This is a genomic window from Streptomyces sp. NPDC001941, assembly GCF_040296945.1.
Lineage (GTDB): Bacteria > Actinomycetota > Actinomycetes > Streptomycetales > Streptomycetaceae > Streptomyces.
The window spans coordinates 57,672-106,463 of sequence record NZ_JBEOYE010000024.1; the positions used below are offsets into that span (position 1 = coordinate 57,672).

Below are 48,792 nucleotides of genomic sequence, written 5' to 3' on the forward strand. Positions count from 1 at the left end.
AAGTCGCCCTACCTGGGCCTGCTGATCCCCGGCGCGATCGGCTTCGCGCTGGCCGCGGGCACCGGGAACGGCGCCCGGATGCTGAACATCGCGGTCTTCGGCGCCACCATCTCGTATGCGCTGATGGCGCTCTCCCACATCGTGCTGCGCCGCCGCGAGCCCGGACTGCCGCGCCCGTACCGCACCCCGGGCGGCATCGTGACCTCCTCGGTCGCCTTCGTCCTCGCCCTCTCGGCGCTGGTCGCGACCTTCCTGGTGGACAAGGACGCGGCGTTCATCGCGCTCGGGGTGTACGTGGTCGCGCTCGCCTACTTCGCCTTCTACAGCCGCCACCACCTGGTGGCCGGCGCCCCGGAGGAGGAGTTCGCGGCGCTGGCCGCGGCCGAGGCGGAGCTGGAGCGGTGAGCTGAGCGCACTACGCTCGGCGCCGTTGCCGCACGCACAAGTGTCCTGCCCGTCGCACCAGCCGACCGGGCCCGCCCGCAGAGGGAGTTGAAGGTGACCAAGCCGCTGATCGGCGTGTCGACGTACCTGGAGGCATCGGCCCGCTGGGGGCTGTGGGACCTGCCCGCCGCGCTGCTGCCCGAGGGCTACCACCGCCTGGTGCAGGAGGCGGGCGGCCTCGCCGCGCTGCTGCCGCCGGACGACCCGGCCGAGGCGGCGCGGGTGGTGGCGCGGCTCGACGCGGTCGTCATCGCCGGGGGCCCGGACGTGGAGCCGGTGCGGTACGGGGCCGAGCCCGACCCCCGCACCGGCCCGCCCGCCCGGGGCCGGGACGCCTGGGAACTGGCCCTGACCGAGGCCGCGCTGGCGGCGGGCAAGCCGCTGCTCGGCATCTGCCGGGGGATGCAGGTCCTCAACGTGGCCCTGGGCGGGACGCTGGTGCAGCACCTGGACGGACACCGGGGCGAGCCGGGGGCGTTCGGCGAGCACCTGGTCAAGCCGGTGCCGGGCACGCTGTACGGGGGACTGGTCCCGGAGGCGACCGGGGTGCCCACCTTCCACCACCAGGCGGTGGACCGGCTGGGCCGCGACCTGCTGCCCTCGGCCCACGCCGAGGACGGCACCGTGGAGGCGGTCGAGCTGCCCGAGGGCTGGGTGCTGGGCGTCCAGTGGCACCCGGAGATGGGCACCGACCCGCGGGTCATGCGGGGTCTGGTGGAGGCGGCCCGCTAGGCACGGACCCGTGCGCCCCGGACCGGGGCGCACGGGCGGGGCTCACAGGAACGTACGGCCCTCGCCCCGGTAGGTGGGCGCCACCCCCGTCACCCGGTCGCCCTCCACCAGGTGCAGCTCGTCGAACCGCTCGCACAGCTCCCCGGCCTTGGCGTGCCGGAACCACACCTTGTCGCCGATCAGCAGGTCGTCGGCCGGAGCCCCGATCAGCGGCGTCTGCACCTCGCCCGGACCCTCCTGCGGGTCGTAGCGCAGGCCCTCGGGCAGGTACGGGACCGGGAGCCGGTCCACGCCGGGCGCGCCGGACGCCGGGTAGCCGCCGCCGAGCACGGTGACCACGCCCACCCCGGGGCGCCGCACCACCGGCTGGGCGAACAGTGCGGCCGGACGGCCCCTGAACGAGGTGTAGTTGTCGAACAGGCGCGGCACGTACAGCCCGGAACCCGCGGCGATCTCCGTGACCGCCGCCTCCGCCGCCGTGTGCTGCACGCTGCCGGTGCCGCCGCCGTTGACGAACTCCAGGTCCGGCGCGACCGCGCGCACGGCGCGCACCACGGCGGCCCGCCGCACGGCGAGCTCCTTGCGCGCGGCGGACTGCATCAGCCGGATGGCCCGGGACCGCAGCGGACTGCCCGCCACGTCGTCGCCGACCCCGGCGACGTGCCCCTCGTACGCCATCAGGCCGACCAGCCGGAAGCCGGGGCGCCGGGCCACCGAGCGGGCCAGTTCGGCCAGTTGGGCCGGTTCGCGCAGCGGAGAGCGCAGCGCGCCGATCCGCACCCGGCCGCCGAGCAGGCGCAGCGAGGTGTCCAGCTCCAGGCAGACCCGGACCTCCTCGGTGCCGCCCGCGCGGGCCGCGTCGATCAGGTCCAGCTGGGAGGTGTCGTCGACCATCACGGTCACCGCGGCGGCCAGCTTCGGATCGGCGGCCAGCTCGGCGAACGCGGTGCGGTCGGCCGACGGGTAGGCGAGCAGCACGTCCTCGAACCCGGCGCGCGCCAGCCACAGCGACTCGGCGAGCGTGAAGGACATGATCCCGGCGAACCCCGGGCGGGCCAGCACCCGTTCGAGCAGGGCGCGGCAGCGCACCGACTTGCTGGCCACCCGGACCGGTTTGCCGCCCGCCCGGCGCACCAGGTCGTCGGCGTTGGCGTCGAACGCCTCCAGGTCGACGATCGCGACGGGCGCGTCGAGATGGGCGGTGGCCCGGTCGTACCGGGCACGGTCAGCGGCACGGGGAGTCATGCGCCGAGCTTGCCAGACCCGATTACCGCACGGTAGGGGGACGTTCCGGGCAGATCCGTCCCGAGGCCCCGCCGCGTTGCCGGTGCGGGTGCCCCAACCCTTAGAGTGACGACGAGGCGGTGACGACACGACAGGGGGGCCGATGAGCACCGAAGCTGTCCCGCCGCAGCGCACGTCCCGCATCACCGACGCCCTCCTCCCGGACGCCCCGGCACCGGCCCGCCCGGCCGACCCTCCCGTACGCGCGGACGCGTCCGGCCGCACGGCCCCGCCGCCCGCCCGTCCCCAGCTCCCCGGTGCCCCGGCGCGCCCCGCCCTGCCCCCGGGGCCGCCCGCGCGGCCGTCCCGGATCGAGGCGCTCGCCGGTACGGACGACCCGACCGCGCGCCTGCGGATCACCCCGGACGCGCCCGAGGACCCCACGGCCCGGCTCCGGCTCGCCCCGCCCGGCCGCGTCCCGCTGCCGCCCGAGGTCCCCGCCGCCCCGCCCCGGCCCGCCGCGCCCCCGCCCACCGTCCCCGCGGGCGGCGCGCCGCCCGCGGCACCCCCGTACGCCCCCGCCTTCGGCAGCCCCGCGGGAACCACCCCCCGGGCGCGGCCCGTCCCGGTGCGCCACCCCGTGCGCGCCGCCGCCGCGCTCGCCTGCGTCGTCCTCGGCCTCGGGCTCATCGGCGGCGCCGCGACCGGCAGTTGGCTCACCGGCGACTCCTCCGCCCACGTCCCCGGGCGCGACGCCTACACCGCCACCCGGACCCTCTGGCACAGCGCCCCCGTGGACTCGCTCTTCCCGCGCACCCTCCAGGGCAAGGGCGCCGGCCCCGGCGGTGCCGACCGGGTCTGGACCCGGGTCGCCGCCGCCCCCGACGGCCCCTGCTCCGGTGCCCTCGACCCGCTCCTGGCCACCGTCCTCAAGCCGGTCGGCTGCACCCGCGTGGTGCGGGCCACCTACGCCGACGCCACCTCCAGCAGCGTCACCACCGTCGGCCTGGTCTTCACCCAGGGCGACGCGGCCGCCATGACCGCGCTGCGCGACCGCTTCGCGCACGAGTCCCTCGACGAGCGCACCGACCTGATGCCCCGCGCCTTCGCCGTCCCCGGCACCGTCGCCGAGACCTTCGGCGACGCCCAGCGCGCCAGCTGGCGGATCTCGGTCCTCACCGACGTGCCCGTCGTCGTCTACGCCGTCTCCGGCTTCGCCGACGGCCGCCCGGTCGACGACCCCCAGCCCGCCGCCCGGGCGACGGCCGCCGGCGCCACCTCCGCCCCCGCCCAGGCCGGCCTCGGGCACGAGGCCGAGGGCCTGGCCGAACACGTCGAGAAGGCCCTGCGCGCCACCCTCGAACACGCCACGGAGCAGCCGAAGTGAGAGCCGCCCGCGCCCGCCGCCCGGCCGCCGCCCTCGCGGTCGCCGCCCTCACCCTGCTGCCGACCGCGGCCCCCGCCCACGCGGACGTCATCCGCGGCCGCCAGGCCTGGGCCCTGCAGGCCATGCACACCACCGAGGCCTGGCGCACCACCAAGGGCGGCGGGATCACCGTCGCCGTCCTCGACACCGGCGTCGACAGCAGCCACCCCGACCTCCAGGGCAACGTCGTCGAGGGCCGCGACCTGATCGGCTTCGGCGCCGGGCGCGGCAGCCGCGCCTGGGCCCGGCACGGCACCGCCATGGCCGGGATCATCGCCGGGCACGGCCACGGCGCGGGCCGCGAGGACGGCGTCCTCGGCATCGCGCCCGAGGCCAGGATCCTGCCGGTGCGGGTGATCCTGGAGGGCACCGACCCGGCCCGCTCCAAGGCCCGCGAGTCCAAGGGCGGCGCGCTCGCCGACGGCATCCGCTGGGCCGCCGACCAGGGCGCCGACGTCATCAACCTCTCCCTGGGCGACGACAGCGAGTCCGCGCACCCCGAGCCCGGCGAGGACGCCGCCGTGCGGTACGCCCTCGCCAAGGGCTCCGTCGTCGTCGCCTCCGCGGGCAACGGCGGCGGCAAGGGCGACCACATCTCCTACCCGGCCGCCTACCCCGGGGTGATCGCGGTCGCCGCCGTCGACCAGTTCGGCACCCACGCCTCCTTCTCCACCCGCCGCTGGTACGCCACCGTCAGCGCGCCCGGTGTCGACGTCGTCATCGCCGACCCCGACCGCAAGTACTACGAGGGCTGGGGCACCAGCGCCGCCGCCGCCTTCGTCTCCGGCGCCGTCGCCCTGGTCCGCGCCGCCCATCCCGGCCTGACTCCGGCGCAGGTCAAGAAGCTGCTCGTCGACACCGCGCGGGACCGCCCCGAGGGCGGCCGCGACGACGCAGAGGGGTACGGATTCGTGGACCCGGCCGCCGCGATCCGCGCCGCGGGCTCCCTCGACACCGCCGGGACGCGCACCGCCAAGGCCGGGTACGGCAAGAAGTACTTCGGCCCGGGGCCGGTGAAGACGGCCGGGCCCGCCGAGCCCGCGGGCTGGCTGGCCCCCGCGGTCGGCGCGGCCGGGGCCCTGCTGCTGGTCGCCGCGGTGGCCCTGTGGCGCGGCGGCCGGCGCGCCTGATCCGGACGAGGGGCCCTACGGACCCGCCTCCCGCACCACGTCCCGTACCGCCGCCTCCACCGCGGCGATGCCGCTGTCCCGGTCCGGGTGCCCGTCCGAGAGCACCGCGATCAGCGCGCCCCCGGCCCGCCCGACCGAGTGCACCACCCAGCGGTCGTCCTCGGCCTTCATCGGCATCCAGCCGTTCTTCAGCGCCCAGTCGCAGCCCGCGACCGACACCCCCCAGCTCTGGCCGTCCACCACGCGCCCCATGAGCAGCGCCGCGTACGGGAAGTCCCGGAACACCGCGTCCAGCAGCACCAGCTGGTCCGCCACCGTGGTCCGGGTCAGCCCCCACGCCCGGTGCGCCCGGGTCGCGGTCAGGCCCAGGCGCGCGTGCGCCGCGTCCAGGCCGGCGGGGCCGCCCACCGCCGCGTACAGCTCGGAGGCGGTGTCGTTGTCGCTGCGCTCGATCATGGCCCGGGCGCAGGACCGCTCGCGCTCGCCCAGCGCCCGCCCCTCGTCACGGGCCCGCAGCAGCAGCGCCACCAGGATGGAGACCTTCACCACGGACGCGCACGGGTAGCCGCGGTCCTCCCCGCGTAACAGCCGCAGGCCGCTGCGGGGGTCCAGCAGTCCGACCGATACAGAAGCAGTCATGGCAAGGAGGTTAGGCTCGTGGCGTGGCGCTCAAGAACATCCCGGACCCAGGCTTCTCCGACGACGACGGCACCGCCGACCCGGCCCTCAGCGCGGCGCTCGCCGCCTGGGCCGAGGACCGCGCGGCCGAACCCCGGGTCCTGGAGGCCCTCACCTCCGCCCGGCTGCTCGTGCCGGTGGTCGCCGTGCTCGGCGAGGTGGAGGTCGACGAGAACGGCCTCAAGCGCGAGAAGACCAGCGACATGGCCGTGCCCACGCTGACCGCGGGCGACCGCCGCGCGCTGCCCGCCTTCACCTCGATCGCCTCGCTCGCCGCCTGGGATCCCGCGGCCCGGCCGGTCGCCGTCCCGCTGTCGCAGGCGCTGCGGGCCGCCGCGCACGAGAAGGCCGACACGGTCGTCCTCGACCTGGCCGGCCCGGTGCCCTACCAGCTGTCCGGCCGCGCCCTGCTGGCCCTGGCCGAGGGGCGCACCAGCACCGACCCGCTGGCCGACCCCGCGGTCGCCGACGCGGTACGGGGCGTGGTGGCCGCCGAGCCCGCCGTGCTCCGGGCCCACCTCGGGCCGGGCAGCGCGGACGGCACGCTGGCGCTGGTGCTCGCGGCCGACGCGGTCCCGGCGGAGGCGGCCCGGCGGGTGGCCGAGGCGCTCGCGGCGGACGAGACGCTCAGGGCCCGCCTGGTGCGCGGCCTGGACCTGGCGGTGCTCCCGGAGCACGCGACGCCCCCGGGTGACGCGCTGTACGCGCGCGGATAGCGCGCCGGAACGGCCGCAGGGCCCCTTCCCGTCCGGGAAGGGGCCCTGCGCGTCGTCGCGGGTGGCGCGGCTCAGCCGAAGACCGGGCCCGTGTACTTCTCGCCGGGGCCCTGGCCCGGCTCGTCCGGCACCAGGGACGCCTCGCGGAAGGCCAGCTGCAGGGACTTCAGGCCGTCGCGCAGCGGCGCCGCGTGGAACGAGCTGATCTCGGTCGCCCCGGCGTCGAGCAGGCCGGCCAGCGCGTGCACCAGCTTCCTGGCCTCGTCCAGGTCCTTGTGGACGTCGCCCTCCTCGGTGAGCCCGAGCTTCACCGCGGCGGCGCTCATCAGGTTGACGGCGACGGTCACGATGACCTCGACCGCCGGGACCTCCGCGATGTCGCGGGCCATGGCGTCGAAGTCGGGGGCGTCGGGGTTCTCGGTGGTGGGCGTCTCGCTCATGGCCCCCACGATAAGGGCCCGTGCCACCCGTTTGGGCCCCGCCCCCGGTAGCTGCTAACCTTGTGTAACGACCGGCCGGACACCCTTGTGTGTACGGCCCGCAAGTGGAGGCTCCGATCTCCCACCTTGCCGCCCCCCGAGGGCGGCGGGTCACCGGTCAGGCGGTCCCCATCGTTCCGTACGGACGATGGAACCGCCCCATGCGCCCCGCGGGTATCTCGTGGCGGTGCTCCGGTATCACGTGGAGCCCTGCCTGTGTCCCGTCCGGGGCATTTTTCATGCTCCGGCGCGGTTGGTCTACACGTAACAGACGTGAACGTGTCCGTCACCCAGACGGTCGCGTGGTGCTAACCGAGGAGGATCCATCAGCACCGAGCCCCGCATCAACGACCGGATTCGCGTTCCCGAGGTGCGACTCGTCGGTCCCAGCGGCGAGCAGGTCGGGATTGTTCCGCTTGCCAAGGCCCTGGAGCTTGCCCAGGAGTACGACCTCGACCTGGTCGAGGTCGCGGCGTCCGCGAGGCCGCCCGTCTGCAAGCTCATGGACTACGGCAAGTTCAAGTACGAGTCGGCCATGAAGGCCCGTGAGGCGCGCAAGAACCAGGCGCACACGGTCATCAAGGAAATGAAGCTCCGGCCGAAGATCGACCCGCACGACTATGACACCAAGAAGGGTCATGTCGTCCGGTTCCTCAAGCAGGGCGACAAGGTCAAGATCACGATCATGTTCCGTGGTCGCGAGCAGTCCCGGCCGGAGCTCGGCTACCGACTGCTGCAGCGCCTCGCGGAGGACGTCCAGGACCTCGGTTTCGTGGAGTCGAACCCGAAGCAGGACGGCCGAAACATGATCATGGTCCTCGGTCCGCACAAGAAGAAGACCGAGGCCATGGCCGAGGCCCGCGAGGCGCAGGCCGCCCGCAAGGCGGAGCGCCAGGGCCACGCCGTCCAGGCTGACGCCCCCGACGGGGTCGACGCTCCCGCCGAGGTCGAGGTTCCCGCCGAGGAGCCCGCCGAGGCCTGATTCCGGGGCGTTGTCCCGGACATCAACCCGATACATCTGACGCTCCCGGACACCGGTCCGCACGGACCGGCCGGGGGCGCCACTGACGAGGAGAGAACGGCGCCATGCCGAAGAACAAGACGCACTCCGGTGCCAAGAAGCGCTTCAAGGTCACCGGCTCCGGCAAGATCCTGCGCGAGCGCGCCGGCAAGCGCCACCTGCTGGAGCACAAGTCGTCCAAGCTGACGCGTCGCCTCACCGGCAACGCCGAGATGGCCCCGGGTGACGCTGCCAAGATCAAGAAGATGCTGGGCATCTGAGCTTGATCCACCCGCCCTCGGCGACGAGGGCAACCGGGCACCCCCGGACCCATATCGTTTCCGGGTCGTGTGAGTCCAACCACGGCCCCGCTACAAGGAGTTAACAAGTGGCACGCGTCAAGCGGGCAGTCAACGCCCACAAGAAGCGCCGGGCGATCCTCGAGCAGGCCTCGGGCTACCGCGGTCAGCGTTCGCGCCTGTACCGCAAGGCCAAGGAGCAGGTCACCCACTCGCTGGTCTACAACTACAACGACCGCAAGAAGCGCAAGGGCGACTTCCGTCAGCTGTGGATCCAGCGCATCAACGCCGCTGCCCGCCTGAACGGCATGACGTACAACCGCCTCATCCAGGGTCTGAAGGCCGCCAACATCGAGGTGGACCGCAAGATCCTGGCCGAGCTCGCGGTCAACGACGCCAACGCGTTCGCCGCGCTCGTCGAGGTGGCCCAGAAGGCTCTCCCGAGCGACGTCAACGCCCCGAAGGCCGCCTGATCCAGGCCCTTCGCCCAGGCTTGACCTCGGCTTGATCCGGACCCGCAGGCCCCGCGGCCTGCGGGTCCGGCTCGTTCCGCCCCCCTGAGCACCCCCTCAGCACCCCGTTCCACCCCCGTACGAGACACGGAGCGCCGCCGCCCATGGGCACCCCCGAGCTGATCTCCCCGCGTTCGCCGCGCGTCGTCGCCGCCCGGCGGCTGGCCAAGCGGAACTTCCGCTCCAAGGAACGCCTGTTCATCGCCGAGGGGCCGCAGGCCGTCCGCGAGGCCGTCGACCACCGCACCGGCGGGCGCACCACCCTGGTCGAGCTGTTCACCACCGTCGAGGCGGCCGAGCGCTACCCCGACATCGTCGACGCCGCCCGGGCCGCCGGGGCCCGCGTCCACTACGCCGCCGACACCGTCCTCGCCGAGGTCTCGCAGACCGTCACGCCGCAGGGCCTGGTCGGCGTCTGCCACTTCCTGGACTCGCCCTTCGAGGAGATCCTCGCCGCGAAGCCCCGCCTGGTCGCCGTGCTGGCCCACGTGCGCGACCCCGGGAACGCCGGCACCGTACTGCGCTGCGCGGACGCCGCGGGCGCCGACGCCGTGGTCCTCACGGATGCCTCGGTGGACCTCTACAACCCCAAGTCCGTACGGGCGTCGGTCGGTTCGCACTTCCACCTGCCCGTCGCGGTCGGGGTCCCGGTGGCGGAGGCCGTCGCCGGACTGAAGGCCGCCGGGGTCCGGATCCTCGCCGCCGACGGCGCGGGCACCGACGACCTCGACGCCGAGCTCGACGCGGGCACCATGGGCGGCCCCACCGCCTGGATCTTCGGCAACGAGGCCTGGGGGCTCCCGGAGGAGACCCGCGCGCTGGCGGACGCCGTCGTGCGCGTGCCCATCCACGGCAAGGCCGAGAGCCTCAACCTGGCCACCGCCGCCGCCGTGTGCCTCTACGCGTCCGCCCGGGCACAGCGCGCGGCCGGAGGGTGCCGCTCCGTCACCCAGAACTAGTAGGGTGACGGGCTCGGGGGCCCACTGCGTGACTCGGAGGGGCGGGGTAGGGGGATGACGGTCGGGACCAGCAGGCCGGCACGGACACCGGGCGCCCCCGCGCGCCCCGCCGAACCGCCGCCCGCCTTCGGCGTCGACCCCGACGAGCTGCCCGACGGCCTGGTCGTCGCCGACGAGACCGGCCGGGTCGTGTGCTTCAACGCCGCGGCCGTCCGCATCACCGCCGTACCCGGCGAGCGGGCCCTGGGCCGCCCGCTGGAGCAGGCGCTGCCCCTGGAGGACCTCAAGGGCCGCCGCTGGTGGCCGCTGACCGACCCCTACGGCGGCCTCGCCACCCGGCGCGGCCAGCCCGAGCGCAACCTGCTGCTGCCCGGCGGCCGCGAGGTCCTGGTCTCCGCCCGCTACGTGCGCGACGAGCCCACCGGGCCGGTGCGCCGGGTCGTCGTCAGCCTGCGCTCCACCGAGGCCCGCCGCCGCACCGAGCGCTCGCACGCCGAGCTCATCGCCACCGTCGCCCACGAGCTGCGCTCGCCGCTCACCTCGGTGAAGGGCTTCACCGCCACCCTGCTGGCCAAGTGGGAGCGCTTCACCGACGACCAGAAGCGGCTGATGCTGGAGACCGTCGACGCCGACGCCAACCGGGTCACCCGGCTGATCGCCGAGCTCCTCGACATCTCCCGCATCGACTCAGGCCGCCTGGAGGTGCGCCGTCAGCCCGTCGACATCGCCGCCGCCGTCGGCCGCCACGTCCAGGCCCACACCGCGGGCGGACAGGACCCCGGCCGCTTCTTCGTCAGCGTCCAGCGCGCGCTGCCCGATCTGTGGGCGGACCCGGACAAGATCGACCAGATCCTGGGGAACCTCCTGGAAAACGCCGTGCGCCACGGCGAGGGAACCGTCACCATCGAGGTGGCACCCGCCGGCACCACGGACGGCGGCCACGACGAGCAAGGGACGGCAGTCACCGTGAGCGACGAGGGCCCCGGCATCCCCGAGGAGTCGATGGGGCGCGTCTTCACCCGCTTCTGGCGGGGCAGCAAGCGCGGCGGCACCGGCCTGGGCCTGTACATCGTCAAGGGCATCGTCGAGGCCCACGGCGGCACCATCACCGTCGGACGAGGCCCCGGAGGCGGGGCCGAATTCCGATTTATCCTGCCCGTCGGCGCCCCGGCCTACCTCCAGTAGGGACCGTCCGGGCAGCCCACGGGCTCATTCGCGTCCTCGCACCCCGTTAGACTCGACCTTTGGCACGTTTGCGGACCGGTCGTCGAGCGGGGCCGCGCCCAGCAAGCCAAACGGAAGCACGGGAAGAGATGTCGGCACCCAACAAGTCGTACGACCCGGTCGAGGTCGAGGCACTGAAACCGGAAGAGATCGAGCGCATGCGGGACGAGGCGCTCGCCGCCTTCGCCGCCGCGGGCGACCTCGACGCGCTGGCCCAGGCGAAGACCGCGCACACCGGCGGCACCTCGCCGCTCGCGCTCGCCAACCGGGAGATCGGCGCCCTGCCCCCGCAGGCCAAGGCCCAGGCGGGCAAGCTCGTGGGCCAGGCCCGCGGCGCCGTCTCCAAGGCACTGGCCGGCCGCCAGGCCGAGCTGGAGGAGGAGCGCGACGCGCGCGTCCTGGTCGAGGAGGCCGTGGACGTCACGCTGCCCTACGACCGGGTACCGGCCGGCGCCCGCCACCCGCTGACCACCATCATGGAGCGCGTCGCGGACGTCTTCGTCTCCATGGGGTACGAGATCGCGGAGGGCCCCGAGGTCGAGGCGGAGTGGTTCAACTTCGACGCCCTGAACTTCGTGCCCGACCACCCGGCCCGCCAGATGCAGGACACCTTCTTCGTCCAGGGCCCCGAGGGCACCTCGGGCGACGAGTCCGGCGTCGTGCTGCGCACCCACACCTCCCCGGTGCAGGCCCGCACGCTGATCGACCGGGAGCCCCCGGTCTACGTCGTGTGCCCCGGCCGGGTGTTCCGCACCGACGAGCTGGACGCCACGCACACCCCGGTGTTCCACCAGATCGAGCTCCTCGCCATCGACGAGGGCCTGACCATGGCGGACCTCAAGGGCACCCTGGACCACATGGTCCAGGCGCTGTTCGGCCCGGACATGAAGACCCGGCTGCGGCCGAACTTCTTCCCGTTCACCGAGCCGTCCGCCGAGATGGACATGGTGTGCTACGTCTGCCGCGGCGAGTCCGTCGGCAACCCGGACCGCCCCTGCCGCACCTGCGGCAGCGAGGGCTGGATCGAGCTGGGCGGCTGCGGCATGGTCAACCCGAAGGTGCTCGTCGCCTGCGGTGTGGACCCCCGGAAGTACAGCGGATTCGCCTTCGGGTTCGGCATCGAGCGGATGCTGATGTTCCGCCACAACGTCGAAGACATGCGAGACATGGTCGAGGGTGACGTCCGGTTCACCCGGCCCTTCGGGATGGAGATCTGATGCGGGTCCCGCTTTCCTGGCTGCGGGAGTACGTCGACCTGCCGGCGAACCAGACCGGCCGGGACGTACAGGAGAAGCTCGTGGCCGTCGGCCTCGAGGTCGAGACCGTCGAGCAGCTCGGCGCCGGCCTCAAGGGCCCCCTGGTCGTCGGCAAGGTCCTCACGATCGAGGAGCTGACCGACTTCAAGAAGCCGATCCGCTTCTGCACGGTCGACGTCGGCGCGGCCAACGGCACCGGCGAGCCGCAGGAGATCATCTGCGGCGCGCGCAACTTCGCCGAGGGCGACAAGGTCGTCGTGGCGCTGCCCGGCGCCGTGCTGCCCGGTGACTTCCAGATCGCCGAGCGCAAGACGTACGGCCGGATGTCCCGCGGCATGATCTGCTCCACGGACGAGCTCGGCATGGGCGAGGACTCCTCGCACGGCATCATCGTGCTCCCGCCGGAGCACGAGGTCGGCATCGACGCCGCCGAGCTGCTCGAGCTGTTCGACGAGGTCCTGGACATCGCCGTCACGCCCGACCGCGGCTACTGCCTCTCGATGCGCGGCGTCGCCCGCGAGGCCGCCACCGCCTACGGCCTGCCGCTGCGCGACCCTGCGCTCCTGGACGTGCCCGCGCCCAACTCGTACGGCTACCCGGTGCGCGTCGGCGACCCGCTCGGCTGCGACCGCTTCACCGCGCGCACCGTCGTCGGCCTCGACCCCGAGGCGCGCTCCCCGATCTGGCTCCAGCGCCGGCTGCAGAAGGCGGGCATGCGCCCGATCTCGCTCGCCGTCGACGTCACCAACTACGTGATGCTCGAACTCGGCCAGCCGCTGCACGCCTACGACCGCTCGCGTGTCGACGGACCCATCGGGGTCCGCCGCGCCGAGCAGGGCGAGAAGCTCACCACGCTGGACGGCACCCAGCGCGTCCTGGACGCCGCCGACCTGGTCATCACCGACAACCGCGGCGTCATCGGCCTCGCGGGCGTCATGGGCGGCGCCAACACCGAGATCGCCGACGCCGAGACGGACGCGGCGACCGGCGAGGTCCGCGGCACCACCGAGGTCGTGGTCGAGGCCGCGCACTTCGACGCGATCTCCATCGCCCGCACCGCCCGCCGCCACAAGCTCTCCTCCGAGGCGTCCCGGCGCTTCGAGCGGGGCGTGGACCCGCAGGCCGCCGCCGCTGCCGCGCAGCGCACCGTCGACCTGCTCGTCCTGCTCGCGGGCGGCACGGCCGAGGCCGGCGTCACCGAGGTCATCGCCCCGTTCGCGCCGCGCACGGTCACGATGCCCGCCGACCACCCGGACCGCGTCGCGGGCGTGGAGTACGGCCGCGAGACGGTCGTGCGGCGCCTGCAGCAGATCGGCTGCGACGTCTACGGCCAGGACGAGCTGGTCGTCACCGTCCCGTCCTGGCGCCCCGACCTGGCCGAGCCGAACGACCTGGCCGAAGAGGTCATCCGGCTGGAGGGGTACGAGAACCTGCCCTCCACGCTGCCCAAGCCCCCCGCGGGCCGCGGCCTGACCGAGCGCCAGCGGGTGCACCGCCGGGTCGGCCGGGCGCTGGCCGGTGCCGGGTACGTCGAGGCGCTGAACTACCCGTTCATCGGCGAGCAGGTCTTCGACCAGCTCGGCCTCGCGGCCGACGACGAGCTGCGCAAGGTCGTCAAGCTGGTCAACCCGATCTCCGACGAGGAGCCGGCGCTGCGCACCACGCTGCTGCCGGGCCTGCTCACCGCGCTGCGCCGCAACGACGGCCGCGGCAGCCACGACCTGGCGCTCTTCGAGACCGGCCTGGTCTTCCGGGCCGGCGACCGGCCGGGCCGCGCCGTGCGGCTGCCCGTCGACCGCCGTCCCACGGACGAGGAGATCGCCGGCCTCAACGCCGCGCTGCCGCGCCAGCCGCGCCACGTGGCCGTGGTCCTGGCCGGTGCCCGCGAGCAGGCCGGCTGGTGGGGCAAGGGCCGCCCGGCCGACTGGGCCGACGCGATCGAGGCGGCCCGCGCCGTCGCCCGCGAGGCCGGTGCCGAACTGCTGCCCGAGCAGGGCCAGTACGGCCCCTGGCACCCGGGCCGGTGCGCCGAGCTCAACGTGTTCGTCGGGGACGAGAAGGTCACCGCCGGGTACGCGGGCGAGCTGCACCCGCGCGTGGTCAAGGCCCTGGGCCTGCCCGCCCGCACCTGTGCGATGGAGCTGGACCTCGACGTCCTGGAGCGGTCCGTCGAGGGCGTGCTCCAGGCGCCGCGGATCTCCACCTTCCCGGTGGCGACCCAGGACGTCGCGCTCGTCGTGGACCAGGACGTGCCGTCCGCGGCCGTGGAGTACTTCCTGGCCGGCGGCGCGGGTGAACTCCTGGAGTCCATCCGGCTGTTCGACGTCTACACCGGCGACCAGGTCGGCGCGGGCAAGAAGTCGCTGGCGTACGCGCTGCGGTTCCGCGCCCCGGACCGCACGCTGACCGTCGAGGAGGCCACGGCCGCGCGTGACGCGGCGGTCGCCCTGGCGGCCGAGCGCGTCGGCGCGGTGCTGCGCGGCGCCTGAGGCGTCGGGCGGCCCTGAGGGCCACCGAGGAGCGGGTCCGGGACACCGGGCCCGCTCCTCACTCGTTCGGGTGAGAGGTCTGGCGGTCGTTCCCCTCCGCCGTGGACGATCGACGCAAGTCGTCCGGGCCGCAGGGTCCGGACCGCGCCCTGCGAAGGGCTTCGGAGGGGGCCGACGGCATGTTCCGCACGAGGTCTCGGGGGCCGTCCCCGCAGGCGGTCCCCGAGCCGGAAGCGCTGCCGGGGCGGTTCGCGCCGCTGGTCCTGCCGGCCCTCTGGGGCGCCCTGGCGCTGTGCTGGAAGCTGGTCTGCCCGCTGGCCCAGCAGGACGGCCTGGGCGTCAGGGCCGCCACCGGCGCGGTGTTCTTCACCGTGGGCACCGGGCTCTTCCTCGGCCTGCGGCGCTCCCTGGTACGGCAGTTGAGACAGGCGCGGCAGATCGCCGACGCCGCCCAGCGGGTGCTGCTGCCCCCGCCGCCCGCGCGCCTGGACGGCCTGGCGATCGCGGCGGGCCAGCTCTCCGCGGCGCGCGGCGCGGTGGTGGGCGGTGACCTGTACGAGGCGGTGGCCACGCCCCACGGGGTGCGGATCGTCGTCGGTGACGTGCGCGGACACGGCCTCGCCGCGCTCGGGACGGTCGCCGCGGTGCTGGGCGGCTTCCGCGAGGCCGCCCACGACGAGCGTGAACTGGCGGGCGTGCTGCGGCGGTTGGAGCGGACGCTGGCCCGCCACGCGCGCGGGCGGGCCCGCCAGGAGCACCCGGCCGCGGGGCGCGGCGAGCCGGAGAACCCGTCGTCCGAGGAGTTCGTCACCGTACTGCTCCTCCAGGTCGCCGTGGACGGGGACCTGACCGCGCTCAACTGCGGGCACCCGTGGCCGTACCGGCTGCGCCGGCGCCCGGTGCCGCTCTGCGCCGCGGACCCGCTGCCGCCGCTCGGGGCGTTCCCGCTGCCCGACCGGCTGCCCGTGTACCGGTGCGGTCCGCTGGCGGCGGGGGAGGCGCTGCTGTGCCACACCGACGGGGCGGCGGACGCGCGGGACGCGGCGGGGCGCTTCTTCGACCTGGAGGCGGCCCTGGCCGAGGCGGCGGCGCGCACCCCGGTGGTGCCGGCGGCCGTGGTCCGGCGGCTGCACGGCGCGCTGCTGCGGCACACCGGCGGCCGGCTCGCGGACGACGTGGCGCTGCTGGTGCTGCGCAACGACCGCTCGCGGGTGCCGGCGCAGTCCGCGGAGCCGGAACCGCGCCGCACCCGTACCGCGCCCTCCCGTCGCTAGACGATGTGGCGCCGCACCCGTACCGCGCCCTCCCGTCGCTAGACGATGTGCACGTGCGGCTTGCGCCACCCGCCCTGCCGCGGAGTGTCGGGCAGACCAGCAGGGCGGGCGGCACCGAGCGGGCCACCGCACTGTTCGAGGGGGAGCCGGCGGCCCGGCCGCCTCTGAGAGAGGCAGTTCAGTCAACCGGCGCCCGGGGGTACGGCGGCAGAGCGCGCGGAGCCCGTTCGCGGGCATTCCGTTCACACCCCGTGCGAATGCGGCTGCACTACGCTGTCGGCACCGAGCCACCGGAGGCGACCGGAAGGGCACACCATGCAGCCCAACACCCTGCTCGACGCCCTGTTGGACGAGGCGGGCATCTCCCACGCGGGCCTCGCCGCCCACGTGAACCAGGCCGGGCGCGCCAGGGGCCTGGCACTGAGGTACGAACACACCGCGATCGCCCGCTGGCTGAAGGGCCAGCGCCCGCGCGGCCAGGTGCCGGACCTGATCTGCGAGGTGCTGGCGGGACGGCTGCACCGGGCGGTCACGCTCGACGACATCGGGCTCGGGCTGCCGGGCGACGCCGCGCTGCCGCACGGCTCGCCGCTGTCCGGCTTCGTCGAGCGGGCCACCGCGCTGTGGCGCTCCGACGAGCAGCAGCGGCCGCACATCCTGGGGGCGCCCGCCGTGACGGGGACGCCCGCGGTGATGCCGGTGTGGGAGTGGGAGAACCCGCCGGAGGACTCGGACGTGTCCCGCACCGGGCAGACCCGGGTGGGCATGTCGGACGTCAAGATGCTGCGGGCGGCCCGGGCGCACTACGAGCTGATGTACCGCAAGGCGGGCGGGGTGGCGACCCGGGCCCGGATCGTCGGCTTTCTCAACGCGGAGACCGCGCCGCTGCTGCGGGGCAGCTACAGCGACCAGTTGGGCCGTCACCTCCACCGGGCCACCGGCGGTTTGGTGGCGGTGGCGGGAATCTGCGCGTACGACTCCGACGCGCACGGTCTGGCCCAGCGCTATTTCCACCAAGCCTTGCGCCTGGCAAAGGCCAGTGGCGATCGGGGACTCGGTGCCTATGTGATCGCGCTGCTGGTGAATCAGTCGCTATTCCTGGGGGAGTTCCGGCAATCCGTGGCGTTCGCGGAAGCGGCGCTGCGCGCGGCCGGACACCAGATCACCCCGGCCCTCGCGGCCGATCTGTACGCGATGCAGGCGAAGGCCTACGCCCATCTCGGCGACGGGGCGAGCGCGCTGGCGTGCATCCGGCGGGCGGAGTCGGAGGCCGAGCGGATCAGGCCGAGCACGGAGCCGGACGAGACCGGTTACGTACAGCCGGGCCTGGTCAACGTCCAGGTCGCGGAGGCGCTGATGAGCCTCGGTGACCTGCCGGCCGCGCGGGAGCACGCGGCGGCCGCCGTGGGGACGCCGGCCCACGACCGCGGGAGAGTCCACCGACTCGCCATGCTCAGCCAGGTCGAGCTGCGGCAGGGCGAGGCCGACCGGGCCGCTCAGACGGCGGCCGAAATGGCCGAGCGGGCAAGGGGCATGGAGTCGCAGCGTCTGCGGGACCGGCTCCGCGCGGTACGGGAGCATCTCGTGGCGAGCGGCAGCACGAATGCCGAGCGGGCGGCCGAACTCATCGACGGCGCATTGCGCGTTCCCCTGTGAGCGGATCCGCCTGAGTGCTCGCGCGGGCGTTCTCCGACGGCGCCCGGTCGGCGGGCGTTCCCCTGTGCGTGAGTCCCTGCTGCGATATTGCCATCTCCTTGTCGGAAGGTGGCAGAAAAGTGCAGTGGACGAAACTGAACGAACAAACCGTGTATGAAAACCGCTGGTTCAAGGTGAATCTCGCGGACGTCGCACTCCCCGACGGCCGGCACCTCGACCACTTCCTGATCCGCCTGCGTCCGGTCGCCGTGGCGACCGCGGTCAACGAGGCCAACGAGGTCCTGATGCTCTGGCGGCACCGCTTCATCACCGACAGCTGGGGCTGGGAACTCGCCGCCGGGGTCGTCGAGGACGGCGAGGACGTCGCCACGGCGGCCGCACGAGAGATGGAGGAGGAGACCGGGTGGCGACCCGGGCCGCTCCAGCACCTGCTCACCGTCGAGCCGTCCAACGGGCTGACCGATGCCCGGCACCACCTGTACTGGGCGGAGGACGCCACGTACATCGGTTATCCCGAGGACGACTTCGAGTCGTCGCGGCGCGAGTGGATACCGCTGAAACTCGTGCCCGACATGATCGCGCGCGGTGAGATCCCGGCCGCCAACATGGCGGCCGGGCTGCTGTTGCTGCACCACCTGCGGCTGGGCTGACCCGCCCCCGAGCGGGCCCGGACCCCGCCCGCGTCGCCGTCAGGGACACGACCTAGCGGCCCAGCGCCTGCCACACCGCGATGGTGAGGGCTCCCAGAGCCGTCAGTGCCGCGAGGGAGGGCAGGGGCCACTTGGTGTGCTCCAGGCCGGAGACCCGCGCGGCCAGATCGGTGAGGTCGCGGTCGATCTGGTCGTTGCGGTGGTTCAGCAGGGCGAGCTGTCCGTCGATGCGGGCGAGCCCCACGTCGAGGCTGCGCCGCAGTTCGGCGAACTCCTCGACGGCCGATAACTGGGCGGGGTCGGTGGTCACGGTGTCGCTCCTGTTCGGGGAAGGGTGTGCGATGCGCTCTTGACTGAGCGTCACCGAGTCAACTCCCCGTGACGGAGCGGGGGGAGCGTGTGCGCAGGGCATATGCGAACACGCTCCGCACACCCCGTGCGAATCGCCCCCGGAGTCCTCGCGCGAATCAGGAATACGGGTAGAAACCGGAGCCCGTCTTGCGGCCGAGGCGCCCCGCGTCCACCATCCGCTGCAGCAGCGGGGGAGCGGCGTACAGCGGCTCCTTGAACTCCGCGTACATCGAGTCCGCGACCGAGGCCACCGTGTCCAGGCCGATCAGGTCGGCGAGCTTCAGCGGGCCCATCGGGTGGGCGCAGCCCAGCTCCATGCCGTTGTCGATGTCCTCGCGCGAGGCGATGCCCGACTCGAACATCCGGATCGCCGACAGCAGGTACGGGATGAGCAGCGCGTTCACCACGAAGCCCGAGCGGTCCTGGGCCCGGATCGCGTGCTTGCCCAGCACCTTCTCCACCAGCGCCTGGGCGCGGCTGATGGTGCCCTCGGAGGTCGTCAGCGCCGGGATCAGCTCGACCAGGTTCTGCACCGGGGCCGGGTTGAAGAAGTGGATGCCGATGACCTGGTCCGGGCGGGAGGTGGCGACGGCCAGCCGCACCAGCGGGATCGAGGAGGTGTTGGAGGCCAGGATGGCGTCCGGGCGGGTCACCACCTGGTCGAGCACCTGGAAGATCTCGGTCTTGACCTGCTCGTTCTCCACGACGGCCTCGATGACCAGGTCGCGGTCGGCGAACTCCCCCAGATCGGTGGTGTAGGTGAGCCGGGCCAGCGTGGCGTCCCGCTCCTCCTCGGTGATCTTGCCGCGCTCGGCGGCCTTGGAGAGCGAGTTGTAGAGCCGGGTACGGCCGATCTCCAGGGCCTCGCCCGTGGTCTCGGCGACCTTGACCTCCAGACCGCTGCGGGCGCACACCTCCGCGATGCCCGCGCCCATCTGGCCACAGCCCACCACGCCGACGCGTGCGATGTCATAGAGGTCCGTCACTTCGTGCCTTTCGCTACAACGACTCTTCGGGACCCCACGACGTTACTCCGCGTCGCGGGTGCGCGGGCCCCCGGGGCGGGCAGGATGGGACGCAGGTGACCAGCGAGGGGTGAGGCATGCGCCACATTGACAGCCACCTGGACCGTCGGCTCTTCGTGACGGGCGCCGCCGCGGCGCTGTCCGGGCTGGCCCTGTCCGGGGACGCCGCCGCCGGGACGCGGCACGGCGGGCGCCGCGCCCCGGCGGGCGAGTTCCGCGGCACGTGGCTGGCGACCGTGGCCAACCGGGACTGGCCCTCCCGGCCCGGGCTGTCCGCCGCCGGGCAGCGCGCCGAGCTGCTCGCCCACCTGGACACCGCGGTGGCGCGGCGGCTGAACGCGGTGATCCTCCAGGTCCGGCCGGCCGCCGACGCGCTCTGGCCCTCCCCGTACGAGCCGTGGTCGGCCTGTCTGACCGGCACCCAGGGCCGGGACCCGGGCTGGGACCCGCTGGGCACGGCGGTGGCCGAGGCCCACCGGCGCGGCCTGGAGCTGCACGCCTGGTTCAACCCCTACCGGGTGGCCAACCACACCGACCCGGCCCGGCTCGCCCCGGGGCACCCGGCGCGGGTCCACCCGGACTGGGTGCTCCCGTACGGCGGGAAGCTGTACTACGACCCGGGCCTGCCCGAGGTCCGGCGGTTCGTGCAGGACGCGATGCTCGACGCGGTGCGGCGCTACGCCGTGGACGCGGTGCACTGGGACGACTACTTCTACCCCTACCCGGTGGCCGGGCAGTCCTTCGGCGACGACGCCTCGTACGCGCGCCACGGCGCGGGCTTCCCCGACCGCGACGCCTGGCGGCGCGACAACACCGACCGGCTGGTGCGCGAGACGGCGGACCGGATCAAGCGGCTCAAGCCGCACGTCGCGTTCGGCATCAGCCCCTTCGGGGTGTGGCGCAACGCGGACACCGACCCGCTGGGCTCGGACACCCGGGCGGGCGTCCAGACGTACGACGACCTGCACGCCGACACCCGCACCTGGGTCCGCGAGGGCTGGATCGACTACCTGGTGCCCCAGCTGTACTGGAACACCGGCTTCCCGGCCGCCGACTACGCCACGTTGCTGCCCTGGTGGGACGCGGTCGCCGAGGGCACCGGGGTGGACCTGTACATCGGCGAGGCGCTGTACAAGGCGGGCGACCCGGCCCAGCCGGCCGCCTGGCAGGACCCGGCCGAGCTGTCCCGCCACCTGGCGCTGGCCCGCCGGTACGGGTCGGTGCGCGGGCACGCGTTCTTCTCCGCCAAGGAGGTGGCCGCCGACCGGATCGGGGCGATGGCCCGGGTGGTCGCGGACCACTACCAGCGGCCGGCGCGCCCGCCGCGCGGCTGACTCAGGAGTCCTCGCGGGGCCGGACCACGGTGTCGGGGCCGGGCGACATCAGCGCCTCGCGCCCGTCCTCGAAGCGGACGCGGTACGGGGGCGAGCCGTCGGGCCCCAGTACCTCCACGACCTCGGCCGTGCGGTCCTGCCGGCCGACGATCCTGCCGTGCACCAGCAATGTGTCGCCCACACTCGCTCGCATCGTCAGTGGCCTCCTGCCGCTGTCGCCCGCGCCGGGTAACGGGAGTGTACGGCCGGACCCTCGCCGTACGTCACCCTCATGACCGGCCGTCGTCCCCGCGCCCCTCAGCGCCGCGCCGCGGCCCGCTGGGTGAGCGCGATGCACACCAGCACCCCGCCCGCGGCCAGCGGCGCGGCCGGTGACAGCTCCTCGCCGAGCAGCAGCACCGCCCACACCAGGGTCAGCAGCGGCTGGGCCAGCTGGAGCTGGCTGGCCCGGGCGATGCCGATGGCGGCCATGCCCCGGTACCAGACGTACAGCCCCAGGAAGGTGGAGCCGGCGGCCACCCACACCAGGCCCAGCACCCCGTGCGCGCCCAGCCGCACCGGCTCGTGGGCCAGCGCCACCACGCCGCCCACGGCCATCAGCGGCAGGCACAGCACCAGCGCCCAGCCGACCACCTGCCAGCCCGGCATCACTGCCGCCAGGCGTCCGCCCTCGGTGTAGCCCGCGGCGCACACGAGCAGCGCCCCGAAGAGGTAGAGGTCCCCGGTGGACAGGGCGCCGCCGCTCTCGGTCACCGTGAAGGCGACGACCACCGCCGCCCCGGCCAGCGCGGCGGCCCAGAACAGCCGCGGGGGCCGGTGGCCGGTGCGCAGCGCGCCGAGGGCGGCCGTCGTCAGCGGCAGCAGTCCGACCACCACGGCCGCGTGCGAGGTGGTCGACGAGCGCAGGGCCAGGGTGGTCAGGATCGGGAAGCCGACCACCACGCCGCCCGCCACCACGGCGAGCGGGCCCCAGTGGCGGCGCTCGGGCGGCGGGACCCGGCGGGCCAGCAGGAAGACGCCCGCGATCAGCGCGGCGAGCGTGCTGCGCAGGGCCACCAGGGACCAGGGGCCGAAGCTCTCCAGGCCCCACGCGGTGGACGGGAAGGTCAGCGAGAAGGCGACGACCCCGGCCGCGGCGAGCAGGGTCCCGCCGCGCGTGCCGGTGGCGGGAGCGGTGCCGGGGGCCGTGGCGGGAGCAGGGGCGGTGACGGGGCGCGTGGTCGTACGGGGGCCGGTCGAGGAGGTCCGCGGGCCGGTCACCGCTATCGCGGTCGGGTGAGTAGCGCTATCGTGTGTCCTCATGCAAGAGCGTAGCAGTGTGGCCGAGTTGGCGGATTCCCTGCGCCGGGAACTCGACCGCTACTCACCCGGAGGAAAGCTGCCGTCCAGTCGCGCCCTGGTCGAGCGCTACCGCGTCTCGCCGGTCACCGTCTCCCGCGCCCTGGCCCGGCTCGCCGCCGAGGGCCTGGTCGTCACCCGGCCCGGCGCCGGGGCCTACCGCGCCGAGCCGCAGGCCAGGACCGTCCCCGCCGGCGACACCTCCTGGCAGGAGGTCAGCCTGAGCGCCGACGGGGCCGCCGAGGTGGTGCCCCGCTCCGTCGACGCCTCCGGGGTCCTCGCCACCCTGTCCGCGCCGCCGCCCGGCGTCGTCGAGTTCAACGGCGGCTACCTGCACCCCTCCCTCCAGCCCGAGCGGGCCCTGGCCGCCGCCCTCGCCCGGGCCGGCCGGCGCCCGGGGGCCTGGGGGCGGCCGCCCACCGACGGACTGCCCGAACTGCGCGAGTGGTTCGCCCGGGAGATCGGCGGCACCGTCACGGCCGCCGACGTCCTGGTCACCTCCGGCGGCCAGTCCGCCCTCGCCGCCGCCCTGCGCGCGCTCGCCCCGCCCGGCGCCCCCGTGCTCGTCGAGTCACCGACCTACCCGGGGATGCTGGCCGTGGCCCGCGCCGCCGGACAGCGGCCCGTGCCGGTCCCGGCCGACGCCGACGGGGTCCGCCCCGACCTGCTCCGGGACGCCTTCCGGGCCAGCGGGGCGCGGCTGCTGGTGTGCCAGCCGCTCTTCCAGAACCCGACCGGGGCGGTCCTGCGCGGGGAGCGGCGCGCCGAGGTGGTCCGGATCGCCCGGGCCGCCGGGGCGTTCGTCGTCGAGGACGACTTCGCGCGCGACCTGGGCCACGAGGACGCGGGCCCGCTGCCCGCGCCGCTGGTCGCCGACGACCCGGACGGGGTGGTGGTGCACGTCCGGTCGCTCACCAAGAGCGCCTCGCCCAGCCTGCGGGTCGGCGCGCTGGCCGCCCGTGGCCCGGTCCTGCAGCGGCTGCGCGCCGTCCAGGTCGTCGACAACTTCTTCGTACCGCGCCCCCTCCAGGAGACCGCCCTCGAACTGGTCGGCTCGCCCGCCTGGAACCGTCACCTGCGTTCCCTGGCCGGGGAGTTGAGGGCGCGGCGCGACACCATGACCACCGCGCTGCGCCAGTGCCTGCCCGAACTGGCCCTGCCCCACGTGCCGTCCGGCGGCTTCCAGCTCTGGGCGCGGCTGCCCGAGGGCGCCCCGGAACCGGCGATGGTCGCCGCCGGGCTGCGGGCGGGCGTCGCCGTGGCCCCCGGCCGCGCCTACTTCAGCGCCGAACCCCCGGCCGGGCACCTGCGGCTGAGCTTCGCGGGGGTGGCCGGCCCCGCGGAGATCACCGAGGGGGTGCGGAGGCTGCGCACGGCGTACGAGGAGGCGCGCGGCTGAGCGAGCCGCCCCGCACGCCACGCCTGGGCCCACCCGCGCCACACCGGACCCCCTGCGCGCCACGCCCGGCCCCCGCAGCCCCACGCGTTGCTCCTGCCACGGCCCCGCGCCGTGGCGCCCGCCACTGACAACGGCCGCCGCTCCTGCGAACCTTCCGCCATGAGCAGCGCGACGAACGCCACCGCCCCCTTCGAGACCGCCTTCGGCGGCTTCGACATCTCCACCGACCCGGCCAGGCTGGACGCCGCCCGCGTCCACGCCTGGCTCTCCACCGACGCCTACTGGGCGCTCGGGCGCAGCCGCGAGACCCAGGACCGGGCGATCGCGGGCTCCGTCAACTACGGCGCGTACGAACGGAGTTCGGGCGAGCTCAGGGCGTACGCCCGGGTCGTCACCGACCTCACCACCTTCGCCTGGCTCTGCGACGTCTACGTGGACCGCCCGGCCCGCGGCCACGGCCTGGGCACCGCCCTCGTCGAGGCGGTCCGCGACCACCTCACCCCGCTCGGGCTCCGCCGCGTCCTGCTCGCCACCAACGACGCCCAGGCGGTGTACGCGAAGGTCGGTTTCGAGCCGCTGGAGTTCCCCGAGCGGTGGATGGCCCTCGGCTTGCGGTGACCCGCTCCGGCCGCGCTCCCGCACGGCTCGTGCGTCCCTGCGGCCCCACCTCTTGACCGGCGTCCGTCCCGGCCGCACCATCCGGCCATGGGTCTCGTGGTCACGCTCGTCGCCGCCGCGCGCAGCGCCCCCCTGCTGGGCGAGCGCTTCGGCGAGGACCGGCCGCTCGACCGGACCGGCTGGGACGAGGTGCGGCTCGCCGCGCCCGCGCTGATCCCGCTGGGCGCGGCCGAGTTGCGCTACTGCTCGCCGACGCCCCGCAGCCGGGCCACCGGCCAGGCGCTCGGCTTCGCCCCGCTCGCCCAGCCCGCCCTGCGCGACTGCGACATGGGCCGCTGGCACGGGCTCACCCTCGCCGAGGTGGCGGCCGGCGACCCGGCGGCCGTCGACGCCTGGCTGGCCGACCCGCGGGCCGCCCCGCACGGCGGCGAGTCGCTGCTCGCCTTCATCGGCAGGGTCGGCGGCTGGCTCGACACCCGGCCCGCGCGGGACGGCGAGATCGTGGCGGTCGCCGAACCGGCCGTGGTGCGCGCCGCCCTGGTGTACGCGCTCCAGGCACCGCCGCCCACCTACTGGAGCGTGGAGGTGCGCCCGCTGTCCACGCTCACCCTCACCGGTGGCCCCGGCCAGTGGCACCTGCGGCTGCGCTGACCGGGGCCACCGGTCGCCGGGCGCCGGGCCGCCCGGCGACCGGCTAGCCTGGGGGCACGATGAACCGTCTGACCACGCCATGGGGCGAGTGCGAGCTCACCCGCTTCCCCGAGGACCCGCGCGACCAGCTCCGGGCGTGGGACGCCGCCGACGAGTACCTGCTGAACCACCTGGCCGGGCTCGACCCGTCCGGGACCGTCGCCGTGGTCGGCGACCGCTGGGGCGCCCTGGTCACCTCGCTGGCCGCGCTCGCCCCCGTCCAGATCTCCGACTCGTACCTGGGCCAGCGGGCCACCCGGGCCAACCTGGCGCGGGCCGGGGCCACCGGCGTGACCCTGCTGACCACCCGGGACACCCCGCCGGAGCGCGTCGACGTGCTGCTCGTACGGGTGCCCAAGAGCCTGGCGCTCCTGGAGGACCAGCTGCACCGGCTCGCCCCCGCGCTGCACGCGGACACGCTGGTGATCGGCACCGGCATGGTCAAGGAGGTGCACACCTCCACCCTGCGGCTCTTCGAGCGGATCGTGGGTCCCACCCGCACCTCGCTCGCGGTGAAGAAGGCACGGCTGATCTTCGCCACGCCGGACCCGGCGCTCACCCCGGGCCCGAGCCCCTGGCCGTACGCCTACGACCTCCCCGCCGACGCCCCCGCGCCGGTCGCCGGGCTCACCGTCACCAACCACGCGGGCGTCTTCTGCGCCGACCGGCTCGACATCGGCACCCGCTTCCTCCTGGGCCACCTGCCGGGCCCCGGCGCCCCGGGCCGCCGGATCGCGGACCTCGGCTGCGGCAACGGCGTGGTCGGCCTGGCCGCCGCGCTCACCGACCCGGGCGCGGAGCTGCTGTTCGTGGACGAGTCCCACCAGGCGGTGGCCTCCGCCGAGGCGACCTTCCTGGCGAACGCGCCGCGGGGCGCGAAGGCGGAGTTCCGCATCGGCGACGGGCTCGCCGACGAGCCGCCCGGCTCGCTGGACGTGGTGCTCAACAACCCGCCGTTCCACAGCCACCAGGCGACCACGGACGCGACCGCCCGCCGGATGTTCACCGACGCCCGCCGCGCGCTGCGCCCGGGCGGGGAGCTGTGGGTGGTGGGCAACCGGCACCTGGGCCACCACGGCACCCTGCGCCGGCTGTTCGGCAACTGCCGCCTGGTCGCGAGCGACCCGAAGTTCGTGGTCCTGAAGGCCGTCAAGCGCTAGGGCTCTTCGTCCCGGTCATGCCGTCGGCACCGGGAAGTCCACCCCGAAGTGCTTGAGCTTCTCGTCCTCCCGCTCCAGCGCCATCCCGGCCGCGCCCATCACCCGGTGCGAGGCCACGTTCTCCTGGTCGGCGTCGCCGATCACCCGCCGCACCCCGCTCGCCCGGGCGAAGTCCAGCAGGGCGCGCAGCGCCTCGGAGGCGTACCCCCGGCCGCGGGCGGAGGGGACCAGGCCGTAGCCGATGGTGACCTGCCCGTCCGCGTCGGCCGGGCCGTGGAAGCCGACGCCGCCCAGCACGGTGCCGCCCTCGCGCAGCCGGATCACATAAGGACCGTACGGCTGGGTCTCGCCGAGCTCGGCGCGCCTGCCCAGGTAGTGCCGGGCGGCCACCAGGTCGCCGGGCTCGGGGTAGTCGGGGGCCCAGTCGTCCCCCCGGCACTCCCCGGCCAGCAGGAGCTCGGCCTCCTCGGCGGAGAGCGGGTGGAGTACGAGACGTGCGGTCACGAGATCGTTCATGCTGTTGGGGTACCACGCGCCGGCCGCCCGGGTCAGCTCCTTTTCCGCCGGTGAGCGACCCCCACCCCTTTGCATAAAAGTGCAGCGCTGCGTATAGTCATGCCATCAAAGAGGAGGCTTCGATGGTGGTACGCGCAGCGGTGGCGGGGGCGAGCGGATACGCGGGCGGGGAACTGCTGCGGCTGCTCCTGGCGCACCCCGGGGTCGAGATCGGCGCCCTGACCGGCAACTCCAACGCCGGGCAGCCGCTCGGCGCGCTCCAGCCGCACCTGGCGCCGCTGGCCGACCGGGTCCTGGAGCCGACCACCGCCGAGGTCCTCGCCGGGCACGACGTGGTGTTCCTCGCCCTGCCGCACGGGCAGTCCGCCGCGGTCGCCGAGCAGCTCGGCCCGGACGTCCTCGTCGTCGACATGGGCGCCGACTTCCGGCTGGCGGACGCGGCGGACTGGGAGCGCTTCTACGGCTCCGCGCACGCCGGTACCTGGCCCTACGGGCTGCCCGAACTGCCGGGTGCCCGCGCCGCGCTGGAGGGGTCCAAGCGCGTCGCGGTGCCCGGTTGCTACCCGACCGCCGTGTCGCTGGCGCTCTTCCCCGCGTACGCCCACGGGCTCGTCGAGCCCGAGGCCGTCGTCGTCGCCGCGTCCGGCACCTCCGGCGCGGGCAAGGCGGCCAAGCCGCACCTGCTGGGCTCCGAGGTGATGGGCTCCATGAGCCCGTACGGCGTCGGCGGCGGCCACCGGCACACCCCCGAGATGATCCAGAACCTCGGCGCCGTCGCGGGCGAGCCGGTCACCGTCTCCTTCACACCGACCCTGGCCCCGATGCCCCGCGGCATCCTCGCCACCTGCTCGGCGAAGGCGAAGCCGGGCGTGGACGCGGCCGCGGTGCGCGCCGCGTACGAGAAGGCCTACGCCGACGAGCCGTTCGTCCGGCTGCTGCCCGAGGGCCAGTGGCCCGCCACCGCCTCGGTGTACGGCTCCAACGCCGTCCAGGTCCAGGTCGTCCTCGACCCGGCCGCCGGGCGCGTGATCGCGATCAGCGCCATCGACAACCTCACCAAGGGCACCGCGGGCGGCGCGGTGCAGAGCATGAACATCGCCCTCGGACTCCCCGAGAGCACGGGACTTTCTACGATCGGAGTGGCGCCGTGACGGTGACGGCAGCGAAGGGGTTCACGGCGGCGGGCATCGCGGCCGGGATCAAGGAGAGCGGCAACCCGGACCTGGCCCTCGTGGTCAACACCGGCCCGCGCCGCGCCGCCGCGGGCGTCTTCACCTCCAACCGCGTCAAGGCCGCCCCGGTCCTCTGGTCCCAGCAGGTCCTCAGGACCGGCGAGGTGACCGCGGTCGTCCTCAACTCGGGCGGCGCCAACGCCTGTACGGGCCCGCAGGGCTTCCAGGACACCCACGCCACCGCCGAGAAGGCGGCCGAGGTCCTGGGCATCGGCGCGGGCGAGGTCGCGGTCGCCTCCACCGGCCTGATCGGCGTGACGCTCCCCATGGACAAACTGCTGCCCGGCGTGGAGAGCGCCGCCGCCGCGCTGTCCGAGCACGGCGGCGAGAAGGCCGCCATCGCCATCAAGACCACCGACACCGTGCACAAGACGGCCGTCGCCTCCCGGGACGGCTGGACGGTCGGCGGGATGGCCAAGGGCGCGGGCATGCTCGCCCCCGGCCTGGCCACCATGCTCGTGGTCCTCACCACCGACGCCGACGTGCCGGCCGAGCGGCTCGACGCGGCCCTGCGCCACGCCACCCGGCTCACCTTCGACCGGGTCGACTCCGACGGCTGCATGTCCACCAACGACACCGTGCTGCTGCTGGCCTCCGGCGCGTCCGGTGCCGCCCCGGAGCAGGACGCGTTCGCCGACGCGGTGCGCGAGGTCTGCGAGGACCTGGCCCGCCAGCTGATCGGCGACGCCGAGGGCGCCAGCAAGGACATCCGCATCGAGGTGGTCAACGCCGCGACCGAGGACGACGCCGTCGAGGTGGGCCGCTCCATCGCCCGCAACAACCTCCTCAAGTGCGCCATCCACGGCGAGGACCCCAACTGGGGCCGGGTGCTCTCCGCCATCGGCACCACCTCCGCCGCCTTCGAGCCCGACAGCCTCAACGTCGCCATCAACGGCGTCTGGGTGTGCAAGAACGGCTCGGTCGGCGAGGACCGCGACCTGGTCGACATGCGCTTCCGCGAGGTCGTCATCACCGCCGACCTGGCCGTGGGCGGCGAGTCCGCCGTCATCTGGGCCAACGACCTGACCGCCGACTACGTCCACGAGAACAGCGCGTACTCCTCATGACCACGACACCCACCCGCCGGCACACCGCCCTGGCCAAGGCGCACACCCTCGTCGAGGCGCTGCCCTGGATCACCCGCCACCACGGCCGCACCGTCGTCATCAAGTTCGGCGGCAACGCCATGGTCGACGACGAGCTGAAGGCCGCCTTCGCCCAGGACGTCGTCTTCCTGCGGCACGCCGGGCTGCACCCCGTCGTCGTGCACGGCGGCGGCCCGCAGATCAACGCCGCGCTCGACCGGCACGGCCTGGTCAGCGAGTTCCGCGCGGGCCTGCGGGTCACCACGCCCGAGGCCATGGACGTCGTACGGATGGTGCTGGCCGGCCAGGTCCAGCGCGAGCTGGTCGGCCTGCTCAACCAGCACGGCCCGCTCGCCGTCGGGCTCACCGGCGAGGACGCCCACCTGATGACCGCGACCAAGCACCGCCCGCGCATCGAGGGCGAGCTCGTCGACATCGGCCGGGTCGGCGAGATCACCGGCATCGACACCGGCGTCATCCAGGCCCTGCTCGCCGACGGCCGCATCCCGGTCGTCTCCTCGATCGCCCGCTCCCAGGACGACGGACATGTCTACAACGTCAATGCTGATACGGCGGCTGCGGCACTCGCTGCGGCGCTGGGTGCCGAAACGCTGATGGTCCTCACGGACGTCGAGGGCCTCTACGAGGACTGGCCCCGCAGTGAGGAGGTCATCAGCCGCCTCACCGCCACCGAGCTGGAGAAGCTGCTGCCCGACCTCTCCAGCGGCATGGTCCCCAAGATGCGGGGCTGCCTGCACGCCGTGCGCAACGGCGTCAGCACCGCCCGCGTGATCGACGGGCGGGTCCAGCACTCGATCCTGCTGGAGATCTTCACCGACGAGGGCATCGGCACGATGGTCGTGCCCGACGACGCACGAGGGGGGACGGGCTCATGAGCGACAACGCCGCACTGACCCGGCGCTGGCAGGACGCCCTGATGGACAACTACGGCACGCCCCGGCTGCCGCTGGTGCGCGGCGAGGGCGCCCGGGTGTGGGACGCCGACGGCACCGAGTACCTCGACTTCGTCGGCGGCATCGCGGTCAACGCGCTCGGCCACGCCCACCCGGCCGTCGTCGAGGCCGTGTCGCGGCAGATCGGCGCGCTCGGCCACGTCTCCAACCTGTTCGTCGCCGAGCCGCCCGTGGCGCTCGCCGAGCGGCTGCTGCTGCTCGCCGGCCGCCAGGGCCGGGTGTTCTTCTGCAACTCCGGCGCCGAGGCCAACGAGGCCGCGTTCAAGATCGGCCGGCTGACCGGGCGCACCCACATGGTCGCGACCCGGGGCGGCTTCCACGGCCGCACCATGGGGGCCCTGGCGCTCACCGGGCAGCCCGGCAAGCAGGAGCCGTTCCTGCCGCTGCCCGGCGACGTCACCCACGTGCCGTACGGGGACGCGGAGGCGCTGCGCGCCGCGGTCACCGAGGACACCGCCCTGGTGGTCATCGAGCCGGTGCAGGGCGAGAACGGCGTCGTGGTGCCCCCGGCCGGCTATCTGCGGGCCGCCCGCGAGATCACCCGGGCCACCGGGACGCTGCTGGTCCTTGACGAGGTGCAGACCGGCATCGGGCGCACCGGCCACTGGTTCGCGTACCAGGCGGACGAGGGGATCGACCCCGACGTGGTCACCCTCGCCAAGGGCATCGGCGGCGGCCTCCCGCTGGGCGCCACGCTCGCCTTCGGGCCGGCGGCCGAGCTGCTGCGGCCCGGCCACCACGGCACCACCTTCGGCGGCAACCCGGTCGCCTGCGCCGCCGGGCTCGCCGTCCTCGACACGCTCGGGGCCGACGGGGCGCTGGACGAGGTGAAGCGGCTCGGCGAGCGGCTCAGGAACGGGGTCGAGGCGCTGGGACACCCGCTGGTCTCCCACGTCCGTGGCGAGGGCCTGCTGCTGGGTATCGTGCTCACCGAGCCCCTCGCGCCCCAGGTGCAGCAGGCGGCTCAGGACGCCGGTCTCCTGGTGAACGCGCCCGCCCCCGATGTCGTACGGCTCATGCCGCCCCTGATCATCGGGGACCATGAGGTGGACGCCTTCCTCGAGGCGCTGCCCGGTGTCCTGCAAGGACACGGGGAAGGACGATCCGGAGAATGAGACGACGATGACCGAGGCGCAGGACACCGAGCACGGCGGGCCGTCCGTGCCGCAGACGCGTACGGCACGCCACCGCCGGATCGTGGACATCCTGAACCGGCAGCCGGTGCGCTCGCAGAGCCAGCTGGCCAAGCTCCTCGCGGACGACGGGCTGAGCGTCACCCAGGCGACGCTCTCCCGCGACCTCGACGAGCTCGGCGCGGTGAAGATCCGCAACACCGGCGGCGAGCTGATCTACGCGGTGCCCAGCGAGGGCGGCTTCCGCACCCCGCAGGCACCGCTGGGGGAGTCGGCCAAGGAGGAGCGCATGCGGCGCCTCTCCGGGGAGCTGCTGATCTCCGCCGAGGCCTCGGCCAACCTGGTGGTCCTGCGCACCCCGCCGGGTGCCGCGCAGTTCCTCGCCTCGGCCATCGACCAGGCCGAGCTGCACGCGATCCTGGGCACCATCGCGGGCGACGACACGCTGCTGCTGATCTCCCGCTCCCCGGACGGCGGCCAGGCCCTGGCCGACCACCTGCTCCGGCTCGCGCAGAACGACCGCTAGGTCCCACCAGGTCCCACGCGTACGCACACGGCCGTCCCTCCTTCCCGGAGGGGCGGCCGTACGCGTGTCAGTAGCGGGTGATCGCCGTCGCGCCGCCCGTCGTGCCGATCGCGAGGTGCGCCAGGTGGGCCGGGTCCACCCAGGCCAGGATCCTGGCCATCGCGGCGGCGGGCACCGACACGCAGCCGGCCGTCGCGCCGCTGCCGTTGACGTGCAGGAAGATCCCGGCGCCCCGGCCGCGTACCGGCTTGCCGTAGTTGAAGCCGATCACCAGTGCCTGCGCGTACTGCGTCGGGTAGGCCGCGAGCCGCTCGGACTCGCCGGCCCGGCAGTCCTTCGGCAGCCCCTCGACCCAGCGGTTGTACGAGCGCGAGGGGTTGTCCTGGCACCACCAGGAGCGGGGCGTGACCTTGCGGTACGGGTAGCGGGCGCCGGCCGGGGCGGCCTTGGTGCCGAAGGCGAACGGCAGCGCGTACAGCCCGGTCGGCGTGGTGGAGGTGTTCTGCTTCCTGCTCTCCCCGGCCACCAGGCCCTTCGCCCCGAACCGGGCGGGGGAGGAGCCGATCTGGACCCAGCGCCCCGCGCGCTTCTCCCACCAGCGCACGGTGCCGGTGGTGGCGGCCGTGGTCGCCGCCTCGGCGGTGATCAGCTGGGTGCCGCCGCCGGTGTTCGCCATCCGCTCCGGCAGCGGCCGGGTGTCGGCGGTCGCGGTGGCGGGTGCTGCCGTCAGGGCGAGGGAGAGGGCGAGGGCGAGGAGGCTCCCGCGTACGAGTCGCATGCTCGGGACCGTAGACCCCCGGGGCCCGTGCCGCCCGGGAAATGCGCCGAACGGCCGCCGGTGCGGGGCCGGGTCTCCGGCGGGGCGCCCTGCATGAATATGGGGCCGATTGACAATCCATGCAGAGGTCTGCATAGTTATACCCATCACCGAATGCACCGTAAGGAGAAACCAGTGACCGAGCGCGTCGTACTCGCCTACTCGGGCGGTCTGGACACCTCCGTCGCCATCGGCTGGATCGCCGAGGAGACGGGCGCCGAGGTCATCGCCGTTGCCGTGGACGTCGGCCAGGGTGGCGAGGACCTGGACGTCATCCGCAAGCGCGCGCTCGCCTGCGGTGCCGTCGAGGCCGAGGTCGCGGACGCCAAGGACGAGTTCGCCGAGGAGTACTGCCTCCCGGCGATCAAGGCCAACGCCCTCTACATGGACCGCTACCCGCTGGTCTCCGCCCTCTCCCGGCCCGCCATCGTCAAGCACCTGGTGGCCGCCGCCAAGAAGCACGACGCCTCCATCGTCGCCCACGGCTGCACCGGCAAGGGCAACGACCAGGTGCGCTTCGAGGCCGGCATCCAGGCCCTCGGCCCGGACCTGAAGTGCATCGCCCCGGTCCGCGACTACGCGATGACCCGGGACAAGGCCATCGCGTTCGCCGAGAAGGCCGAGCTGCCGATCGCCACCTCCAAGAAGTCCCCGTACTCCATCGACCAGAACGTCTTCGGCCGGGCCATCGAGACCGGCTTCCTGGAGGACATCTGGAACGCGCCGATCGAGGACATCTACGAGTACACCCAGAACCCGGCGCTCGCCCGCGAGGCCGACGAGGTCGTCATCTCCTTCAAGGAGGGCGTCCCGGTCGCCATCGACGGCAAGCCCGTCACCGTCCTGCAGGCCATCCAGCAGCTCAACGAGCGCGCCGGGGCCCAGGGCGTCGGCCGGATCGACATGGTCGAGGACCGCCTGGTCGGCATCAAGTCCCGCGAGGTGTACGAGGCCCCGGGCGCCATCGCCCTGATCACCGCCCACCAGGAGCTGGAGAACGTCACCGTCGAGCGCGAACTGGCCCGCTACAAGCGGCAGGTCGAGCAGCGCTGGGGCGAGATGGTCTACGACGGCCTGTGGTTCTCCCCGCTCAAGCGCGCCCTGGACGGCTTCATCAACGAGGCCAACCAGCACGTCACCGGCGACATCCGGATGACCCTGCACGGCGGTCGCGCCGTCGTCACCGGCCGCCGCTCCGAGCAGGCGCTGTACGACTTCAACCTCGCCACCTACGACACCGGCGACACCTTCGACCAGTCGAAGGCACAGGGCTTCATCGACATCTTCGCGCTCTCCGCGAAGATCGCCGCCAAGCGTGACCTGGCCTGATCCCGACTCGTTCGACAGCCGCCTCCCCGTACCTCCGCGGCGGGGAGGCGGTGGCACATCCGGAGACTTCCCAAGGAGCCAGGCAAGTGAGCAGCAACAACGGTGACGTCCGCCTCTGGGGCGGCAGGTTCGCCGACGGGCCCGCCGAGGCCCTGGCGAAGCTGTCGGCGTCGGTGCACTTCGACTGGCGCCTGGCGCCGTACGACATCGCCGGGTCCCGCGCCCACGCCCGTGTGCTGCACACCGCGGGCCTGCTCACCGCGGATGAGCTGACCCGGATGCTGGCCGGGCTCGACCAGCTGGAGGCGGACGTCGCGGACGGCTCCTTCACCGGCACCATCGCCGACGAGGACGTCCACACCGCCCTGGAGCGCGGTCTCCTGGAGCGGCTCGGCGCCGACCTCGGCGGCAAGCTGCGGGCCGGCCGCTCGCGCAACGACCAGGTCGCCACCCTGTTCCGGATGTACCTGCGCGACCACGCCCGGATCATCGGCGGCCTGATCGCCGAGCTCCAGGACGCGCTGGTGGGCCTGGCCCAGGCGCACCCGGACGTCGCGATGCCGGGCCGCACCCACCTCCAGCACGCCCAGCCGGTGCTCTTCGCCCACCACGTGCTCGCCCATGTGCAGTCGCTGTCCAGGGACGCCGAGCGGCTGCGCCAGTGGGACACCCGCACGGCCGTCTCGCCGTACGGCTCCGGAGCGCTCGCCGGGTCCTCGCTGGGCCTCGACCCGGTGGCGGTCGCCCGGGACCTGGGCTTCGAGCGGGGCAGCGCGGGCAACTCCATCGACGGCACCGCCTCGCGGGACTTCGTCGCCGAGTTCGCCTTCATCACCGCGATGATCGGCGTCAACCTCTCCCGGATCGCCGAGGAGGTCATCCTCTGGAACACGAAGGAGTTCTCCTTCGTGACCCTGCACGACGCCTTCTCGACCGGCTCGTCGATCATGCCGCAGAAGAAGAACCCGGACATCGCCGAGCTGGCCCGGGGCAAGTCCGGCCGCCTGATCGGCAACCTGACGGGCCTGATGGCGACGCTCAAGGCCCTCCCGCTCGCGTACAACCGCGACCTGCAGGAGGACAAGGAGCCGGTCTTCGACTCCTGCGACCAGCTGGAGGTGCTGCTGCCGGCCTTCACCGGGATGATGGCCACCCTCACGGTCCACCGCGAGCGCATGGAGGAGCTGGCCCCGGCGGGCTTCTCGCTGGCCACCGACATCGCCGAGTGGCTGGTCAAGCAGGGCGTGCCGTTCCGGGTGGCGCACGAGGTCGCGGGCGAGTGCGTGAAGGTCGCCGAGGCGGAGGGCAAGGAGCTGGACGGGCTGACCGACGAGCAGTTCGCCAAGATCTCCGAGCACCTCACCCCGGAGGTGCGCACGGTGCTCAACGTCCCGGGCGCGCTGGCCTCCCGCGACGGCCGGGGCGGCACCGCCCCCTCGGCGGTCGCGGTCCAGCTCACCGAGCTGAAGGCGGACCTGGTGATCCAGCACGCCTGGGCCCGGGCCAAGCAGAAGTAGTTCCCGCACGTGGGGGCCCGGCGGACACCGTCCACCGGGCCCCCACGCGTGTCCGCGCCCGCCCGCTCAGTCCACCCACTCGGCCAGCCGGTCGAAGTCGACCCGGGTGAGCCCGATGCGCGGGTCGATCGTCATCATCAGCGCGTCCGCGGGGTGGTGGCGCTCGACCCACTCGTGGTCGTACGGGGTGAGGTCGTCGTCGACCCAGGCGAACGGCCGGTCCCCCGCGTACTCCAGGACGTACTGCGTCTTCCAGAAGGTGCCCGCCGGGGCCCGCCCGTGCATCACGGGCCAGTCGACGTACGGCAGTTCGGGCAGGCCCAGGTGCGGGCCTATCCACTCGTTGGCCTCCTCCTTCCAGGTGGTGGCCCACACCAGCTCGTAGCGGTCGGTCAGGGCGAGCAGCTCGGCGCCGTGGGCGGGGTTGAGCCAGACCCGCAGCGGCTTGGCGCCGGTCCAGCCGGTGGGGGACATCCGGTGGGTGGTGTAGCCCTCGGGTCTGCGTTCCTTCTGGGCGGCGTACGGGTTCAGCGGCCCGTCGACGTCGATCAGCAGCAGCGGCTTCATGGGCTCCATGATCACTTCTCCTTCACGGTGAGGCGTGGAAATATCGAATGAGACATTGATGTCTCATCTGGGGTATGGTCGTCTCATGACAGTCGACCGCGAACAGGTTCTGCACACCGCCGCAGCCCTCCTCACCCGCAAGGCGACCGCCACCATGGACGAGGTGGCGCGGGCCGCCGGGATCGGGCGGGCCACGCTGCACAGGCACTTCGCCGGGCGCGACGCGCTCATCCGGGCCCTGGAGGAACTGGGGCTGCGCACCTTCGAGGAGGCCGTCGACGCGGCCCGCCTCGACGAGGACGGCGCCGAGGACGCGCTGCGCCGGCTGGTCGCCGGGGTCGAGCCCGCGGCGGGCCTGCTGGCCTTCCTGGTGACCGAGAACCAGCTGTTCGAGGGCGAGGGGCAGAACGAGGGCTGGGCCAGGCTCGACGCCCGGGTCTCCGCCCTGTTCCGGCGCGGTCAGGAGAGCGGCGAGTTCCGCATCGACCTCACGCCGTCCTGGCTCACCGACGCCCTGTACGGGCTCGTGAGCTCGGCGTCCTGGTGCGTGCAGGACGGGCGGATGGCCGCCAAGGACTTCCAGTACATGATCGTCGAGCTGCTGCTCGGCGGAGCCCGGAGGAGGGCGGAGTGACCAGCACCGGATCCCTGACGAAGAACGAGGACGCCGTCAAGAGCCCCGGCCGCTGGCTGGCGCTCGCCGTGCTGGCGCTCGCCGTCCTGCTCGTCGCCGTCGACGCCACCGTACTCGGCCTCGCCACCCCCTTCCTCAGCGAGGACCTCAAGCCGTCCGGCACCCAGCTGCTGTGGATCGGCGACGTCTACTCCTTCGTGATCGCCGGCCTGCTGGTCTCCATGGGTAGCCTCGGCGACCGCATCGGCCGCAAGAAGCTGCTGCTCACCGGCGCCGTCGCGTTCGGCGCGGTCTCCCTGCTCAACGCGTACGCCACCACGCCGGAGATGATGATCGCCGCGCGCGCCCTGCTCGGCGTCGCCGGCGCGACCCTGATGCCCTCCACCCTGGCGCTGATCCGCAACCTCTTCCACGACCCGCGCGAGCGCAGCCTCGCCATCGGCGTCTGGGGCGCCATGGCCTCGGCGGGCGCGGCGGTCGGCCCCGTGGTCGGCGGCTTCCTGCTGGAGCACTTCTGGTGGGGCTCGGTCTTCCTGATCAACCTGCCCGTGATGGCGGTCCTGGTGCTCGTCGGCGTCAAGCTGATCCCCGAGTCCAAGAACCCCGCCCCGGGCCCCTGGGACCTGGCCAGCGTCGCGCTCTCGCTGATCGGCATGATCGCCGTGGTGTACGCGGTCAAGGAGGCCGCCGCCAAGGGCTTCGGCGCCGACGTGGCGCTCTCCGCGGTGGTCGGCGTGGCCGCGCTCACCTGGTTCGTACGCCGTCAGCTCAGGCTCCCCGCGCCGCTGCTCGACATGCGGCTGTTCCGCAACCGCGGCTTCTCCGCGGCCGTCCTCGCCGACCTGCTGACCATCCTCGGCCTGGCCGGACTGGTCTTCTTCCTGTCCCAGTACTTCCAACTGGTCCAGGGCAGGCAGCCGTTCGAGGCCGGACTCGCCGAACTCCCCGCCGCCATCGGCGCGGTGACGGCCGGTCTGGTGGCCGGCACCGCCGCCCGCCGGTTCTCGGTGCGCGCCGTCGTCTCCGCCGGACTCGCCGCCATCGGGCTGGCCCTGGCCGCCCTGACCACCATCGGCCAGAGCACCGGCTACCCGCTGCTCGGCGCCGCGCTCCTGGTGGTCGGCGTCGGTGCGGGCTTCGCCTTCACCGTGACCGCCGACGTGATCCTGTCCAGCGTGCCCAAGGAGCAGGCGGGCGCCGCGTCCGCGGTGTCCGAGACGGCGTACGAACTGGGCGCGGCCCTCGGCATCGCGCTCCTCGGCTCCATCGTGACCGGCGTCTACCAGGGCTTCAACGCCCCCGACGGCATCCCGGCGGCCGCCTCGGCGGCGGCGCACGACTCGCTGGGCGGCGCCGTCGAGGCCGCCGCCACGCTCCCGGCGGCCCAGGCCGGACCGCTGCTCTCGGCGGCCCAGCAGTCCTTCGTGGACGGGCTGAACGTCGCGGCGGGCGCGGGCGCGGTGGTGCTGCTCGCCACCGCGGTGGCGGCCTGGTTCCTGCTCAAGGGCCAGAAGCTGGCCGACGGCGTCGCGCACTGATCCCGCCACGGGCGTGCGAACGGGCCGGGCCCGCACAGCAACCGCTGTGCGGGCCCGGCCCGTTCACGTCCGACGCCGCGTCAGGCGGCCTTGGCCTTCGTGGCGTACATGTCCACGTACTCCTGGCCGGAGAGCCGCATCACCTCGGCCATCACCGAGTCCGTCACCGCCCGCAGCACGTAGCGGTCGCGGTCCATGCCGTCGTAGCGGGAGAACTCCATCGGCTCGCCGAAGCGCACGGTCACCCGGCCGGGCCGCGGCAGGCCGTTGCCGCCCGGCTGGAGCTTGTCCGTGCCGATCATCGCGAAGGGCACCACCGGGGCGCCGGTCATCAGCGTCAGCCGGGCGATGCCGGTACGGCCCCGGTACAGCCGCCCGTCGGGGGAGCGGGTGCCCTCCGGGTAGATGCCGAAGACCTTGCCCTCCTCCAGGATCCGGCGGCCCGTCATCAGCGCCGCCACACCGCCGTTGGCGCCGTCGCGGTCCACCGGGATCATGCCGACGCCGGTGAAGAACCAGGCCATCAGCCGGCCCTTGAAGCCCTTGCCCGTGACGTACTCGTCCTTGCCGATGAAGCAGACCTGGCGGTCGCAGACGATCGGCAGCACGATCGAGTCGATGAAGGTGAGGTGGTTGCCGGCCAGGATCACCGGTCCCGTCCCGGGAATGTTCTCGGCGCCTTCCACGCGGGGGCGGAACATCAGGCGCATGATCGGGCCGAGCACTGCCTTGATGAGCGCGAAGCGGGACAACGGGTCCTCCGGTGTCGTGGGCGGTCGTCGCGGGACAACGGCCGACGGGGTCCATGCGGTTTTCGATGCGGTTCTTCCTGCGGTTCTACGCAGGTGAGGACGATACTCGCGGCCCGGTGCTGATCGCACATCGGGTTCACGGAGTGGATACGCAGTGTTGACGTGCGTTAGCGCCGTGTTCCTCCGGGGTCTGCCCCGCCGAAGGCGTACGCCCCTAGCATCGGCTCGCTTTCGTCCACAGGTACGGCACACACAGGTACGGCACACCACCACCGGGTGGACCACCACCCGGCGGCCCGCCACGACCCCGGTAGGGAGACTCCATGACTCAGGGTGCGCGCTCAGGCCCCGGAAGGCGAATCGTGCTCGGCGCCACGGTGCTCGGCACGGCGGCCCTCGGCACCGGCACCGCCGCGGCGGCCCCGGCCCCGGCGGCCCGCTCGGAACGGCGCCACGGGGGCCACGGCGGCTACCGCGACCTGCCGGTCCCGACCGTCATCGCCCACCGGGGCACCAGCGGCTACCGCCCCGAGCACACCCTCGGCTCCTACCAGCTGGCCCTGGACATGGGCGCCGACGTCATCGAGCAGGACCTCGTCCCCACCAAGGACGGGCACCTGGTCTGCCGGCACGAGAACGACATCACCGGCACCACCGACGTCGCCGACCACGCCGAGTTCAGCGGGCGCAGGACGACCAAGACCGTCGACGGCGTCGCGATCACCGGCTGGTTCACCGAGGACTTCACGCTCGCCGAGCTGAAGCGGCTGCGGGCCAAGGAGCGCATCCCCTCGGTGCGCCAGCGCAACACCCTGTACGACGGGCGCTGGGCCGTGCCCACCTTCGAGGAGGTGCTGCGCTGGGCCGAGAAGGAGGGCCGCCGCCGCGGCCGCCCGGTCTGGCTGCACGTCGAGACCAAGCACCCCAGCTACTTCCGCGGGCTCGGCCTGGCCCTGGAGGAGCCGCTGGCCAAGCTGCTGCGCCGGTACGGCAGGCACCGCGCCGACTCCCCGGTCTTCCTGCAGTCCTTCGAGCCGGGCAGCATCCAGCGGCTCGCCCGGCTGGTCTCCTCGCCGCGCGTGGTGCTGCTGGGCGCGGCCGGCACCCGCCCCTGGGACTTCGTCGAGTCCGGCGACCCGCGCACGGTCGCGGACCTGATCAGGCCCGAGGGCCTGAAGTGGATCGCGTCCTACGCCCAGGGCATCGGGCCCACCCTGGACCTGGTCATCCCCAGGGACGCGGCCGGGCGGCTGACCGAGCCGACCACCCTGGTGCGGGACGCGCACGCCAGGGGCCTGGTCCTGCACCCGTACACGATGCGCAACGAGAACGCCTTCCTGCCCGCCGAGTTCCGCAGGGGCACCGACCCCAACGCCTACGGCGACGCCTTCGGCGCGTTCGCGGCCTACTTCGCCACCGGCATCGACGGCATCTTCTCCGACAACACCGACACGGCCCTGCTCGCCCGGGCCGACCACGTCAACCGCTGAGCCCGGCCGTCCCCCGGCCGGGTGAGCTCCCCGCCCGGCCGAAACCGGGGCGGCCGCCCGCCGCGTCCGCCCCGGTATGACACACCGGAACCCGCGCGTCCCCGCCCGCGTCGTCGCCGACCTCGGCCCGCTGCTCTCCGCCGAGGCGGGGGCCGAGGCGCCCGCCGGGGTCGACGCCCGCGACCTCGAACAGGCCGTCTGGGTGCGGCTGTTGGAGCAGGTGGCCGAGCGGGGCGCGCCCGAGCGGCCGGCCGACTGGCTGCGCCGGGCGGTCCGCGAGGAGGCCGTCCTCGCCCGCCGGGCCGCGGTGCGCGGGCTGCCGTACCGCGAGGGGCCCGCGGAGTCCGGTGCCACCCCCGAGAGCGCCGCCCTGCGCGCCGAGCGCCGCCGCGTCCTGCGGGACGCCGTGGCGCGCACGCCGGGGAACTGTCCCCGGCTGCTGACTGCGATGTTGTCGTCCGAGGACCTCACCTACCGGGAAATCGCAGGGGAGTTGGGTATCTCACAGGGCAGTCTGGGACCGATGCGTTCCCGTTGCCTGGGATGTCTGCGCAGAATGCTGGCGACAGAGGTTGCGGCTCCTGAACGACGGGGAAAGGAGCGGTAGACAACCGGCGGAACAGGTGAGCGGGAGGCATGCGCGCATGGGCATGAGCGTGACCATCTCAGCGGCTACGGCGCAGGACGCCGAGCGGATTCTGAAGCTGCAGTACCTGTGCTACCAGCGCGAGGCGGAGATCTACGGCGACTGGTCCATCGAGCCCCTCACCCAGTCCCTCGACGACCTGCGGGCCGAACTGGCCCGCGGCCACGCCCTGGTGGCCCGTCTCGGCGACGAGGTCGTCGCCTCCGTGCGCGGCGAGGCCGGCGGGGACGGCACCGCGAAGATCGGCAAGCTGATCGTGCACCCGCGCCTGCAGCGGCACGGCCTGGGCGGCCGGCTGCTGGACGCGATCGAGGCGCACTTCGCGGGGGAGCCGGCGGCCAAGCGCTTCCAGCTCTTCACCGGCCACCGCAGCGAGGGCAACCTGCGCCTGTACCGCAAGAAGGGGTACGAGGCGGTGGCCACCCGGCAGGTCGGGCCGAAGCTCACCCTGGTGACCCTGGAGAAGGCCGCCTGAGACCGCCCGGTCAGGCCCGCTCGCGCCGGGCGCCGCGCAGCCACAGGATGCCGGTCACCGGGAGCAGCACCGGGATGAACACGTACCCCATGCCGTACTCGGACCAGACCGTGGCGTCCGGGAAGGCGGACGGGTCGAGCAGCGTCCAGGTGCCCACCGTCAGCACGCCCACCAGCTCGGCGGCGCAGCACACCAGCGCCGCCCTGCGGGCCCTCTCGCCGCCGCGCACCAGCGTGTAGGTGATGAAGCAGTAGACGAGCGCCGCGATGCCCGACAGCGCGTAGGCCAGCGGCGCCTCGTCGAACTTGGTGAGCATCTCGTAGGCGGTGCGCGAGACCGCGCCCACCGACATCACCCCGTACAGCCACACCACCAGCAGGCCCGGGCCCTTCACGAGCCGGGTGCGTCCCGCCCGGTCCTGGCGCGTCGCCGTCATCTCAGCCTCCCCAGATGTCGAAGAGCCGCACCTCGAGCACGGCGAGGACCACACCGCCCGCGGCGACCGTCGCGGAGCCCCAGCGGCTGCGCTCGGCCAGCGAGAGGAACGCCGCCGCCGGCACCGTGCACAGCGAGCCGATCAGGTACGCCACGAAGATCGCGGCGCCCTGCTCCGGCTTCTCGCCGCGCGCCAGCTGCACCACCCCGACGACCAGCTGGGCCAGGGCCAGCACGGTCACCACGGCCATGCCGATGAAGTGCCAGTCCTTGGTGGGCTGGTCCCGCAGGGCGGCGTAGCCGCACCAGGCGGCGAGGGCGAGGGCGGCCGCGGTGACCACGGCCGTCAGGGCGTCGAGCATGGGCCGAAGCGTATTACGGGCCAAAAGGCCCGGTGCGCGCGCCCCCGGGGGCGAACGTAGGCTCGGATGTCATGAAGATCCGAGCCGAAGCCCTGCTGTTCGACAACGACGGAACCCTGCTCTCCTCGATGGAGTCCGTCTACCGCTGCTGGACCCGCTGGGCCGGCGAGTACGGGATCCAGGCCGAGGACTTCGCCCGGGTCGAGCTGCACGGCCGCCCCGCCGTCGAGATCATCGCCGACCTGCTGCCCGCCGAGCGGGTGCCCGGGGCCCTGCGGCGCATCGAGCAGCTGGAGGTCGAGGACGTGGCGGGCGGCGTGACCGTACTGCCCGGCACCCTGGCGCTGCTGGCCTCGCTGCCGCGCGAGCGCTGGGCCGTGGTCACCTCGGCGACCCGGCCGCTGGCCGAGGCCCGGCTGCGCGAGGCGGGCATCGACGCCCCGCTGCTGATCGCCGCCGACGACATCACGCGCGGCAAGCCCGACCCCGAGCCCTACCTGCTCGCCGCCGGGAAGCTGGGCGTCGACCCGGCCCGCTGCGTGGTCTTCGAGGACGCCCCGGCGGGCCTGGCCTCGGGCCGGGCCGCCGGGATGCGGACCGTGGCCTTGGCCACAACGCACGAGCGCGCGGAGCTGTCCGCGGACGTCGTGGTGGCCGACCTCTCCGAGGTGTCCGCGCAGGTGACGGACGGGGGAGTGGAGCTGACCGCGGCGGAGTGACCGGCTCCGGATCCGTCCGCATGGTGTGTCGGCGCTGTCCGCTATGCGGACAGCGCCGGTCGGATCGTATGCATCTCTGCTTTACTTGCCGCATGACCACGACGAGCAGCCGCACCCTTGCGACCGAGGCGATCACGACGCCCGGTGCTCGTTGTACGTGTCGAATGTGCGCCTTCTGAGGGCCCCTGCCTGAGCCTCGCGCCCCGAAGCGAGACCGACAGCCGCGCCGCCCCGTCCCGGACCGACGGACCTGGCCCGCCCGCGCACGCGCCGCCCTCCGGCCGCCGTGCCGCGCCCTGTCGCCCCAGACCAGTCCACCGACTTGCCCCGTGCCCGGCACACCCCCGCCGCGCACTCGACAGTGACGGAAACCCTGTGATCACCACCAAGGGCCTGACCAAGGTCTACGAGACGCGAGGCCGCCAGGTCACCGCTCTGGACGGCGTCGACCTGCACGTCCGCGAGGGCGAGGTCTTCGGCGTCATCGGCCAGAGCGGCGCCGGCAAGTCCTCCCTCATCCGCTGCGTCAACCTCCTGGAGCGCCCCACCTCCGGCACCGTGACCGTCGACGGCGTCGACCTCACCGCGCTGGCCGGCCGGGGCCGCCGGGCCGGCAAGGACCTGCGCCGCGCCCGCAGCAGCATCGGCATGGTCTTCCAGCACTTCAACCTGCTGTCCTCGCGCACCGTCAAGGACAACATCGAGCTCCCGCTGGAGATCCTCGGCACCTCCGGCGCCGAGCGCTCCCGCCGCGCCCTGGAACTCCTCGACCTGGTCGGCCTCGCCGACAAGGCCAAGGCCTACCCCGGCCAGCTCTCCGGCGGCCAGAAGCAGCGCGTCGGCATCGCCCGCGCCCTGGCCGGCAACCCCAAGGTGCTGCTCTCCGACGAGGCCACCAGCGCCCTCGACCCGGAGACCACCCGCTCGATCCTGCAGCTGCTGCGCGACCTCAACCAGCAGCTCGGCCTGACCGTCCTGCTCATCACGCACGAGATGGACGTCGTCAAGACCGTCTGCGACTCCGCCGCGCTGATGCGCCGGGGCCGCGTCGTCGAGACCGGCACGGTGGACCAGCTGCTCGCCACCCCCGGCTCCGAGCTGGCCGCCGAGCTCTTCCCGGTCACCGGGCAGGCCTCCGGCGCCGACCGCACGGTCGTCGACGTCACCTTCCACGGCGAGGCCGCCACCCAGCCGGTGATCTCGCAGCTCTCCCGTACGTACAACATCGACATCTCGATCCTGGGCGCCGCGATGGACACCGTCGCGGGCCGCCAGATCGGCCGGATGCGCATCGAGCTGCCCGGCCGCTACGAGGAGAACGTCGTCCCGGTCGGCTTCCTACGCGAGCAGGGCCTCCAGGTCGAGGTCGTCGACGAGCCCCACGCCCCCGGCGACTCCGCCGCGACCCTGCTGAAGGAGGTCGCGAAGTGACCTGGGAAGAAATGCAGCCCCTGCTCCAGCAGGGCACCGTCGACACCCTCTACATGGTGCTGTGGTCGACCGTGGTCACCCTCGTCGGCGGCCTGCCGCTCGGCGTGCTCCTGGTCCTCACCGACAAGGGCGGGCTGCTCCAGAACCGCCCGCTGAACAAGGTCATCGGCGCCGTCGTCAACGTCGGCCGCTCGATGCCGTTCATCATCCTGCTGGTCGCCCTGATCCCCTTCACGACCTTCGTGGTGGGCACCTTCATCGGCCCCACCGCGATGATCGTGCCGCTCTCCATCGGCGCCATCCCGTTCTTCGCCCGGCTGGTCGAGACCGCCGTGCGCGAGGTCGACCACGGGCTCGTCGAGGCCGTGGAGTCCATGGGCGGCGGCGTGCCGACCATCGTCGGCAAGGTCCTGCTGCCGCAGGCCCTGCCGTCCCTGATCGCCGCCCTCACCACCACCGTCATCACGCTGATCGGCTACTCGGCGCTGGCCGGCGCGGTCGGCGGCGAGGGCCTGGGCTCCAAGGTCATCACCTACGGCTACCAGCGCTTCGAGACCAACTTCATGCTCATCACCGTGGTCCTGCTGATCGTCATCGTCACGGTCGTGCAGCTCCTCGGCGACACGGCCGTGCGCCTGCTCGCCCGGCGCGGGCGGACCGCCTGACCTGCGGCCCCGCCCCACCCGGACCGCCCCGGCGGTCCACCCCTGGCCCGCACTCCTTGTCCGGGCGTCACCCGCACCACCAGGAAGAGGCACTTTTCGTGCGCAAGAACACCCAGCTCACCGTCTTCGCCGCCACCACCGCCGCCCTCGCGCTGGCGCTGACCGCCTGCGGCACCGCCTCCGACCCGGGCGCCAAGAGCGACTCCGGGAAGGCCGACGCCTCCAAGCCGCTCGTCGTCGCCGCGTCCCCGACGCCGCACGCCGACATCCTGAACTTCGTGAAGAAGAACCTGGCGGAGAAGGCCGGCCTCAAGCTGGAGGTCAAGGAGTTCACCGACTACGTCCTGCCCAACACCGCCACCGAGCAGGGCCAGGTCGACGCCAACTACTTCCAGCACAAGCCGTACCTGGACGACTTCAACAAGAAGAACAAGACCCACATCGTCCCGGTCGTCAACGTGCACCTGGAGCCGCTCGGCCTCTACTCCAAGAAGGTCGAGTCGGTCAAGGACATCAAGGCCGGCCAGACCGTCGCCGTCCCCAACGACACCACCAACGAGGGCCGCGCGCTCAAGCTGCTCGCCGACAACGGCCTGATCACCCTCAAGGCCGGGGTCGGCTCGGACGCCAAGCTGTCCGACATCACCGACAAGAAGGGCCTGGAGTTCAAGGAGCTGGAGGCCGCCACCGTGCCCCGCGCCCTGGACAGCGTCGACGCCGCCGTCATCAACGGCAACTACGCGATCGAGGCGGACCTCAACCCGGCCGAGGACTCCCTCGCCGTCGAGAAGGCCGAGGGCAACCCGTACGCCAACTTCCTCGCCGTCAAGCAGGGCAACGAGAACGACCCGCGGGTGCAGAAGCTCGCCAAGCTCCTCAACTCGCCCGAGGTGAAGAAGTACATCGAGGACACCTACAAGAACGGTGCCGTCATCCCCGCGTTCGGTCCCGCCAAGTAACACCCCGGTGTGACCGCCGACCCGAAGGCCCCGCACGTCACCGACGGCGTACGGGGCCTTCGGGCTGCCCGTGGAGCCCCCGTCCCACCCCCACCCGGCCATGCGCGCGCACCGTCCGATGCTGCATGCTGTGCCTTCGGCATCGGACGGTCTTCGGCTTGGAGCTGCGCATGACTACCACCTTCCCGGACGTCTCCATCAGCACGGAGCGGCTGGTGCTGCGCGCGCTGGAACCGGAGGACGCCCCGGCGCTCGCCGAGATGATGAACGACGAGATGGTCGCGGCCTGGACCGCCGTGCCGCAGCCCTTCTCCGAGGACGCGGCGCGCACCTGGATCAACGAGTACGCCCCCGCCGAGCGCACCGCCGGACGCGGACTCGACCTGGCCGTCACCGAGTTCCTCACCCAGCGCCTGGTCGGCGTCGTCCAGCTGGCCAAGACCAACTGGCGGGTGCGCTCCACCGAACTCTCGTACATCGTCGCCCCCTGGGCGCGCGGCGAGGGCTACGCCTCCGAGGCCGCCCTGGCCACCGCGCAGTGGCTCTTCCGCGACCGGGAGTTCGAGCGCATCGAACTGCGCACCGCCGCCGACAACACCGCCTCCCAGCAGGTCGCCCAGAAGATCGGCTGCATCAGCGAGGGCGTACTGCGCAACGCCTGCATAGCGCGTACGCGCACCGAGGACGGCGGCTGGGCCGACCTGCGCACCGACTACATCGTGTGGAGCCTGCTCCCCGAGGACCTGGAGGGCGTCGCCGACCAGTTCGCCGAGGCCGGCTACTCCTCGTTCGCCGACTGGAGCTGACCCCGGCCGCCCGGCCGGGCCCGGCCCCCTTCGGACGGCGGACGCGTCCGCCGCCGGACCCGGGTACCCTCGCACTGCCCCCACGCGTACCGGAAACCCCGGGAACCCCGGACAACCACAGGAGACACACGGAGATGGCCGACCGGGTCACGGTGATCGGCTGGGACGGTTCGCCCCTCACCGAGGCCGCGCGGTCCGCACTCGGTGCCGCCACGCTCGTCGCCGGCGCCGCGCACCACCTCGCGCTCCCCGAAGTGCCCCCGGACGCCGAACGGGTGCGCCTGGGCAGCGTCGACCTGGCCGCGCGCCGCGTCGCCCAGCACCGCGGCACCGCCGTGGTCCTCGCCGACGGCGACCCCGGCTTCTTCGGCGTCGTACGCGCCCTGCGCGCCCCCGAGCACGGCCTGGAGGTCGAGGTCGTCCCCGCGGTCTCCGCCGTCGCCGCCGCCTTCGCCCGCGCCGGGATGCCCTGGGACGACGCCCAGGTCGTCGTCGCCCACCGCCGCACCCTGCGTCGGGCCGTCAACGTCTGCCGCGCCCACCCCAAGGTCGCCGTCCTCACCTCGCCCGGCGCCGGGCCCGCCGAGCTCGCCCTGCTCCTCGAAGGGGTCCACCGCACCTTCGTCATCTGCGAGGAGCTCGGCACCGACCGCGAACAGGTCACCGTCCTCACCTCCGACAAGGCCGCCGACCACGCCTGGCGCGACCCCAACGTCGTCATCGTCATCGGCGGCGCCCCGGCCGCCCCCGCCGGCGCCTGGCTGATGGGCCGCGACCCCGGCCCGGCCCGCGGCTGGGCCCTGCCCGCCGCCACCTACGGCGACGGCCTCGGCCCCGGCGAGTCCGCCGGACTGCGCTCCGCCCAGCTGGCCCGCCTCGGCCCGCGCCCCGGCGACCTCGTCTGGGACATCGGCAGCGGCTCCGGCGCGCTCGCCGTGGAGGCCGCGCGCTTCGGCGCCGCCGTCATCGCGGTGGACGAGGACCCGGCCGCCTGCGCCCGCGCCGAGGCCGCCGCGCGCCGCTTCGGCGTCCAGCTCCAGAGCGTCGCCGGACGCGCCCCGCACGTCCTGGAGCGGTTGCCCGAGCCCGACGTCGTACGGATCGGCGGCGGCGGCCCCGCCGTGGTCTCCGCCTGCGCCGACCGCCGCCCCGAGCGGATCGTCGCGCACGCCACCACCCGCGACGCGGCCGAGGCGATCGGCGCCGCGCTCGCCGACGGCGGCTACGAGGTCGAGTGCGCGCTCCTGCAGAACGTCGAGCTCGACCCGAGCGCCTGGTCGGAACGCGAACGCTCCGTCGTGTTCCTGCTGGCCGGGCGGTGGCGGGAGTCCGCCCCCTGACCCTGCCACCGCTCGATGGCAGGTAGGCTGGCCGATCGTTGTACCGCGGCCCGGTGTTCGGCGGTTCGTTCGCCAATGCGCCCGGGAAGCAGCCGCCTTGACCGGCGGACGTGGTACGGCGAGACCGGGGGACGCGCGACGTGGCGCAGTCCACAGCGAACCGTGGCGGGATCCCGCTGCCACGGTGGCGGAGGACCGCGACAATGCTTGGTGCACGCGGCCGTTCGTGCCGCGCGGCGCGCCCGCTCGTTCTTGTCCCTGACGGGACGGGAGCACGGGAGCGGGCGAAGGTCTGAAGGAGCACAACCGATGGGCGAGGGGTACGCATGACTGACACCGGCCAGGTCCCGGGCGAGGGACTGCCGGAGAACGCAGGCATGGTGGAGCAGCCGGGCGTCCCCGCCCCGGGCGCCTACACCTACCTGGACCCTTCGGCCGGCGAAGAGGACGACCTGCTGCTCATGCCCGGTGCCCAGGGCGCCTGGAGCGAGCACCCGCCGGGCTTCGTGCCCGCGGCGCCGGTGAGCATCCCGGGACCCCCGGTCTTCGACGGCTCCGGGCAGTACGCGGCCCCCGAGCCGGTCCCCGGGTACGCCCCGGCCCACGGCGAGCAGGGCCCCGAGGGCACGCCGCCCGCCCCCGAGTTCGCCCCGCCCGCCTTCGCCGTGCCCGCGCCGGCCCCCGAGGCGCCCTTCACCGCGCCCGAGCCCGCGGCGCGCGCCACCGGCCTGTCCGCGGTCGACCAGGCCGTGGCCGGCGCCGCCCCCGGGCCGCAGGCCCC

The 48,792-nt window shown here is 73.8% G+C and carries 51 protein-coding genes and 1 pseudogene (1 of these 52 cut by a window edge); 39 read left to right on the plus strand and 13 right to left on the minus strand.

Features of this window, described 5'->3' with window-relative positions:
- Together eat and ABT160_RS18385 are read left to right on the plus strand one after the other, a co-directional pair.
- Positions 1-405: the 3' portion of an ethanolamine permease gene (gene eat / locus ABT160_RS18380; RefSeq protein WP_351648668.1), read on the plus strand. 1,050 nt of this gene lie to the left of the window's left edge; 405 of the gene's 1,455 nt are visible here — the last part of the coding sequence; its start codon lies off the left edge, out of view; it ends in the stop codon at positions 403-405.
- A gap of 93 nt (positions 406-498) precedes the next feature.
- Entirely contained in the window at positions 499-1,176 is a 678-nt protein-coding gene (locus ABT160_RS18385; protein ID WP_351648669.1) for a gamma-glutamyl-gamma-aminobutyrate hydrolase family protein, read from the plus strand.
- A gap of 42 nt (positions 1,177-1,218) precedes the next feature.
- Here ABT160_RS18385 and ABT160_RS18390 read toward each other — a convergent pair whose 3' ends face one another.
- Complete coding sequence (locus tag ABT160_RS18390; protein WP_351648671.1) at positions 1,219-2,421, minus strand: amino acid deaminase/aldolase; 1,203 nt, start codon at positions 2,419-2,421, stop codon at positions 1,219-1,221.
- 142 nt (positions 2,422-2,563) lie between these two features.
- Between ABT160_RS18390 and ABT160_RS18395 the strand changes: the two genes are divergently transcribed.
- Positions 2,564-3,787 carry a hypothetical protein gene (locus ABT160_RS18395; protein WP_351648672.1) on the plus strand — a complete coding sequence of 408 codons (1,224 nt, stop codon included), beginning with the start codon at positions 2,564-2,566 and terminating at the stop codon, positions 3,785-3,787.
- On the plus strand, positions 3,784-4,956 hold the full coding sequence (mycP, locus tag ABT160_RS18400; RefSeq protein ID WP_351648673.1) for a type VII secretion-associated serine protease mycosin: 1,173 nt from the start codon (positions 3,784-3,786) through the stop codon (positions 4,954-4,956). The genes ABT160_RS18395 and mycP overlap by 4 nt, the downstream gene beginning before the upstream one ends.
- A 15-nt stretch (positions 4,957-4,971) precedes the next feature.
- Here mycP and ABT160_RS18405 read toward each other — a convergent pair whose 3' ends face one another.
- A complete protein-coding gene (locus ABT160_RS18405) occupies positions 4,972-5,595 on the minus strand; it encodes a hypothetical protein (protein ID WP_351648675.1) in 624 nt (207 codons plus the stop codon).
- Between the two features lie 23 nt (positions 5,596-5,618).
- On the opposite strand from ABT160_RS18405, the gene ABT160_RS18410 reads away from it, so the two are divergent.
- Positions 5,619-6,350, plus strand: coding sequence for an SseB family protein (locus ABT160_RS18410; RefSeq protein ID WP_351648676.1), 732 nt, complete (start codon positions 5,619-5,621; stop codon positions 6,348-6,350).
- Positions 6,351-6,421: 71 nt separating this feature from the next.
- On the opposite strand, the gene ABT160_RS18415 is transcribed toward ABT160_RS18410, so the two are convergent.
- Positions 6,422-6,790, minus strand: coding sequence for a DUF1844 domain-containing protein (locus ABT160_RS18415; RefSeq protein ID WP_351648677.1), 369 nt, complete (start codon positions 6,788-6,790; stop codon positions 6,422-6,424).
- Between the two features lie 409 nt (positions 6,791-7,199).
- Here ABT160_RS18415 and infC point away from each other — a divergent pair, with 409 nt between their 5' ends.
- From infC to ABT160_RS18465, 10 genes are all read left to right on the plus strand, one after another.
- Positions 7,200-7,811, plus strand: a complete 612-nt coding sequence (gene infC, locus ABT160_RS18420) for a translation initiation factor IF-3 (RefSeq protein ID WP_351648679.1) — start codon at positions 7,200-7,202, stop codon at positions 7,809-7,811.
- Between the two features lie 104 nt (positions 7,812-7,915).
- The gene (gene rpmI, locus ABT160_RS18425) at positions 7,916-8,110 is read left to right on the plus strand and encodes a 50S ribosomal protein L35 (protein WP_015032399.1); all 195 of its coding nucleotides are present in this window, start codon (positions 7,916-7,918) and stop codon (positions 8,108-8,110) included.
- 107 nt (positions 8,111-8,217) lie between these two features.
- Positions 8,218-8,601 (plus strand): 50S ribosomal protein L20, encoded by a 384-nt coding sequence (gene rplT, locus ABT160_RS18430; protein ID WP_351648680.1) that lies wholly within the window; start codon positions 8,218-8,220, stop codon positions 8,599-8,601.
- A gap of 143 nt (positions 8,602-8,744) precedes the next feature.
- Positions 8,745-9,599 carry a TrmH family RNA methyltransferase gene (locus ABT160_RS18435; protein ID WP_351648681.1) on the plus strand — a complete coding sequence of 285 codons (855 nt, stop codon included), beginning with the start codon at positions 8,745-8,747 and terminating at the stop codon, positions 9,597-9,599.
- A 54-nt stretch (positions 9,600-9,653) separates the two neighbouring features.
- The gene (locus ABT160_RS18440; protein WP_351648683.1) at positions 9,654-10,784 is read left to right on the plus strand and encodes a sensor histidine kinase; all 1,131 of its coding nucleotides are present in this window, start codon (positions 9,654-9,656) and stop codon (positions 10,782-10,784) included.
- Between the two features lie 128 nt (positions 10,785-10,912).
- The gene (gene pheS / locus ABT160_RS18445; protein ID WP_351648684.1) at positions 10,913-12,040 is read left to right on the plus strand and encodes a phenylalanine--tRNA ligase subunit alpha; all 1,128 of its coding nucleotides are present in this window, start codon (positions 10,913-10,915) and stop codon (positions 12,038-12,040) included.
- Entirely contained in the window at positions 12,040-14,568 is a 2,529-nt protein-coding gene (gene pheT, locus ABT160_RS18450; RefSeq protein ID WP_351648685.1) for a phenylalanine--tRNA ligase subunit beta, read from the plus strand. The genes pheS and pheT overlap by 1 nt, the downstream gene beginning before the upstream one ends.
- Positions 14,569-14,747: 179 nt before the next feature.
- The gene (locus ABT160_RS18455) at positions 14,748-15,842 is read left to right on the plus strand and encodes a PP2C family protein-serine/threonine phosphatase (RefSeq protein ID WP_351648687.1); all 1,095 of its coding nucleotides are present in this window, start codon (positions 14,748-14,750) and stop codon (positions 15,840-15,842) included.
- Positions 15,843-16,157: 315 nt separating this feature from the next.
- Positions 16,158-17,498, plus strand: a complete 1,341-nt coding sequence (locus ABT160_RS18460) for an NsdA family TPR-like regulatory protein (protein WP_351648688.1) — start codon at positions 16,158-16,160, stop codon at positions 17,496-17,498.
- Between the two features lie 119 nt (positions 17,499-17,617).
- Positions 17,618-18,148, plus strand: a complete 531-nt coding sequence (locus ABT160_RS18465) for an NUDIX hydrolase (protein ID WP_351648690.1) — start codon at positions 17,618-17,620, stop codon at positions 18,146-18,148.
- A gap of 52 nt (positions 18,149-18,200) precedes the next feature.
- Here the strand turns inward: ABT160_RS18465 and ABT160_RS18470 are convergent, their stop codons facing one another.
- Both ABT160_RS18470 and ABT160_RS18475 read right to left on the minus strand, forming a co-directional pair.
- Complete coding sequence (locus ABT160_RS18470; RefSeq protein ID WP_351648691.1) at positions 18,201-18,458, minus strand: BAR domain-containing protein; 258 nt, start codon at positions 18,456-18,458, stop codon at positions 18,201-18,203.
- Between the two features lie 157 nt (positions 18,459-18,615).
- Entirely contained in the window at positions 18,616-19,485 is an 870-nt protein-coding gene (locus tag ABT160_RS18475) for a 3-hydroxybutyryl-CoA dehydrogenase (RefSeq protein ID WP_351648692.1), read from the minus strand.
- 116 nt (positions 19,486-19,601) lie between these two features.
- Between ABT160_RS18475 and ABT160_RS18480 the strand changes: the two genes are divergently transcribed.
- Positions 19,602-20,858 (plus strand): glycoside hydrolase family 10-like protein, encoded by a 1,257-nt coding sequence (locus ABT160_RS18480; protein WP_351648694.1) that lies wholly within the window; start codon positions 19,602-19,604, stop codon positions 20,856-20,858.
- 1 nt (position 20,859) lies between these two features.
- Here the strand turns inward: ABT160_RS18480 and ABT160_RS18485 are convergent, their stop codons facing one another.
- Positions 20,860-21,051: a DUF1918 domain-containing protein gene (locus ABT160_RS18485; RefSeq protein ID WP_351648695.1), complete on the minus strand. Its 192-nt coding sequence runs from the start codon at positions 21,049-21,051 to the stop codon at positions 20,860-20,862.
- A gap of 104 nt (positions 21,052-21,155) precedes the next feature.
- Positions 21,156-22,160, minus strand: a complete 1,005-nt coding sequence (locus ABT160_RS18490; RefSeq protein ID WP_351648696.1) for a DMT family transporter — start codon at positions 22,158-22,160, stop codon at positions 21,156-21,158.
- On the opposite strand from ABT160_RS18490, the gene ABT160_RS18495 reads away from it, so the two are divergent.
- The 4 genes from ABT160_RS18495 to ABT160_RS18510 all read left to right on the plus strand — a co-directional run bounded on the left by ABT160_RS18495 (position 22,159) and on the right by ABT160_RS18510 (position 26,063).
- Positions 22,159-23,595 (plus strand): aminotransferase-like domain-containing protein, encoded by a 1,437-nt coding sequence (locus tag ABT160_RS18495; protein WP_351648698.1) that lies wholly within the window; start codon positions 22,159-22,161, stop codon positions 23,593-23,595. The genes ABT160_RS18490 and ABT160_RS18495 overlap by 2 nt on opposite strands.
- Before the next feature lie 159 nt (positions 23,596-23,754).
- Positions 23,755-24,213, plus strand: a complete 459-nt coding sequence (locus tag ABT160_RS18500) for a GNAT family N-acetyltransferase (protein ID WP_351648699.1) — start codon at positions 23,755-23,757, stop codon at positions 24,211-24,213.
- Positions 24,214-24,300: 87 nt separating this feature from the next.
- A complete protein-coding gene (locus tag ABT160_RS18505) occupies positions 24,301-24,864 on the plus strand; it encodes a histidine phosphatase family protein (protein WP_351648700.1) in 564 nt (187 codons plus the stop codon).
- Between the two features lie 59 nt (positions 24,865-24,923).
- A complete protein-coding gene (locus ABT160_RS18510; RefSeq protein ID WP_351648702.1) occupies positions 24,924-26,063 on the plus strand; it encodes a methyltransferase in 1,140 nt (379 codons plus the stop codon).
- A gap of 15 nt (positions 26,064-26,078) precedes the next feature.
- Here ABT160_RS18510 and ABT160_RS18515 read toward each other — a convergent pair whose 3' ends face one another.
- Positions 26,079-26,579, minus strand: coding sequence for a GNAT family N-acetyltransferase (locus ABT160_RS18515; protein WP_351648703.1), 501 nt, complete (start codon positions 26,577-26,579; stop codon positions 26,079-26,081).
- A 122-nt stretch (positions 26,580-26,701) separates the two neighbouring features.
- Here ABT160_RS18515 and argC point away from each other — a divergent pair, with 122 nt between their 5' ends.
- The 5 genes from argC to ABT160_RS18540 are packed head-to-tail and all read left to right on the plus strand — an operon-like array spanning position 26,702 to position 31,529.
- Complete coding sequence (gene argC, locus ABT160_RS18520) at positions 26,702-27,730, plus strand: N-acetyl-gamma-glutamyl-phosphate reductase (RefSeq protein ID WP_351648704.1); 1,029 nt, start codon at positions 26,702-26,704, stop codon at positions 27,728-27,730.
- Complete coding sequence (argJ, locus tag ABT160_RS18525) at positions 27,727-28,878, plus strand: bifunctional glutamate N-acetyltransferase/amino-acid acetyltransferase ArgJ (RefSeq protein ID WP_351648706.1); 1,152 nt, start codon at positions 27,727-27,729, stop codon at positions 28,876-28,878. Before argC ends, argJ begins: the two co-directional genes overlap by 4 nt.
- Positions 28,875-29,792, plus strand: coding sequence for an acetylglutamate kinase (gene argB, locus ABT160_RS18530; protein ID WP_351648707.1), 918 nt, complete (start codon positions 28,875-28,877; stop codon positions 29,790-29,792). Before argJ ends, argB begins: the two co-directional genes overlap by 4 nt.
- Positions 29,789-30,985 carry an acetylornithine transaminase gene (locus tag ABT160_RS18535; RefSeq protein WP_351648708.1) on the plus strand — a complete coding sequence of 399 codons (1,197 nt, stop codon included), beginning with the start codon at positions 29,789-29,791 and terminating at the stop codon, positions 30,983-30,985. Before argB ends, ABT160_RS18535 begins: the two co-directional genes overlap by 4 nt.
- 7 nt (positions 30,986-30,992) lie before the next feature.
- Positions 30,993-31,529, plus strand: a complete 537-nt coding sequence (locus tag ABT160_RS18540) for an arginine repressor (protein ID WP_351648710.1) — start codon at positions 30,993-30,995, stop codon at positions 31,527-31,529.
- A 67-nt stretch (positions 31,530-31,596) separates the two neighbouring features.
- Here ABT160_RS18540 and ABT160_RS18545 read toward each other — a convergent pair whose 3' ends face one another.
- A complete protein-coding gene (locus ABT160_RS18545; RefSeq protein ID WP_351648711.1) occupies positions 31,597-32,307 on the minus strand; it encodes a L,D-transpeptidase family protein in 711 nt (236 codons plus the stop codon).
- Between the two features lie 174 nt (positions 32,308-32,481).
- Here ABT160_RS18545 and ABT160_RS18550 point away from each other — a divergent pair, with 174 nt between their 5' ends.
- Together ABT160_RS18550 and argH are read left to right on the plus strand one after the other, a co-directional pair.
- A complete protein-coding gene (locus ABT160_RS18550) occupies positions 32,482-33,675 on the plus strand; it encodes an argininosuccinate synthase (RefSeq protein WP_351648712.1) in 1,194 nt (397 codons plus the stop codon).
- A gap of 86 nt (positions 33,676-33,761) precedes the next feature.
- On the plus strand, positions 33,762-35,192 hold the full coding sequence (gene argH, locus ABT160_RS18555; RefSeq protein WP_351648714.1) for an argininosuccinate lyase: 1,431 nt from the start codon (positions 33,762-33,764) through the stop codon (positions 35,190-35,192).
- A gap of 66 nt (positions 35,193-35,258) precedes the next feature.
- Here the strand turns inward: argH and ABT160_RS18560 are convergent, their stop codons facing one another.
- Positions 35,259-35,759 carry an HAD domain-containing protein gene (locus tag ABT160_RS18560; RefSeq protein WP_351648737.1) on the minus strand — a complete coding sequence of 167 codons (501 nt, stop codon included), beginning with the start codon at positions 35,757-35,759 and terminating at the stop codon, positions 35,259-35,261.
- Positions 35,760-35,844: 85 nt separating this feature from the next.
- On the opposite strand from ABT160_RS18560, the gene ABT160_RS18565 reads away from it, so the two are divergent.
- Positions 35,845-36,393 (plus strand): TetR/AcrR family transcriptional regulator, encoded by a 549-nt coding sequence (locus ABT160_RS18565; RefSeq protein WP_351648715.1) that lies wholly within the window; start codon positions 35,845-35,847, stop codon positions 36,391-36,393.
- Positions 36,390-37,931 (plus strand): MFS transporter, encoded by a 1,542-nt coding sequence (locus ABT160_RS18570; protein ID WP_351648716.1) that lies wholly within the window; start codon positions 36,390-36,392, stop codon positions 37,929-37,931. The genes ABT160_RS18565 and ABT160_RS18570 overlap by 4 nt, the downstream gene beginning before the upstream one ends.
- 80 nt (positions 37,932-38,011) lie before the next feature.
- On the opposite strand, the gene ABT160_RS18575 is transcribed toward ABT160_RS18570, so the two are convergent.
- On the minus strand, positions 38,012-38,641 hold the full coding sequence (locus ABT160_RS18575) for a lysophospholipid acyltransferase family protein (protein WP_351648739.1): 630 nt from the start codon (positions 38,639-38,641) through the stop codon (positions 38,012-38,014).
- 365 nt (positions 38,642-39,006) lie between these two features.
- On the opposite strand from ABT160_RS18575, the gene ABT160_RS18580 reads away from it, so the two are divergent.
- The 3 genes from ABT160_RS18580 (at position 39,007) to ABT160_RS18590 (ending at position 41,294) form a co-directional block, all read left to right on the plus strand.
- Complete coding sequence (locus tag ABT160_RS18580) at positions 39,007-40,173, plus strand: glycerophosphodiester phosphodiesterase (RefSeq protein ID WP_351648718.1); 1,167 nt, start codon at positions 39,007-39,009, stop codon at positions 40,171-40,173.
- 76 nt (positions 40,174-40,249) lie between these two features.
- The gene (locus tag ABT160_RS18585; RefSeq protein ID WP_351648719.1) at positions 40,250-40,780 is read left to right on the plus strand and encodes a sigma-70 family RNA polymerase sigma factor; all 531 of its coding nucleotides are present in this window, start codon (positions 40,250-40,252) and stop codon (positions 40,778-40,780) included.
- 37 nt (positions 40,781-40,817) lie between these two features.
- A complete protein-coding gene (locus ABT160_RS18590; RefSeq protein ID WP_351648720.1) occupies positions 40,818-41,294 on the plus strand; it encodes a GNAT family N-acetyltransferase in 477 nt (158 codons plus the stop codon).
- Between the two features lie 10 nt (positions 41,295-41,304).
- On the opposite strand, the gene ABT160_RS18595 is transcribed toward ABT160_RS18590, so the two are convergent.
- Positions 41,305-41,730 (minus strand): hypothetical protein, encoded by a 426-nt coding sequence (locus ABT160_RS18595; protein WP_351648722.1) that lies wholly within the window; start codon positions 41,728-41,730, stop codon positions 41,305-41,307.
- A gap of 1 nt (position 41,731) precedes the next feature.
- Positions 41,732-42,091 carry a hypothetical protein gene (locus ABT160_RS18600; protein ID WP_351648723.1) on the minus strand — a complete coding sequence of 120 codons (360 nt, stop codon included), beginning with the start codon at positions 42,089-42,091 and terminating at the stop codon, positions 41,732-41,734.
- A gap of 71 nt (positions 42,092-42,162) precedes the next feature.
- Between ABT160_RS18600 and ABT160_RS18605 the strand changes: the two genes are divergently transcribed.
- The 7 genes and pseudogenes from ABT160_RS18605 to ABT160_RS18635 form a co-directional block, all read left to right on the plus strand.
- Complete coding sequence (locus ABT160_RS18605; protein WP_351648724.1) at positions 42,163-42,810, plus strand: HAD family hydrolase; 648 nt, start codon at positions 42,163-42,165, stop codon at positions 42,808-42,810.
- A gap of 375 nt (positions 42,811-43,185) precedes the next feature.
- Positions 43,186-44,241 (plus strand): methionine ABC transporter ATP-binding protein, encoded by a 1,056-nt coding sequence (locus tag ABT160_RS18610; protein WP_351648726.1) that lies wholly within the window; start codon positions 43,186-43,188, stop codon positions 44,239-44,241.
- Positions 44,238-44,906, plus strand: coding sequence for a methionine ABC transporter permease (locus tag ABT160_RS18615; RefSeq protein ID WP_351648727.1), 669 nt, complete (start codon positions 44,238-44,240; stop codon positions 44,904-44,906). Before ABT160_RS18610 ends, ABT160_RS18615 begins: the two co-directional genes overlap by 4 nt.
- A gap of 98 nt (positions 44,907-45,004) precedes the next feature.
- The gene (locus ABT160_RS18620) at positions 45,005-45,865 is read left to right on the plus strand and encodes a MetQ/NlpA family ABC transporter substrate-binding protein (protein ID WP_351648728.1); all 861 of its coding nucleotides are present in this window, start codon (positions 45,005-45,007) and stop codon (positions 45,863-45,865) included.
- Between the two features lie 170 nt (positions 45,866-46,035).
- Positions 46,036-46,671 (plus strand): GNAT family N-acetyltransferase, encoded by a 636-nt coding sequence (locus ABT160_RS18625; protein WP_351648730.1) that lies wholly within the window; start codon positions 46,036-46,038, stop codon positions 46,669-46,671.
- A gap of 134 nt (positions 46,672-46,805) precedes the next feature.
- Positions 46,806-48,011: a precorrin-6y C5,15-methyltransferase (decarboxylating) subunit CbiE gene (gene cbiE, locus ABT160_RS18630; RefSeq protein ID WP_351648731.1), complete on the plus strand. Its 1,206-nt coding sequence runs from the start codon at positions 46,806-46,808 to the stop codon at positions 48,009-48,011.
- 326 nt (positions 48,012-48,337) lie between these two features.
- Positions 48,338-48,792, plus strand: a pseudogene (locus ABT160_RS18635) (nicotinate-nucleotide--dimethylbenzimidazole phosphoribosyltransferase); the annotation flags it as partial.

Coding starts and splice junctions, on each gene's coding strand:
- ABT160_RS18510 (WP_351648702.1), top strand. CDS start 24,924: ATGAACCGTCTGACCACGCCATGGGGCGAGTGCGAGCTCACCCGCTTC.
- ABT160_RS18575 (WP_351648739.1), bottom strand. CDS start 38,641: ATGCGCCTGATGTTCCGCCCCCGCGTGGAAGGCGCCGAGAACATTCCC.
- ABT160_RS18580 (WP_351648718.1), top strand. CDS start 39,007: ATGACTCAGGGTGCGCGCTCAGGCCCCGGAAGGCGAATCGTGCTCGGC.
- ABT160_RS18500 (WP_351648699.1), top strand. CDS start 23,755: ATGAGCAGCGCGACGAACGCCACCGCCCCCTTCGAGACCGCCTTCGGC.
- ABT160_RS18590 (WP_351648720.1), top strand. CDS start 40,818: ATGGGCATGAGCGTGACCATCTCAGCGGCTACGGCGCAGGACGCCGAG.
- ABT160_RS18535 (WP_351648708.1), top strand. CDS start 29,789: ATGAGCGACAACGCCGCACTGACCCGGCGCTGGCAGGACGCCCTGATG.
- argC (WP_351648704.1), top strand. CDS start 26,702: ATGGTGGTACGCGCAGCGGTGGCGGGGGCGAGCGGATACGCGGGCGGG.
- ABT160_RS18390 (WP_351648671.1), bottom strand. CDS start 2,421: ATGACTCCCCGTGCCGCTGACCGTGCCCGGTACGACCGGGCCACCGCC.
- ABT160_RS18595 (WP_351648722.1), bottom strand. CDS start 41,730: ATGACGGCGACGCGCCAGGACCGGGCGGGACGCACCCGGCTCGTGAAG.
- ABT160_RS18485 (WP_351648695.1), bottom strand. CDS start 21,051: ATGCGAGCGAGTGTGGGCGACACATTGCTGGTGCACGGCAGGATCGTC.
- ABT160_RS18505 (WP_351648700.1), top strand. CDS start 24,301: ATGGGTCTCGTGGTCACGCTCGTCGCCGCCGCGCGCAGCGCCCCCCTG.
- ABT160_RS18495 (WP_351648698.1), top strand. CDS start 22,159: ATGCAAGAGCGTAGCAGTGTGGCCGAGTTGGCGGATTCCCTGCGCCGG.
- cbiE (WP_351648731.1), top strand. CDS start 46,806: ATGGCCGACCGGGTCACGGTGATCGGCTGGGACGGTTCGCCCCTCACC.
- ABT160_RS18560 (WP_351648737.1), bottom strand. CDS start 35,759: ATGAAGCCGCTGCTGCTGATCGACGTCGACGGGCCGCTGAACCCGTAC.
- ABT160_RS18490 (WP_351648696.1), bottom strand. CDS start 22,160: ATGAGGACACACGATAGCGCTACTCACCCGACCGCGATAGCGGTGACC.
- ABT160_RS18515 (WP_351648703.1), bottom strand. CDS start 26,579: ATGAACGATCTCGTGACCGCACGTCTCGTACTCCACCCGCTCTCCGCC.
- ABT160_RS18600 (WP_351648723.1), bottom strand. CDS start 42,091: ATGCTCGACGCCCTGACGGCCGTGGTCACCGCGGCCGCCCTCGCCCTC.
- ABT160_RS18435 (WP_351648681.1), top strand. CDS start 8,745: ATGGGCACCCCCGAGCTGATCTCCCCGCGTTCGCCGCGCGTCGTCGCC.
- ABT160_RS18415 (WP_351648677.1), bottom strand. CDS start 6,790: ATGAGCGAGACGCCCACCACCGAGAACCCCGACGCCCCCGACTTCGAC.
- ABT160_RS18585 (WP_351648719.1), top strand. CDS start 40,250: ATGACACACCGGAACCCGCGCGTCCCCGCCCGCGTCGTCGCCGACCTC.
- ABT160_RS18405 (WP_351648675.1), bottom strand. CDS start 5,595: ATGACTGCTTCTGTATCGGTCGGACTGCTGGACCCCCGCAGCGGCCTG.
- ABT160_RS18625 (WP_351648730.1), top strand. CDS start 46,036: ATGACTACCACCTTCCCGGACGTCTCCATCAGCACGGAGCGGCTGGTG.
- ABT160_RS18565 (WP_351648715.1), top strand. CDS start 35,845: ATGACAGTCGACCGCGAACAGGTTCTGCACACCGCCGCAGCCCTCCTC.
- rpmI (WP_015032399.1), top strand. CDS start 7,916: ATGCCGAAGAACAAGACGCACTCCGGTGCCAAGAAGCGCTTCAAGGTC.
- ABT160_RS18455 (WP_351648687.1), top strand. CDS start 14,748: ATGTTCCGCACGAGGTCTCGGGGGCCGTCCCCGCAGGCGGTCCCCGAG.
- argB (WP_351648707.1), top strand. CDS start 28,875: ATGACCACGACACCCACCCGCCGGCACACCGCCCTGGCCAAGGCGCAC.
- ABT160_RS18540 (WP_351648710.1), top strand. CDS start 30,993: ATGACCGAGGCGCAGGACACCGAGCACGGCGGGCCGTCCGTGCCGCAG.
- ABT160_RS18480 (WP_351648694.1), top strand. CDS start 19,602: ATGCGCCACATTGACAGCCACCTGGACCGTCGGCTCTTCGTGACGGGC.
- ABT160_RS18440 (WP_351648683.1), top strand. CDS start 9,654: ATGACGGTCGGGACCAGCAGGCCGGCACGGACACCGGGCGCCCCCGCG.
- ABT160_RS18460 (WP_351648688.1), top strand. CDS start 16,158: ATGCAGCCCAACACCCTGCTCGACGCCCTGTTGGACGAGGCGGGCATC.
- ABT160_RS18545 (WP_351648711.1), bottom strand. CDS start 32,307: ATGCGACTCGTACGCGGGAGCCTCCTCGCCCTCGCCCTCTCCCTCGCC.
- pheT (WP_351648685.1), top strand. CDS start 12,040: ATGCGGGTCCCGCTTTCCTGGCTGCGGGAGTACGTCGACCTGCCGGCG.
- ABT160_RS18395 (WP_351648672.1), top strand. CDS start 2,564: ATGAGCACCGAAGCTGTCCCGCCGCAGCGCACGTCCCGCATCACCGAC.
- pheS (WP_351648684.1), top strand. CDS start 10,913: ATGTCGGCACCCAACAAGTCGTACGACCCGGTCGAGGTCGAGGCACTG.
- ABT160_RS18605 (WP_351648724.1), top strand. CDS start 42,163: ATGAAGATCCGAGCCGAAGCCCTGCTGTTCGACAACGACGGAACCCTG.